This is a genomic window from Vibrio sp. Vb1018, assembly GCF_033338775.1.
Lineage (GTDB): Bacteria > Pseudomonadota > Gammaproteobacteria > Enterobacterales > Vibrionaceae > Vibrio > Vibrio alginolyticus.
The window spans coordinates 1-57671 of the sequence record NZ_JAWOTI010000011.1 but is presented as its reverse complement, the minus strand read 5'-3'; the positions used below and the strand labels follow the sequence as shown (position 1 = coordinate 57671).

General features: G+C 44.8%; 51 protein-coding genes and 1 pseudogene (1 of these 52 running past the window's edge). 30 read left to right on the top strand and 22 right to left on the bottom strand.

The features are described from left to right. The 12 genes in view from R7Z10_RS13190 to R7Z10_RS13135 are tightly spaced (at most 15 nt apart) and all read right to left on the bottom strand, a layout consistent with a single transcriptional unit that may run on beyond the window. Positions 1 to 1776, bottom strand: the 5' portion of a protein-coding gene (locus R7Z10_RS13190; protein WP_318105012.1) for an MMPL family transporter. It extends 567 nt beyond the left edge of the window; the window shows 1776 of its 2343 coding nt (coding positions 1-1776); its start codon is at positions 1774 to 1776; its stop codon lies beyond the left edge, outside the window. Then, positions 1748 to 2368 carry an outer membrane lipoprotein carrier protein LolA gene (locus R7Z10_RS13185; protein WP_017819935.1) on the bottom strand — a complete coding sequence of 207 codons (621 nt, stop codon included), beginning with the start codon at positions 2366 to 2368 and terminating at the stop codon, positions 1748 to 1750. The genes R7Z10_RS13190 and R7Z10_RS13185 overlap by 29 nt, the downstream gene beginning before the upstream one ends. Then, positions 2368 to 2814, bottom strand: coding sequence for a thioesterase family protein (locus R7Z10_RS13180; RefSeq protein ID WP_054702228.1), 447 nt, complete (start codon positions 2812 to 2814; stop codon positions 2368 to 2370). Before R7Z10_RS13180 ends, R7Z10_RS13185 begins: the two co-directional genes overlap by 1 nt. Beyond that, entirely contained in the window at positions 2814 to 4367 is a 1554-nt protein-coding gene (hutH, locus tag R7Z10_RS13175) for a histidine ammonia-lyase (RefSeq protein ID WP_047102876.1), read from the bottom strand. The genes R7Z10_RS13180 and hutH overlap by 1 nt, the downstream gene beginning before the upstream one ends. Beyond that, positions 4351 to 6057: a glycosyltransferase gene (locus tag R7Z10_RS13170; RefSeq protein ID WP_318105009.1), complete on the bottom strand. Its 1707-nt coding sequence runs from the start codon at positions 6055 to 6057 to the stop codon at positions 4351 to 4353. Before R7Z10_RS13170 ends, hutH begins: the two co-directional genes overlap by 17 nt. Next, positions 6050 to 6418, bottom strand: a complete 369-nt coding sequence (locus R7Z10_RS13165) for a 3-hydroxyacyl-ACP dehydratase (protein WP_318105008.1) — start codon at positions 6416 to 6418, stop codon at positions 6050 to 6052. The genes R7Z10_RS13170 and R7Z10_RS13165 overlap by 8 nt, the downstream gene beginning before the upstream one ends. A 10-nt stretch (positions 6419 to 6428) precedes the next feature. Beyond that, entirely contained in the window at positions 6429 to 7829 is a 1401-nt protein-coding gene (locus R7Z10_RS13160; protein ID WP_318105005.1) for an AMP-binding protein, read from the bottom strand. A 4-nt stretch (positions 7830 to 7833) separates the two neighbouring features. Further along, positions 7834 to 8394: a hypothetical protein gene (locus tag R7Z10_RS13155; protein ID WP_025766967.1), complete on the bottom strand. Its 561-nt coding sequence runs from the start codon at positions 8392 to 8394 to the stop codon at positions 7834 to 7836. Beyond that, on the bottom strand, positions 8394 to 8651 hold the full coding sequence (locus tag R7Z10_RS13150) for an acyl carrier protein (RefSeq protein WP_005382279.1): 258 nt from the start codon (positions 8649 to 8651) through the stop codon (positions 8394 to 8396). Before R7Z10_RS13150 ends, R7Z10_RS13155 begins: the two co-directional genes overlap by 1 nt. A gap of 15 nt (positions 8652 to 8666) precedes the next feature. Continuing rightward, a complete protein-coding gene (locus R7Z10_RS13145) occupies positions 8667 to 8927 on the bottom strand; it encodes a phosphopantetheine-binding protein (protein ID WP_005382278.1) in 261 nt (86 codons plus the stop codon). 13 nt (positions 8928 to 8940) lie between these two features. Further along, positions 8941 to 9708, bottom strand: coding sequence for a 1-acyl-sn-glycerol-3-phosphate acyltransferase (locus R7Z10_RS13140; protein WP_005388305.1), 768 nt, complete (start codon positions 9706 to 9708; stop codon positions 8941 to 8943). Then, positions 9705 to 10433, bottom strand: coding sequence for a beta-ketoacyl synthase chain length factor (locus R7Z10_RS13135; RefSeq protein WP_005382274.1), 729 nt, complete (start codon positions 10431 to 10433; stop codon positions 9705 to 9707). The genes R7Z10_RS13140 and R7Z10_RS13135 overlap by 4 nt, the downstream gene beginning before the upstream one ends. A gap of 76 nt (positions 10434 to 10509) precedes the next feature. Between R7Z10_RS13135 and R7Z10_RS13130 the strand changes: the two genes are divergently transcribed. The 13 genes from R7Z10_RS13130 (at position 10510) to R7Z10_RS13070 (ending at position 27088) form a co-directional block, all read left to right on the top strand. Beyond that, entirely contained in the window at positions 10510 to 10908 is a 399-nt protein-coding gene (locus R7Z10_RS13130) for a hypothetical protein (protein ID WP_005382272.1), read from the top strand. 27 nt (positions 10909 to 10935) lie between these two features. Beyond that, positions 10936 to 12003 carry a methyltransferase gene (locus R7Z10_RS13125; RefSeq protein ID WP_031779087.1) on the top strand — a complete coding sequence of 356 codons (1068 nt, stop codon included), beginning with the start codon at positions 10936 to 10938 and terminating at the stop codon, positions 12001 to 12003. A gap of 7 nt (positions 12004 to 12010) precedes the next feature. Then, positions 12011 to 13255, top strand: coding sequence for an NAD(P)/FAD-dependent oxidoreductase (locus R7Z10_RS13120; protein WP_005382268.1), 1245 nt, complete (start codon positions 12011 to 12013; stop codon positions 13253 to 13255). A 210-nt stretch (positions 13256 to 13465) separates the two neighbouring features. Next, the gene (locus R7Z10_RS13115) at positions 13466 to 14206 is read left to right on the top strand and encodes a transglycosylase SLT domain-containing protein (protein WP_318105003.1); all 741 of its coding nucleotides are present in this window, start codon (positions 13466 to 13468) and stop codon (positions 14204 to 14206) included. Positions 14207 to 14305: 99 nt separating this feature from the next. Further along, entirely contained in the window at positions 14306 to 15514 is a 1209-nt protein-coding gene (locus R7Z10_RS13110) for a DEAD/DEAH box helicase (RefSeq protein WP_005382264.1), read from the top strand. A 250-nt stretch (positions 15515 to 15764) separates the two neighbouring features. After that, entirely contained in the window at positions 15765 to 16427 is a 663-nt protein-coding gene (locus R7Z10_RS13105) for a TrkA family potassium uptake protein (protein ID WP_053303271.1), read from the top strand. Then, positions 16424 to 17791, top strand: a complete 1368-nt coding sequence (locus R7Z10_RS13100) for a TrkH family potassium uptake protein (RefSeq protein WP_064353721.1) — start codon at positions 16424 to 16426, stop codon at positions 17789 to 17791. The genes R7Z10_RS13105 and R7Z10_RS13100 overlap by 4 nt, the downstream gene beginning before the upstream one ends. A gap of 360 nt (positions 17792 to 18151) precedes the next feature. Continuing rightward, positions 18152 to 21136, top strand: a complete 2985-nt coding sequence (locus R7Z10_RS13095) for a M6 family metalloprotease domain-containing protein (RefSeq protein ID WP_318105002.1) — start codon at positions 18152 to 18154, stop codon at positions 21134 to 21136. Positions 21137 to 21308: 172 nt separating this feature from the next. Further along, positions 21309 to 22121 carry a sugar transporter gene (locus R7Z10_RS13090; RefSeq protein ID WP_318105000.1) on the top strand — a complete coding sequence of 271 codons (813 nt, stop codon included), beginning with the start codon at positions 21309 to 21311 and terminating at the stop codon, positions 22119 to 22121. A gap of 176 nt (positions 22122 to 22297) precedes the next feature. Then, a complete protein-coding gene (locus R7Z10_RS13085; RefSeq protein WP_318104998.1) occupies positions 22298 to 23767 on the top strand; it encodes a protein adenylyltransferase SelO family protein in 1470 nt (489 codons plus the stop codon). 212 nt (positions 23768 to 23979) lie between these two features. After that, positions 23980 to 24978, top strand: a complete 999-nt coding sequence (locus R7Z10_RS13080) for a TRAP transporter substrate-binding protein (RefSeq protein ID WP_017634784.1) — start codon at positions 23980 to 23982, stop codon at positions 24976 to 24978. 70 nt (positions 24979 to 25048) lie between these two features. Continuing rightward, positions 25049 to 25723 carry a TRAP transporter small permease gene (locus tag R7Z10_RS13075; RefSeq protein ID WP_005384308.1) on the top strand — a complete coding sequence of 225 codons (675 nt, stop codon included), beginning with the start codon at positions 25049 to 25051 and terminating at the stop codon, positions 25721 to 25723. 3 nt (positions 25724 to 25726) lie between these two features. Next, positions 25727 to 27088, top strand: coding sequence for a TRAP transporter large permease (locus R7Z10_RS13070; protein ID WP_104978915.1), 1362 nt, complete (start codon positions 25727 to 25729; stop codon positions 27086 to 27088). Positions 27089 to 27121: 33 nt separating this feature from the next. On the opposite strand, the gene R7Z10_RS13065 is transcribed toward R7Z10_RS13070, so the two are convergent. The 3 genes from R7Z10_RS13065 to R7Z10_RS13055 form a co-directional block, all read right to left on the bottom strand. Continuing rightward, positions 27122 to 27304 carry a hypothetical protein gene (locus R7Z10_RS13065; RefSeq protein WP_021034161.1) on the bottom strand — a complete coding sequence of 61 codons (183 nt, stop codon included), beginning with the start codon at positions 27302 to 27304 and terminating at the stop codon, positions 27122 to 27124. 78 nt (positions 27305 to 27382) lie between these two features. After that, on the bottom strand, positions 27383 to 28720 hold the full coding sequence (locus R7Z10_RS13060) for a sigma-54 dependent transcriptional regulator (RefSeq protein WP_017819922.1): 1338 nt from the start codon (positions 28718 to 28720) through the stop codon (positions 27383 to 27385). A 4-nt stretch (positions 28721 to 28724) separates the two neighbouring features. Beyond that, positions 28725 to 30530: an ATP-binding protein gene (locus R7Z10_RS13055; protein WP_017819921.1), complete on the bottom strand. Its 1806-nt coding sequence runs from the start codon at positions 30528 to 30530 to the stop codon at positions 28725 to 28727. Between the two features lie 39 nt (positions 30531 to 30569). Between R7Z10_RS13055 and R7Z10_RS13050 the strand changes: the two are divergent. The 8 genes and pseudogenes from R7Z10_RS13050 to R7Z10_RS13015 all read left to right on the top strand — a co-directional run bounded on the left by R7Z10_RS13050 (position 30570) and on the right by R7Z10_RS13015 (position 39994). Further along, positions 30570 to 30782 (top strand): annotated as a pseudogene (locus tag R7Z10_RS13050) (hypothetical protein). A gap of 274 nt (positions 30783 to 31056) precedes the next feature. After that, the gene (gene tig / locus R7Z10_RS13045) at positions 31057 to 32364 is read left to right on the top strand and encodes a trigger factor (RefSeq protein WP_005382251.1); all 1308 of its coding nucleotides are present in this window, start codon (positions 31057 to 31059) and stop codon (positions 32362 to 32364) included. A gap of 105 nt (positions 32365 to 32469) precedes the next feature. Next, the gene (gene clpP, locus R7Z10_RS13040; RefSeq protein ID WP_005382347.1) at positions 32470 to 33096 is read left to right on the top strand and encodes an ATP-dependent Clp endopeptidase proteolytic subunit ClpP; all 627 of its coding nucleotides are present in this window, start codon (positions 32470 to 32472) and stop codon (positions 33094 to 33096) included. A 70-nt stretch (positions 33097 to 33166) separates the two neighbouring features. Further along, entirely contained in the window at positions 33167 to 34447 is a 1281-nt protein-coding gene (gene clpX, locus R7Z10_RS13035) for an ATP-dependent protease ATP-binding subunit ClpX (protein WP_005382345.1), read from the top strand. 130 nt (positions 34448 to 34577) lie between these two features. Continuing rightward, positions 34578 to 36929: an endopeptidase La gene (gene lon, locus R7Z10_RS13030; protein ID WP_005382343.1), complete on the top strand. Its 2352-nt coding sequence runs from the start codon at positions 34578 to 34580 to the stop codon at positions 36927 to 36929. A gap of 191 nt (positions 36930 to 37120) precedes the next feature. Continuing rightward, positions 37121 to 37393, top strand: a complete 273-nt coding sequence (locus tag R7Z10_RS13025) for an HU family DNA-binding protein (RefSeq protein ID WP_005382341.1) — start codon at positions 37121 to 37123, stop codon at positions 37391 to 37393. Between the two features lie 201 nt (positions 37394 to 37594). Next, positions 37595 to 39454: a peptidylprolyl isomerase gene (gene ppiD, locus R7Z10_RS13020; protein WP_005382334.1), complete on the top strand. Its 1860-nt coding sequence runs from the start codon at positions 37595 to 37597 to the stop codon at positions 39452 to 39454. A gap of 255 nt (positions 39455 to 39709) precedes the next feature. Beyond that, on the top strand, positions 39710 to 39994 hold the full coding sequence (locus tag R7Z10_RS13015) for a helix-hairpin-helix domain-containing protein (RefSeq protein ID WP_031777211.1): 285 nt from the start codon (positions 39710 to 39712) through the stop codon (positions 39992 to 39994). A gap of 98 nt (positions 39995 to 40092) precedes the next feature. On the opposite strand, the gene rrtA is transcribed toward R7Z10_RS13015, so the two are convergent. Next, a complete protein-coding gene (rrtA, locus tag R7Z10_RS13010; RefSeq protein ID WP_005382331.1) occupies positions 40093 to 40644 on the bottom strand; it encodes a rhombosortase in 552 nt (183 codons plus the stop codon). Between the two features lie 3 nt (positions 40645 to 40647). Between rrtA and R7Z10_RS13005 the strand changes: the two genes are divergently transcribed. Continuing rightward, positions 40648 to 41262: a tRNA-uridine aminocarboxypropyltransferase gene (locus R7Z10_RS13005; protein WP_017819919.1), complete on the top strand. Its 615-nt coding sequence runs from the start codon at positions 40648 to 40650 to the stop codon at positions 41260 to 41262. A 6-nt stretch (positions 41263 to 41268) separates the two neighbouring features. On the opposite strand, the gene R7Z10_RS13000 is transcribed toward R7Z10_RS13005, so the two are convergent. The 3 genes from R7Z10_RS13000 to R7Z10_RS12990 all read right to left on the bottom strand — a co-directional run bounded on the left by R7Z10_RS13000 (position 41269) and on the right by R7Z10_RS12990 (position 44496). Further along, complete coding sequence (locus R7Z10_RS13000; protein WP_318104995.1) at positions 41269 to 42591, bottom strand: anti-phage deoxyguanosine triphosphatase; 1323 nt, start codon at positions 42589 to 42591, stop codon at positions 41269 to 41271. 15 nt (positions 42592 to 42606) lie between these two features. Continuing rightward, on the bottom strand, positions 42607 to 43191 hold the full coding sequence (yfbR, locus tag R7Z10_RS12995; protein WP_017634778.1) for a 5'-deoxynucleotidase: 585 nt from the start codon (positions 43189 to 43191) through the stop codon (positions 42607 to 42609). Between the two features lie 90 nt (positions 43192 to 43281). Beyond that, entirely contained in the window at positions 43282 to 44496 is a 1215-nt protein-coding gene (locus R7Z10_RS12990) for a pyridoxal phosphate-dependent aminotransferase (protein ID WP_005384283.1), read from the bottom strand. A gap of 217 nt (positions 44497 to 44713) precedes the next feature. Between R7Z10_RS12990 and R7Z10_RS12985 the strand changes: the two genes are divergently transcribed. The 7 genes from R7Z10_RS12985 to R7Z10_RS12955 all read left to right on the top strand — a co-directional run bounded on the left by R7Z10_RS12985 (position 44714) and on the right by R7Z10_RS12955 (position 52225). Further along, complete coding sequence (locus R7Z10_RS12985) at positions 44714 to 46021, top strand: isochorismate synthase (protein ID WP_318104993.1); 1308 nt, start codon at positions 44714 to 44716, stop codon at positions 46019 to 46021. Next, entirely contained in the window at positions 46018 to 47736 is a 1719-nt protein-coding gene (menD, locus tag R7Z10_RS12980) for a 2-succinyl-5-enolpyruvyl-6-hydroxy-3-cyclohexene-1-carboxylic-acid synthase (protein ID WP_064376285.1), read from the top strand. The genes R7Z10_RS12985 and menD overlap by 4 nt, the downstream gene beginning before the upstream one ends. Next, on the top strand, positions 47723 to 48550 hold the full coding sequence (gene menH / locus R7Z10_RS12975) for a 2-succinyl-6-hydroxy-2,4-cyclohexadiene-1-carboxylate synthase (protein ID WP_005382319.1): 828 nt from the start codon (positions 47723 to 47725) through the stop codon (positions 48548 to 48550). Before menD ends, menH begins: the two co-directional genes overlap by 14 nt. Continuing rightward, a complete protein-coding gene (gene menB, locus R7Z10_RS12970; protein ID WP_005382318.1) occupies positions 48543 to 49409 on the top strand; it encodes a 1,4-dihydroxy-2-naphthoyl-CoA synthase in 867 nt (288 codons plus the stop codon). Before menH ends, menB begins: the two co-directional genes overlap by 8 nt. A gap of 125 nt (positions 49410 to 49534) precedes the next feature. Continuing rightward, a complete protein-coding gene (menC, locus tag R7Z10_RS12965; RefSeq protein WP_318104990.1) occupies positions 49535 to 50524 on the top strand; it encodes an o-succinylbenzoate synthase in 990 nt (329 codons plus the stop codon). Continuing rightward, positions 50509 to 51936, top strand: a complete 1428-nt coding sequence (gene menE, locus R7Z10_RS12960) for an o-succinylbenzoate--CoA ligase (RefSeq protein WP_033906877.1) — start codon at positions 50509 to 50511, stop codon at positions 51934 to 51936. The genes menC and menE overlap by 16 nt, the downstream gene beginning before the upstream one ends. Before the next feature lie 100 nt (positions 51937 to 52036). Next, the gene (locus R7Z10_RS12955; RefSeq protein ID WP_005382314.1) at positions 52037 to 52225 is read left to right on the top strand and encodes a hypothetical protein; all 189 of its coding nucleotides are present in this window, start codon (positions 52037 to 52039) and stop codon (positions 52223 to 52225) included. On the opposite strand, the gene R7Z10_RS12950 is transcribed toward R7Z10_RS12955, so the two are convergent. The 3 genes from R7Z10_RS12950 to R7Z10_RS12940 form a co-directional block, all read right to left on the bottom strand. Next, on the bottom strand, positions 52222 to 53151 hold the full coding sequence (locus R7Z10_RS12950; protein ID WP_114139466.1) for a YeiH family protein: 930 nt from the start codon (positions 53149 to 53151) through the stop codon (positions 52222 to 52224). The genes R7Z10_RS12955 and R7Z10_RS12950 overlap by 4 nt on opposite strands. Before the next feature lie 114 nt (positions 53152 to 53265). Beyond that, complete coding sequence (locus tag R7Z10_RS12945; RefSeq protein WP_033906874.1) at positions 53266 to 55140, bottom strand: MFS transporter; 1875 nt, start codon at positions 55138 to 55140, stop codon at positions 53266 to 53268. Between the two features lie 13 nt (positions 55141 to 55153). Further along, complete coding sequence (locus tag R7Z10_RS12940) at positions 55154 to 55744, bottom strand: TetR/AcrR family transcriptional regulator (protein ID WP_005382308.1); 591 nt, start codon at positions 55742 to 55744, stop codon at positions 55154 to 55156. Positions 55745 to 56136: 392 nt separating this feature from the next. Here R7Z10_RS12940 and R7Z10_RS12935 point away from each other — a divergent pair, with 392 nt between their 5' ends. Next, entirely contained in the window at positions 56137 to 57009 is an 873-nt protein-coding gene (locus R7Z10_RS12935) for a Tim44 domain-containing protein (protein WP_005384268.1), read from the top strand. Positions 57010 to 57671 lie beyond the last annotated feature (662 nt).

Sequence of the window (57671 nt, the reverse complement as noted above, 5' to 3'; positions counted from 1 at the left end):
ATGAAGAAAACGTACAGGCGCTGATACCGGGTTTTGCAAGTACTGCTCAACCGTAACAGGGATAAAGTCGGTGTCCATTTTGGGCTTTTTACTTAAGCCCAGCCCGGATGCAAGTGGGCTGGATTGTGTCGCGTAAAGATCGCGAATCAATTGATAGTCTTGTTGCTGACGTTCCACTGAGCTCAAGTAGCGACTCAGACTCTGGTAGCTTTCGATGGTGCTGTCCGCTTTCCACGCTTCTAAAGTTGGCGTCAAAGACTCCAGCTTTTTCATTAGGTTTTCGTCATCGTCTGCGGTAATGACCAACATTTGCTGCGAAGATTGCATGCCACTAAGCGTCGTAATCAAGGTTTCTTGCTGCTTGAGATCGTTCGGCATCGTTTGCAGTAGACGAATGTCGTCATCGTAGTTCAATTGCAGCAAGAAAAAGCCACTCGCAACCACACATAACATCGGTAATCCGACTTTAATTCGAGGTTGATTCCAAAGCGTTAACCATTTCGCCAACAATGATTGTCCTGGTAAGTTCGAAATGGATTGCGATGGGTTACGAGCCAGTATCGGATACCAAGCCACCACGGTGATGTAAGCGGCAATCAGACCAATGGATGAAAACAGCGCAAGCTGTTGCAAACCAGGAAACGGTGCCACCAACATGCCCAAATAGCCGATCAAACTGGTGATTAAGCCCAGTGTGATCGCTATGAAAATATGCTTTAACCCTTGCTCGCTATCCCATTCATTTCCCGCCGCAAGACGTTCCGTTAGGTAGTGGAATGCGTAGTCGATAGACACGCCGATTAAACTTGCGCCAAACACTAAGCTGAACAGATGGACTTTTCCAAAAATCCACGTTGTCACTGACAACGCAACGAGCAAACCAATGGTGATGGAAAGCAGTGCGAGAGACAGTGGCACCACACTACGAAAGATCAATACGAACAATGCAATGATACCGAGCAGAGAGAACACACCGATGGTACTGATCTCCGATTTTGCACTTTGCGTACCAAAGTCGGCGTAAAATAGAACGCCAGTATGTGCGACTTCAGCGCCATATTTCTGCGCGACGCTTTGTTCTAGCGCTTGAATGTCAGGGACGGCAAGCTGCCCAGTTAGGCTATAAGGTGAGTCTTTTAGCTCGGCAGTAATAAGCAAGTATTGAGCACCGTCTTTCTCGACGGACAGATAGCCGTTATCCAATCGGAAAGAGGACGATTGCTGGGTAACTTGGCTTAAATAATCACGAAATAGCAAGAAAGGGTCATTTTGTAACTCTTGCCCGGTCACTCCAGAAAACGGGTTGTACAGCGACTGAATCACATGCTGCACTTGCTGTTCTGGATTTTGGCTTAAACGCTCTCGTTGTTCAGGCGTCAGCAATTGGAAGCGGTGCTTAAAGTAGTAACTCGCCCAAGCTTGCTGTTCTTGAGGTGAGATTTTCCCCACGACATCGCGAAAATGATTACTTTGGCGTAACCCCTTATCAAATTCAGCGGCCGCTGCAAAAAGGGCATTTTTGTCCGGCGCTGTGATCACGAAAATGACTTTGTCGCTCATACTTGCCGAGACCGACTCAAAGGCTTGCTCAGCCACCGGGTTTTGTTGGTTCTTCGGCAGCAGTTTTAAAATGTTGGTCTCAATCGGAGATTCTGCACTCCAAACCCATTGTTTGAGTAGCAACGCGCCCGCTAAAACAACGAGATTGAGCCAAACCAGAGCAAAGGTGTGAGTGCCAAGACTGAGTTTAGAAACGGAATTGAGCGTCTTCGGCATCCGTGAGTTCCTGAGGTAGAGAGGTCTGGTTTGTAAACGTGATTTCGGTCTTATCGCCGCGCAGCTCTTGCAGGGTTAGGCGATCAATATGCGTTTTACCGGAAAGGGTGATGGCTTTAAACACCGCATTTAATGGTGACTGTTTGGGCACTAAAACGAGCTGCCACTGATTGTTCTCAACTGAAAAATCGAGTGTGAATTGTTCTTGCAGTGCAGAAGTATCCCCGTGGAACACGGATAAAAACACATGACTAAAGTAGAACGCCATTGGGTTTTCTTGTGCAGAGATCGTTTTCGGTGCTTGGTCGGCAAAAGTTTGACGAAGTTTGTTTTCCGTCAATACCAAATTGACTGCGAAAGGTTCTGTTTGTTGCCACAACAAGCCATGTGTTTTGCTCAGTGTGAACTGACCTTTAGAGGTTAGAGGTTGACTGAACATTTCCAGATGACGCTGCTGCGTAAAATCTCCGCGCACGATTTCATGCTGAGACAACTGCTGTTGAAGCGACGCCAAATCTGTTACGTTTGCTGTCGGTGTGGCCAGTGCTGGAACAGAAAATATCAACAAAAAAGAGAGTAACCACTTTTGCATTAGTTCAGGCTCCCATGGTTGTGCCATTGCTCTACTTTATCTAAAAAGATTGCCGGAGAAACAAAGCACATCTCTTGCTTTTCAATGGATACAGCGACTTGAGTTGTATGCGCTTTGCACATACGTTGATTCGTTTCGGCGTCGTAAATCACGTAATCCACACGTAAGCGGTTTTCCCACTCAGTGAGTTGCGCGGTAATACGAATGGTGTGATTAAACGGAATCGCCTTCACGTATTTAACGCGCGTATCGATGATCGGCCACATGTACCCAGAGTCTTGCATATCGCGATAGCTGTATTGGAGCTTCTCCATCAGCACACGACGCGCTTCTTCAAAATATCGAAAGAAGTTGCCGTGATAAATCACGCCCATCGGGTCAGCATCTTGGAATGAGGTGACCATAGTCACCTCCGCTTCTAATGGGTAGAGAACCTGCTCTTGCATTATACCTCCGCGTAGAGTGGCCAATGACGTTGCTGAATGCGTTCAATGAAATGACGCAAATCTTGTTCCAATGGGCGATCTTCAATCACAAATTCAAACTCGCTCAGTACGGCGTCACGAATTACTCGCAAACTCTGACTCATGTGGTGTTCGTCCAATTCGTTATGACGGCGACGAATCTCAACCGCTTGAACGCTTGCTAGGAGTGAAGCCGCAGCAACTTGCTCTGTTAACTCAAGTACGCGTAAGCAATCACGAGCCGCGATGGTGCCCATGCTCACTTTGTCTTGGTTGTGACATTCGGTTGAGCGAGAAAAAACGCTTGCTGGCATGGTGTTTTTCAACGCTTCTGCCGTCCAAGCTGAGATACCAATCTGAACCGCTTTAAAGCCGTGGTTGATCGGTTTACGCTCGCCTTCTGCACCGGTTAAGTTAAACGGCAGGCCGTTATTGAACTTGTAATCCATCAATTGCGCCATCTGACGATCCAGCAAATCAGCTAAGTTGGCAATGTTCACTTTCAACGTATCCATCGCCATTGCGATATGACCACCGTAGAAGTGACCGCCGTGCAGAACGCGCTCATTGTCGCCATCGATGATTGGATTGTCGTTGGCACTATTTAGTTCATTCTCAATCAATTGACGTAGCCAAGGCAGTGAGTCTTGCACCATGCCAATGACGTGTGGCGCACAACGCAGCGAGTAACGATCTTGCAGTCGGTCGCTATTGCGTGGCGGACGCTCAGCATTGAGATCATCACGCAGCCAAGCCGCAACTTGCTGTTGACCAGGATGAGGTTTTACCGCAAACAACGCTTCATCAAAGTGGAAGTCATTACCTTGCATACCCACAGAGACCATCGCGGTAATCTTGGTGCAAAGCTGCGCTAGGTATTCTGCACGTTTGTAGGCAAGACAGGCGAGGGCCGTCATCACGGATGTACCGTTCATTAACGCCAAACCTTCTTTTGGTTTTAGGCGAATTGGCTCAATGCCCAGCTCTGCAAACACTTCTTGTGTTGGTCGCACATCACCTTTGTAAAGCACTTCACGTTCGCCAATTAAGGTCGCCGCTAGGTAAGACAGAGGCGTTAAATCGCCACTTGCGCCCACCGAGCCCTCTTGTGGAATACGCGGCGCAATGTCGTGGTTGATAAGCGTAACGATTTGGTTCAACAGATCGTGAGACACGCCAGATACGCCTTGCGACAATGAACATAAACGTGTTGCCAGCACCGCACGAGCTTGCTCATGAGAAAGGATTTGACCTAAGCCACAACCATGGAAGCGTGTAAGGTGCAACGGAAGTTCATCCACAAGAGCGGGTGGAATCGCCACAGTACATGAATCGCCGTAACCCGTGGTCACGCCGTAAATAACGCCTTCTTCCTTCAGTAATCGTTCCAGAAACGCCACGCCACGATCAATTTTCGCGGTAAATTCTGGCGAGGTGTTCATGTGTGCCTTTGCACCTTGAGCAATGGCAACGACATCTTCGATGGTTAAAGATTGGGCACCAAAAGTGATGTTGTGATTATTGTTGTTTGTCATGTGGCTGATTACTTAAAGTCCAGAAGTTAAAAAAGTTGTACCACTGTAACGGCGCTTGCAGTGTGTGGTGTTCTAATCTTTGTGCGTACTGTTGAACAACGCGTTCTAGTGCCTGCTGACGCTCCTTGCGTGGTAGCGTGACTTGGTCACTAAAGTGTTCAAAGTACACATTAAAATGCGGAGTGTTCGCTTCATCGTCGCGTAGGCCGAAGAGTAAGTAAACCGGCGCTTTTAATACCGAGGCTAGCATGAATGGGCCTTGCGGGAATGGTGCAGGTTTACCAAGAAAATCTGCCCAAACGACACGATTTTCTTTGCTGGTGGAAGTGCGATCGCCAACGATCACCACCCATTCGCCTTGCTCGATTTTTTGTTGAAGCAGAATCGCGGTGTCTGGTCCCATTGAGCTGACTTGAATCAGATTCAGTTCCGAATTTGGGTTTACCGCCTTCATTACCGCATTAAATTGTTCAGCGTGTTGGGTAAATACCAAGGCATTGATTTTGACATGAGAGTGTCGACGACCAAGCGCACGGCAGAGTTCGATATTGCCAAGGTGCGAGCCTAAAATGAGCACGCCTTGTTTTTTCTGCGCCATCTCTTCGAAATGATGCTGGCCGTGAATGGTTAGGTTATCGACGTTAAAGTCACCTTGCCATGCTGCCAGTTTGTCGAGCATGGTTCGCCCAAAAGAAAGCAGATGATGATAGCTGTCCAACTGTTTTGGTAGTGCGATGCTCTGCTGCGTTGCGTAGTACTGCAAGTTTTGCAGGTAAATCTCAGACGCTTCACGGGCAGATTTACCCGTGAAGTGGTAGTAGCGCATGACTAATTTTAAAATCAGGTCAAACGCTTTTCTGCCGAACAAGCGGTAAACCGCGAGTAAGGTTTTGATGCCTAAAATCGTGCCTTGTTCTTTTCGTTTCGACCAGTGGGCATTACTGTCATCTGTGTTTTGGCGCTTTCTGGCGAGTAGCGAAGGAATGCGCGGCAACATGCCAAAAAATAGGCGAGTGTGCATCCAGCTTATCTTGACGTTATCCCACAATGCGTCGAAGTGGGAAATGCCACCTTCAGGGTAGATCACGCGCGTTGGAACAAAATCAATATCGACGCCTTCCCAGTACATTCGCACCAGAATTTCGATATCAAAATCCATGCGTTTGCCGATGTTGTACTTGTTCAACACGGCGACCGTTTTCGCCACTGGGTAGGCGCGGAAACCGCACATGCTGTCTTTGATAGACAGTGACAAGGTTTCTATCCACACCCAAATGTGCGTAGCGTAGCGACCATACAGACGGGCTTTAGGTACGTTCTCGTCGTATATCGGTTGGCCAGAAATCAGGTTATCTGGTTTTGTTTCGCTGGCGCTGAGCAATTTCGGCAATGCTTCTAGGTCGTGTTGACCGTCTGCGTCGATTTGAATGGTGTGCGTAAAACCAAGCTGGTGAGCTTGATGTAGGCCAGCCATCACCGCTCCACCTTTGCCTTGGTTTTCACTCAAACTAATCAGTTTTATCAGCCCTTGCTCACTCAACGCTGAAAGCGCTTGTTTGGTGTCTTCATTACTGCCGTCGTCCACGACCAGCACTGGCAAATCGAAAGAGGATAACGACGCAACTACGTCTGCAATTGTGCTGCCGTGGTTGTAGCAAGGAATTAAAAAGCAGGGACGGTAATCACTCACGTGACTCACCCAGTTTCATTTTGCCTGAAGAGTGAGTCACCAAGGTTTCACCGCTTTTCGATGTGTACTTAAAGGTCAATTTCTCACGCTCATTGTCCCAAGAGAGTGAGAGGCAAACGTCGGCGTTTGGCAGAATCGGCTCTTGAAATTTGATGACTTCCATTCCTTTAAATACCTTGGGAGTATTCAAATGTTGAACGGCGTAGAACAGCGCCCAATCAATTTGAGTGACGCCGGGTAAAAGAGGGAAGTGATTGAAATGACCTTGGAAATCTAAGATGTCAGCATCCACTCGCAGCGACAGCTCCGCGGTATGGTCACTCACTTCAATATTCTGAATAGTTGGTTTTCTTTTTTCCATGTTACTAGCTTTATTGGAATAGTTTTTCAATTTCAGCAACTTGGCGTTTGCCTTGGCTGTTCAATGAAATTTCGTCGACCACTCTGAATTTTCTCGGGATAGCGATCGGCTCTAGCCAATTGCGCAGAGCCTTGCGAAGCTCAAGCCAAAACTTGCCTTTACCGAGTTCATTAAGCACATCACCGCCTTTATCGTTAAGTACGATGATCGAGACTAACGTGAGGCGACCAGATTCTTCCATTGGGATAACCACGCTTTCTTGAACCCACGGCAGTTGCTCTAAACGTTTTTCCACTTCGACAAGGGAAATTCGCTTTTCTTCGACTTTGACGATTCGGTCAGTGCGTCCACGCAATTCAAAAGAAATACTATCATGGAAATAGCATTCATCCGCAGTTTGGTACCAAGTGTTTTCATCAATGTGTGGCGAGCGGAGCTTTAAACAATGTTCATGGTTAAGCTCGGCTTCAACACCAGGGAATAACGTCCAAGGAGTGCAGGCTACGTGCTGCTGACGGTAAGCGATGCCGCCGGTTTCTGTGCTGCCAAAAACTTCAATAGGAAGTGACCCAAACAACAGCTGGCTGTGTTGCGCGGCTTGGTTTGACAAGGGGCCTCCAGAAGAGAATACGCACCGAATTGCAACCGGATTATGCTCTTCACTGAGTCGTTTTAGTAACGCAGGGCTGCTTACTAGCGTGGTGTCAGCATCGGCGTGATGGACAATTTGCTCAGGGAATTCGAGGTTGCGTGCTGAAAATGGACGTGCAGAACACAAAGGCCACAATACGCGAAACAGCAAGCCGTAAATGTGTTGATGAGAAACGGTGCTTTCAACGCGTGTGCTGGCAACCGTGTCGCCCCACAGGTTATCTAGAATAGCAACTTCGATATCGAGCTGTTTCAGCGTTTTTGCAATGGCTTTTGGTGTGCCGCTTGAACCCGAAGTAAATAGCGTTACTGGTATTTCTGCCAGGTTTAATTCATGCCAAAAATAAGGTTGTTTGGCCTCTGGCTCGCTAATCACGGTGGTTTCTAGCAATGATTGAGCTTCGATCAAAAGCGAGCTCACGAGTTCTGGAGCCGAGACATCGGCATCATGCAGCAACAAATCGTAGTGCTCACTGAGCTCTTTGAGTGCTTCTGGTTGGTAATTACCAGGTAATACAATGGATTTTCCTGCATAACAACAAGCAAAAAAGCCAACGGCAAACAGGTAGCTGTTGCCAAAACACAACGCAATGTTTTGCGTTGGTTGGGTTTCTAGCTGTTGAGTAAGTGTTGCGACGTGCTGTTGGAAATCACCCCACGTGATAACCGTATCGCGATCGTAAGAGACTGGGGATTGCTCAGACCTCTCCGCGATGAACAAGGTCGCTAGGGAGGTAAAGCTCGAATACGTTGTATTCATACGATTAGTGTTCCTTTCGAACAAATTGACGCACGATCCATTCTCCAGCGAACAAGCCACCAGCAAGTAAGTAGCTGATGAGGCCGTTATAAAGCGTCCATATTTTTACTGGTAGGAAACAGGTATAGAGTGCAACGGCAGCGTTGAGCGTAAAAAAGGCGCACCAAACCATCGTCACTTTGCGAGTGTAAGCCACGCCACTAGCCGGAAGGTCGGGTTCTTGCAAGCGAGCAAGCCTCTCTATGATCGATTGCGGCTGTTTTAAGCTCAGTCCAAATACACACAGCATACATACATTGACAACGACAGGGTAAAACTGAAGCCACCCATGTTGTTTAAACACCATGCCAAGCGTAATTAGGACAATGCCAACAGCGCCCGTAACGAGCGCCAAGAACTTAAACTCTTTTAGTGGGGTCTTATTTGCGACGAAAACACGCAAAAGTAACGCAGCAATTAACAAGCCCCCAACTAAGTTCAAGCCAAATTTATCTATACCGAAATAGACGGCGAAGGGGTAGGCAAACAGTACAATTGCAGACAGACCAGTCAGCAATTGGCGCATTAACTTTCCTTCAATAATTCAGTGACAGCGTTAACCACATCGTCAACGGTTCTTACTGCACTAAACTCTGCTGGCTTGATTTTTTTGCCAGTGACATTCTGTAGGTGTACGACCAAATCAACGGCGTCAATGCTATCAAGATCGAGATCTTGGTATAAGTGCGCATCTGATTGAATGTCGGCTGCGTCAATTTCGAACAGCTCAACAAGCGCATCTTTAACTTGTTCAAATACTTGATCTTTATTTACATCAGTCATGAATATACCTACAACTTATTCATTAGTTTGAGAAGAAACGTATTTCGCTAGATTTGCTACAGACGCAAAGTGTTCGCGCGTATTTGAGTCGTCGGCATCAATAACGATGTTGTATTGTTTTTTTATTGCGAGTCCAAGCTCAAGCGCGTCGATAGAATCTAAGCCAAGTCCATCACCAAAAAGTGGTGCATCCGTTTCAATATCATCTACGGTTAAATCTTCAAGGTTTAAAGCATCAATAATAAGTTGCTTAATGTCGTTGTGTAACTGTTCCACTGGGACCTGCTTATTAATAAAAGTTTTCTGGAAAAATGTTTTCAGCTAGGTGCTGTTGTAAGCGTCGCGCCGCTATTGTCGGCGACGTAGTTTGCTTTATAAAGGGGGTAATCTCAACTTTATCCTTAACTTCAACCCTGAAAAAGGGCTTTGTTGCCGGTACTTGATACCATTTTTTCTCTTTTGTGAGGAAACTTGGCGTTACCGTAATATGGACAACTCTTAAATCTCGTTCTGTTCTTACCGCAATTTGTGCTGCACCGCGTTGTAATTTCGGCTCTACACCTGGTGTTGTTCTTGTTCCTTCAGGAAATATAAGCAACACGTTGCCTTTGTTAAATCGTTCATCACAAAGTGCTAATAAATCATCCGGTGCTTCATTGGGAATATATCCGGCTGCTTTTACGATGTGCTTCATAAAAGGATTCGACCATATTGCCGATTTTACTAAACAGTCGCAGCGATTTAATTGTGAAGCAATGAGAACGTAATCGATTAAACTAGGGTGGTTGGCAACAATTAAACAATTACGATCTTGTTGAAGAATATCGGCACCAATAATTTGATAATCGATTGCGCCACTCAACTTCATCAATTTACAAAATGTGTTGAATGAATATCGAATCGCACCTTGAACTTTATATTCGCGTTCCGTTTGGTCTGAAACAAAAATACGAATGGTCGGAATAACAATGAAGCTCAGTACTAAACCACCTAACCCAAATACTGAAAAACAAAAGCCTGTTGCTAGCACACGCCAATACTGATTTAAGCGAGTCATTTTTTGTGCCATTCCCAAGCTTGTTGCGGAGCGAAAATAGTCCACTGGCTTTTATCTAACAAGTATTGTTGCAAAAATACTAAACCTTGAGGAAGAGGATGACCGGAACGTTCTGCGTTTATGGAGCTTTGTATCGCGAAATTGTCTCCATGAGAAAGTATTAAGCCAAGTCCAAACCCTTGGTATTGTTGGTTTTCATATTCTAAATAAGAGTCAGGCATAGGCTCATCAAAATCAACAAGCAGTACTTTTTTGTCAGGATTGTCGGACAAAAACAGCCATGCTTCTAATATTGCGCTTTGGAATGTGTTTTCTGCCGCAGCGATAGAAGTTAGGGGAATGGGTTGTTTAGTTGCGATAGTGGCAAGCCCTGCGGCGGTATTGTGCACCGATTGAGAAAAAGCCATCGGAGACGCCTCTTCTCCATTAATTATATCTTCAACTAGTGCGACGCTGCGATGCAGTTCACCATGACGGCTTGAAAATACAAGGTAATCAACTTGATGTTGATTAAGCATTTCGATTGCAGTTTGTACCGCCAGTTTACTGAGTGGGCTCATTCTTCTGCGCATCATCGCAGGAATATTTGCAACATTGATTTTGCCATCTTCTGGCCATTTTATCTCTGTTGCCCATTGTTTCCAGTCATTGGATTCGGATAAACCGAATGAATTCGCTGTCCACGCATCAATATTGAACGAAATGTTGATCTTCGAGTTTGGCATATTGGGTTAAATTGTTTATTTTACAGCTCGATACAAATTGGGGTTGACCCAAATTCACAATAAAAAGGAAATTATCATGTCGCGTTTTAAGCTGTATGTCTCGTTATTATTAACTTTGCTTCTTGTTGGTTGTGGACGAGTACAACCTGTAATGAATGTGGAGGATACTCCAGTTGCTTATGATCTTCAAAATAAACAAGTAAAAATGGCCATAGTGCAATCAGCAACTAACCGAGGCTGGACGATCGAAGAAGTAAGCCCTGGTGTTCTTATTGCAAAAATCCACGTTCGTAAACACTCTGCAGAAGTAAAAATCCCATACAATAATAAATATTACTCAATTATTTATCTCAACTCAGTAAATCTCAAAGCAAGTGATGGCAAAATCCACCGCAATTACAATCGTTGGGTAAACAACTTGAATGTTGATATTCAGCGAGCTATTGCATTGTTGGGCAATCAATCTCAACAATAAAACTATTAATTGCAGTTAGGTTTTTCCGTGTTAAATCAAAATAATGACCCTTTTAATGCTTTTGAAGCGAAGACAGAAGCTCAGAAGTTATCTTTTGCACCAATCGTGTTCCAGACCGCCAAAACGCTTCGAGATTTAGGTATTTTAGCCGCTTTAGACAGCGCTGGCGCTCAAGGCATGAGTGCCACAGATATTGCCGAGAAAACGGGAGTATCAGAATATGGTGTTAAAGTACTGTTGGATATGGCGATTAGTGCGCATATTGTTTTATGGGAACGACCTAACTATTCGCTTGCAAACCTTGGTTTTTACCTTCTTCATGATGGTATGACGAATGCAAACATGGATTTTACGGCAGATGTTTGTTACGCCGCGATGATGCATTTGACGGAAGCAATTCAAGAAGGTAAACCGTCTGGTTTGAAAGAGTTGGGCAATTGGGAGACCATCTATCAAGGTCTATCGACGTTACCAGAACAAGCCAAACAGAGCTGGTTTAAGTTCGATCATTTCTATTCGGATCGCTCGTTCCCACTTCTGCTTAAAGAGGTATTTGCAAGCAAGCCAAAGCATCTTGTGGATATTGGCGGAAATACGGGAAAATGGGCGATTCAGTGTTGTAAACATGACCCTGACGTTCAAGTGACGATTGTTGATTTACCGCAGCAATTAGAAGTAGCGATGAAGAATGTTTCAGAAAACCAGTTCTTCGAGCGTGTACGTCCATACCCTGCAAACATGCTTGATAAAGCACAAACATTGCCTGAGCATGCTGACGTATGGTGGATGAGCCAGTTCTTGGATTGCTTTTCCCCAATTGAGATCCTCAATATCCTTAAAAAAGTTAAAGCCCAGTTAACGAAGGGAGATACTATTTACGTATTGGAGCTGTTTTGGGATGCTCAAAAATACGCGGGAGCTTCCTATAGCCTTAATGCCACTTCTCTTTATTTTACCTGTTTAGCTAACGGTAATAGTCGCTTTTATCGCAGTGATGATTTCTTAGAAATTGTCGAAGCGGCAGGTTTATCTGTCGTTGAAAGAACCGACAATATTGGCCTTGGTCATACCTTATTAAAACTACAAGCAAACTAAATTCAGAATGAAAACAGAGCTCAAGCAAGTTGTTGTCGTAGGAGCGGGGCCATCAGGTTCAACCGTTTCTGCGTTATTAAAATCGCGTGGCATAGATGTTGTTGTCTTAGAAAAAGCGACTTTTCCACGTTTTTCAATAGGAGAAAGCCTACTCCCTGCATGTATGGAAGTTGTTGAACAAGCAGGAATGACCAATGCAGTAAAGCAGTTTGGTTTCCAGTATAAAGATGGTGCTGCATTTCGTCGTAATGGCGTATACACCCAGTTCGACTTTACAAACAAATACACTCCAGGACCGGGCACGACGTTTCAGGTTCAACGTGCCAGCTTTGATAAAGTATTGGCAGATAGCGCTGAAGAGCAAGGCGTAGAGATTCGCTATCAGCATGAACTGCTCAATCTAGTGTTTGAAGGGAAAAAGTCTCGATTAGAAGTGCTCGACTCAAATAAGAAGGCTTATCAAATCGAAGCAGATTTTGTGTTGGATGCAAGTGGCTTTGGGCGTGTTTTGCCACGCTTGTTGGAGCTAGAAGAACCTTCTTGTCTTCCGCCTAGAAAAGCGATCTTTACCCATATCGAAGATCATATCTCTCCCCAAGAGCCGGAATACGATCGCAACAAAATTTTAATTTCAGTTCATCCTGAAAATCACGACGTATGGTACTGGCTAATTCCATTCTCTAATGGTACTTGTTCGTTTGGCGTGGTGGGTGAGCCAGAATTTTTCGAACAATACCCAGAAGATAAGATTGCAGCGTTGCAGCAGTTAGCCAATGAAGAGCCGGGTTTGGCTGCTTTATTGCGAAACGCGAATTACCCGAATCCAGCAGGCGAGTTGGGTGGCTATTCTGCTAACGTCAAACGTTTAGCGACAGAGCACTACGCGTTGCTTGGTAATGCTGGTGAGTTTCTTGATCCTGTATTTTCATCGGGTGTCACTATCGCCATGAAATCGGCAGAGTTTGCAGCGGACTGCTTGGTTCGTCAGCTGAATGGTGAAAAGGTTGATTGGCAAGAAGAGTACTCGCAACGCTTAATGGTGGGAGTGAACACATTCCGCACTTATGTGGAAGGCTGGTACAACGGCACGTTGCAAGATGTGATTTTCTATCAAAACCCGAACCCACGTATTAAACAGATGATTAGTGCGATTTTGGCTGGATATGCTTGGGATACGAATAATCCTTACGTAAAACAAAGTGAGCAGCGTTTGTCGACGCTTGCAGAACTGGTTCGGGAAGCTGAACTGTAAGAATATACATTCGCTTATCCGAGAATCAGTAAACCTAGGTCTTACCAAAAAATTGGTAAGACCTTTTTAATGCCTCTGTACTTTTACTTCTAGCGTGTTGGAGACACATTGACCACTTACATCGGTGTGTATCGAATTTGAGAATTTTTATGGTGACATTGATCACATCTAGAATTCCTGTTGCTGATATTTATATTAAATTTGTAGGAAATGGATTACATTCTGGGAGTGTTCCCTACATCCGGCTTCGTTGTGAAAACGGTTTATAAGCAACTGTATAAGTTAGTAAAGTTCCAAAAACTACATCAAAAAAAAGACAAGTTTCTTACCAAATCAATTCGCTTGGTGAGTTCGAGCCATCGACTACGCCAAACGCTTCCTCTACTTTCTAAAATTGTCGAAGAACATGACGCATCAACGGTCTCTTCGATTGCAGATCCCGAGAACGCGGTAGCGTGGGGAGGTAAAGTTTCTCTAGAGTTCAAATCTAAAGTCATTCGTATTAGTAAAGAGCTAAAGATCAATCCTAATCATCTTATGGCGTGCATGGCATTTGAAACTGCTGAAACTTTCAGTCCAAGCATCAAAAATGGTTCCGGAAGCGGGGCTACAGGGTTAATTCAATTTATGCCCTCTACCGCAGAATCATTAGGAGTGAACACAAAGACTCTTGCGAGAATGAGCGCGCTTGAACAACTTAACTATGTGAAAGCGTACTATTGGCCCTATCGAAATAAAATTAATAGCTTAGAAGATGCTTACATGGCCATTCTCTACCCTGCTGCGATTGGCAAACCGCCGTCTTTCGTTTTGTTCAGACAAGGCTCAATTGCCTATCGACAGAATGCAGGTATCGACCGCCACAACACGGGGAAAATCACGCTTAATGATGTTTCCTACAAAGTGAGGAAAAAATTAGAAAAAGGTTTGCAGCCCAATTTCATGGGCTAAGATTGTGTCATGTTCCTAGTTTTTCGCGCATGAATCCTTCTGTTACTTCACGGGGATTCTGATACACTACGCGCCCATTTCCTCTGTTGAGACCTTTCTATGCCATTTTCTAAGCTTGGTTTAAGCGCATCGATTGCTGATGCAGTAAAAGCGCTAGGTTATGAAAAACCCACTTCTATCCAACAAAAAGCCATTCCAATCGTATTGCGTGGCCGCAATTTAATTGCAGCAGCGCAAACGGGCACAGGTAAAACGGCCAGTTTTGTTCTGCCAATCTTAGAAAAGCTTAGTCGAGGCGAAACGCAACGTAAAAAACGCGCTCGTGCGATTATCCTAACGCCAACACGCGAACTTGCGCTTCAGGTTCATCAAAGTATTGAAGCTTATGGTAAAAACTTACCATTACGCTCAATGGCGATGTTTGGTGGTGTGGATTATGCACCACAAAAACAAGCCTTGATCGAGGGTGTCGATATTGTGGTAAGCACGCCTGGGCGCTTGATTGATCTGTACGGTCAACGCGCGATTCACTTTGATGAAGTGGAAATGCTAGTGCTTGATGAAGCCGACAAAATGTTGGATATGGGATTCATCGATGCGATCGACAAAATCGTCGACTGTATGCCAGAACATGTGCAAAGTTTGCTGTTCTCAGCGACGTTATCTAACCCTGTTCGTGACTTGGCGAAAAATGCGATTATTGATCCTGAAGAGATCACGATTGCAAAGCACAGTGCCTCAAAATCAAATATTAAACAGTGGATCACGACCGTCGATAAAGACATGAAGTCGTCGCTGCTAAGTCACTTGCTTAAAGAAAATGACTGGTCGCAAGTATTGGTATTTATTGAAACTAAACACGGCGCAGCCAAACTGGTAAGCCAACTTGAGAAACGTGGCATTGTGGCAGAAGCATTCCACAGTGGCCGTAATCAGCGTGTTCGCCAGGAATTAATAGAAAAGTTTAAAGCGGGTGAAATCCAGTACTTAGTCGCAACCGGCGTTGCTGCGCGCGGTATTGATATTGATAATCTGCCAGTTGTCATCAACTACGATTTACCTTACCCAGCGGATGAGTATGTACATCGTATTGGTCGTACAGGTCGTGCTGGCGCGAAAGGTGAGGCGATATCACTGGTTTCAAAAGACGACTTTAAGAACCTCTGCATGATTGAAAGTCGTTTAGGGCACTTGCTAGAGCGAGTGGAAATTGAAGGTTTTGCGCCAAGAAAGCCAGTACCAATTTCAATTTTAAATTACGTGCCTAAGAATAAACGTAAACCGCACGATAAGCGCGAATCAAAATAGCCAGTTTATCCCATGATCTAAAAGCCGCATTCTTGCGGCTTTTTGCGTTTTAAGGCATCCAATTATGTAGCCATCGCGACGGTTTCTATTCGATAATGAGGAAAAAAGTTAATCAGTGTCATACGCTTAACACGTAAAGTGAATCAAGGTGCGTTAAGCTTTTGTCAATTATCTGTCCGCAGGTTTGCACAAGGTAAGGAATGGGCGCAAACTTTTTTGCTTGCTAATGAATGCATAAGATGGGGCACAAATGAAAACAGGTGATAAGCAATTCGCCGTTATTGGTCTTGGCCGATTTGGTTTGGCAGTGTGTAAAGAGTTACAAGATTCAGGCGCTCAAGTTTTAGCCGTTGACATCAACGAAGACAGAGTTAAAGAAGCCGCCAGTTTTGTTAGTCAGGCGGTTGTGGCTAACTGTACTCACGAAGAGACGGTTGCTGAGCTCAAACTTGATGATTACGACATGGTGATGATTGCCATCGGAGCGGATGTCAATGCCAGTATTCTTGCGACATTGATTGCTAAAGAGGCGGGAGTAAAGTCAGTATGGGTTAAAGCCAACGACCGCTTCCAAGCTCGTGTTCTGCAAAAAATTGGCGCAGACCACATTATCATGCCTGAGCGTGACATGGGGATACGTGTCGCGCGTAAAATGCTCGATAAACGGGTTCTTGAGTTCCACCCATTAGGCAGTGGCTTAGCTATGACGGAGTTTGTGATTGGCTCTCGTTGGATGGGTAAGACACTAAGTGATTTGGCTCTGTGCAAAGTCGATGGCGTGCAAGTGCTAGGGTTTAAACGGGGCCCAGAAGTTACCAAGGCACCTGACCTTAATACCACACTAGAAATTGGTGACCTAATTATTGTGGTCGGCCCTCAAGATGCGCTCGCAAATAAATTAAAATCGCTATGACGTATTTTCATCAGAAAGGTGTTTTTTACGCACCAGATGGTAAACAAGAGAAAGCGAAAGGCAACGAACCGCGAATTATATTGCTCAGTTTTCTCGGTGTTTTACTGCCTTCTGCGGTATTGCTAACCTTGCCAGTTTTTTCTGTTACGGGCCTGTCGATAACGGATGCTTTGTTTACCGCAACGTCCGCTATTAGTGTGACAGGGCTTGGTGTTGTCGATACTGGGCAACACTTTACGCTTGCGGGTAAAATCTTGCTGATGTTTTTAATGCAAATCGGTGGGTTGGGGCAGATGACTTTGTCGGCGGTCTTACTCTATATGTTCGGCGTGCGTTTGAGTTTGCGTCAACAAGCGCTGGCGAAAGAAGCATTAGGGCAAGATCGGCAAGTCAATCTAAACCGACTAGTAAAGCGGATTGTTGTTTTCGCGCTTGTTGCAGAAACGATCGGGTTTATTTTTCTCTCTATCCGCTGGGTCCCTGAAATGGGCTGGAAGACTGGTATGTTTTACGCCTTGTTTCATGCAATTTCTGCATTTAACAACGCTGGGTTCGCGCTGTTTTCTGACAGTATGATGAGCTTTGTGAATGATCCGTTGGTTATCTTTACACTGGCGGGGCTATTCATTTTTGGCGGGCTTGGTTTTACTGTTGTGGGTGACATCTGGCTAAACTGGCGCAAAGGTTTCCACTTTTTGCATCTTCACACCAAAATCATGCTGATTGCGACACCGATATTGCTCTTAGTCGGAACGATGATGTTTTGGTTACTTGAGCGAAGCAACCCAAACACAATGGCGTCTTTACCTGCAACAGGGCAATGGTTGGCGGCATTCTTTCAATCTGCGAGTGCTCGAACGGCAGGGTTTAATAGTGTTGACTTGGCGTTGTTTACCCAGCCGGCCTTACTGGTCATGATTGTTCTAATGTTAATTGGAGCGGGTTCCACCTCAACGGGGGGCGGTATTAAAGTTTCCACATTTGCTGTTGCGTTTATGGCTACGTGGACCTTTTTACGCCAAAAGAAACATGTGGTTATGTTTAAGCGAACCATAAATTGGCAAACTGTGACTAAGTCATTGGCAATTATCGTTGTGAGCGGAGCCATCCTGACAAGCGCAATGTTTTTATTGATGCTTACCGAGAAGGCCAGCTTTGATAAGGTTATGTTTGAAACCATTTCCGCATTTGCCACAGTGGGGCTCACCGCCGGTTTGACTGCGGAACTTTCTGAACCTGGTAAATACATTATGATCGTGGTGATGATCATTGGTCGTATTGGGCCGCTCACGCTTGCCTACATGTTGGCACGTCCTGAACCTACCTTGGTCAAATACCCAGAAGACGCCGTTCTTACAGGTTAATATAGCGTTCAACAATGGCCGCGCGACCATTACGAGCATTGATTAATAGCAGTGCTCGTACATTTATAGAATATGTGGAATGTTGCCCAGTTTTACCTACAAATTCGTAGAAGTTCATTTCTTCTTCCTTTCGTTTCGATACTATTCATTCACTCAATTTATATTCTCAGAAGCTACGCTCATAACAGCGTTTTGGAATCCGACGCTTTTGTAGTGTGACACCAAACTACGTCGTGTTATCTGAGCGAATTGATACCAGCCTTCGTCAATAGTCACTCAGTCTTACTCTATGCCCATAGGGTTACTTTGTGTTTGTTGTGCTTGGTATTAATTAACGAATCGAAAAGATGGAGTCGTACTTTGAAATTCAACACACTCGCCATGGCTATGCTAACTGCGCTTCTTGCAGGGAAGAGCATGGCAACTACTCCGCCATCACCGGTTTGGCATACTATTGCGTTGAGCGATGGTAGTTCCAGTGAGGCAATTCTACGTGGAACGGCAGATTTCCACTGGTTTGAAGATAAGCAGGGCAATGCCTTACTTCAGGAAGACGGCGTTTGGTTTTTCGCGCGGATTCAGCGCGAGTCAGACACGCCAATATTGATCTCGACAGGTGTGGTGAAAACGCAGTCGAGTGAGCCACCTGAGTCGGCGAGGTTTCGCCCGGATTTACAAGTTAAACCGCAATTATCTTCTCTAAAAACCATTGAACCGATGGCACGAAAAAACCTACTGCGCTCGGCGCAAGGTTACCAGGCGATGAGCAGTTCAACGGTGAAGCAGCAGCCCCTATTGGTTGTGCAAGTTTCGTTTGATGACCAAGCAATGGTGCATGATTTTGAGCAACGCGTATTTAATACCAATGGTCAAAGCGTTGTGGATTACTTTGATAAAAACTCTCAAGGTAAATTCAAAGTTGTTCCTGCACTTGAGAGTTACGGCACCGCCAATGACGGTGTGATAGATGTGACTGTGGCACAAAGCCACCCTAACTGTCACTCTAGTTCTACTGATAAGACATGCACCGCCAAGTTGAATGCGGTTTTCACCGAGGCTTATCAAAAACTGGATCCATACTTTAATCTTTCGGCCTACGACAGCAATCAAAATGGTACCGTAGAACCGTCAGAACTCTCTGTCATGTTTATTTTTGCGGGGGGCGATCGTTCAACAGGGGTTCTCAACCGTCCTGCTATTTGGCCGCACAAATTCTCTCACGATGATGTCACACTAGATGGTAAAAAGATCACAGACTATTGTGTGTTCGCTGACTATCAAGTTGATCATCAAGCGACCTTGGGCGTGATCGTACACGAGCTTGGCCACTTAATGCTTGGCTTACCGGATTTGTACGCAAGGAACAGTGATGCCTCGATCGGCTCTTGGGGCGTGATGGGTGGCGGTTCATGGGCGCAGAAACCGGGAGATTCATACGCTGGTGACACTCCGGTGAACATGAGTGCATGGAGCAAACACGCTGCTGGTTTTGTTGTACCAACGGTAACTCATGAAAGTCCAGCGCCTATTTCTGTGAACAACGACGATGTCAAGCTGGTGTATCTCGACCCGTACTTGAAAGAGTTTGGCCCACGTGTTTACTTGGAAAATCGCACCTTTAGCGGTTACGACCGAGCATTGGCGGCTGAAGGTATCCTGGCGACGTCGGTCAATGTCCAGAACCGCTTTAATGATGTTGGCGCGATGCAGGTTCAAATCATGCAGGCTGATGGTCTGAATGAGTTAGAAAATGATGGTAGGAGTGACGCTGACGATTTATACCCTAATGGTGGCAATGTCATTTCAGATACATCGACCCCGGGTCTGAGAACGATCACAGGGTTTGATACTGGGGTTCGTATTTCCAACATTGCCAGCAACACCAACGGTGGTAGTTTTTCTCTTGAACATACAAACGAACCAAATAAATCAGCATGGCTGAACTCTCTTCACCAAGGTTATGTGTACGCGAGTGGGAGTAACACTCTGGCGGTGTCACTGGACTTGAATAGTGATACAGAGCTTGATGGTCTTCAACTTTACGCGCAAAGAGATAGCGCTCAAAGTGACATGACTTATCGAGTTTGGCGATTCCCATTTTCTGGAAACATTGGCTATCGATTAATATTGAATCAAAACAACGCTGAGCTTTTACAGCAAGGTAACTTCCAAAAGTCATCTCGAATTTTATTCCCCCAACCAAGCCAATTGAGTGCGGGTCAGCATTTATTGGTCGTTGAATTGGAAGGCGGTCAATTTGATGCAAACTTTGATTTCGGTCGCTTGCTAAAAACTGAAAAAGCCTCTCTACCTGTAATGTGGACTAGTGATTACAGTGAGATTGGCACGTTTGGTCTAGAAAAAGCCGGGTTCTCTTATATTCCGTTTGCAGCATTATTGAATGTGGATGCGAGCAACTTGGTTGAAGCGAAATCTGATTCGTTACAAACCAATAAAAATACGCCAATCAAACTGAACCTGATGGACAATGATTTCATGGCGGTAGGGTATCAGTTCAATGTGGACATTGTGCAGAAGCCTGAGCACGGCACCATCTCTGGCAACCAGTACCAACCTGAAGCTAACTTCGTTGGTCTGGACACTTTCCAATATCGTTTGTTGTCGGTTGATGGTGCGTACTCATCTTCAATCGTGAATGTGCAGGTGGAAGTGCTTGGCAGCAACGAAGCGCCAGTGGCTGTGATTGATGTTGATAATAAAGACATGACGGTTGGGCAGCGAGTCACGTTGTCTGCGTTAAATAGTACGGATGCTGATGGTGATGTGTTGAGTTATAAATGGGAGCAGTTGGCTGGCACTTCAGTTTCTCTTGGCAATGCAACCAGTGTTAGCACAAGCTTTACGGTGCCTCAAGGTGCAAAAGCTGGTGAGGTTCTGACATTCCGTTTAACCGTGACTGATCCTAGTAATGAAACGTCCAGTGCTACCGTCGATTTAACCATGAAAAACGCAGCGCCACTTACGCTTGCAGATACGGCGACCGTTGCCGTTGGTGAAAGTATTCTGATTGATGCAGCGAGCAATGATTCGGATGTGAACGGCGATAAACTGGTTGTAGAAAGTGTACAGAACGTAACGGGTGTGGGAAGTGCGAGTGTAGAGAATGGCAAAATCCGTTTTCAAGCACCGGATAGCCCTACTGACGGCATCAAGCTGCAATATACGGTTTCAGACGGTCATGGTGCCACTGCTACGGGTGAAGTTATCGTGACGGTTGTTGCTTCTTTGAAGACAACGACATTCAAGAACTCTGAAGGTAGCGGCAGTGTTTCTTATTGGGCTTTGATGTTACTTGCAACATTAGGCTGGCGACGTCGCGTCTAAAACGGTATTGAATTGCGGTATAAGCCACTCACATTGAGTGGCTTATTTTTTATCTGATTTATTTTGGTTTCGTTCTCATTATCTTGTGAGATGTGTTTCTCATTATTTTTAAAGCGATTTTTCTACTCTGCGGTTACCCTAGGGGCCGATTTTTATGAACTAAGGATGTTATATGTCTATCGAGGGCTTTTCTGTTTCGGAAATATGCCGAGAAGCGGCAGTGATGGTCAGAAGGAATCTACTCGCAATTGTTATTGCTTGTATTCCGTTGATTATCGTGCACTCAATTTTTGCTTTTATGTATCCTGAAATGACGGGGCAAGATCAAGCGAACGTTCAAGAAGGCAATGTCTCAGGATTTTATTTCGTCACAATTATTTTGTACCCACTTGTTGCCGCTATGGCGGCTGTGCGTGTGCATCGAATTTATTTAGTCGGCGATTACATGCACTCGGCGTTGGATGTATTTCGTTTGTCAGCTCGAGAATTCCGTTTCATAGGCTGGTGGATACTGTTTGGACTGATGATGATGCTCGTTATTGGTATCCCGATCTTTGTGTTGTCGTTTATCTACATTGCAGAAAGTGGTGAAGCCGACTTTGTTGCTATGGCTATTATCACAACGATTGCAAGCATTCCTGGCTATTGGGTAATGGCGCGATGGTCATTTGTGTTGCCAGCGACTGCAATGGATCATCAGCCGCGCAGTTTGCGTCGTTCGTGGAACCAGAGCAGACCATACAACAAACAAGTATTCATTTTGATGGGACTAATTCCATTGGGTGCGGGCTTGCTCAGTCAGCTGATCTTTAGCCACTTTACGAATCTCTTTATGTTGAGCCTCGTCGGTGTGGCCTATGGTATTTTTGGCGCGTACCAGCTGGCATTGTTATCGTTGAGCTATAAAACGGTAGTGGATATCGAACGCGCTCGTTTTGATACGCCATCACAGCCACCAAAAACGGGTGAAGAATTTTCCGCTTAACCCTTTGATCGTTTTTACATGATACCTCCGTTTAGGAGATGGTCTGCGGCAGGTTGATACCTTCCTGCCGCCTTCGCGTTATTCACGCAAAATACCCATGTCCATTTCATGGCTGAATGACAGGGACATTCACACGTATACTCACAACAGTACTTCTTTTTATTAAGGAACCCTACATGTCCATTTGGCAACGGGTCAATTTCACCCATCGCTTTAGTCAATTACCGTCAGCGTTCTATACGTTGGTCGAGCCACAACCCTTGGACAACACTCGCTGGGTCGCTTGGAATGGTGAGTTTGCACAGCAGTTTGGTTTACCAGCAGAGCAAAACGATGAGTTATTGGCGGTTTTTTCTGGGCTAAGTGAATTCGAACAATTTCGTCCTCTTGCGATGAAATATGCAGGCCATCAGTTTGGCGTTTACAACCCAGATTTGGGCGATGGACGTGGATTACTGTTGGCAGAAATTGAGCATCAGGATGGTACTTGGTTTGATCTTCACCTCAAAGGTGCAGGGCTAACGCCTTACTCGCGAATGGGGGATGGGCGAGCGGTATTACGCTCGACTATCCGTGAGTACCTGTGCAGTGAAGCCATGGCGGGCCTTGGGGTTCCCACGACACGTGCTCTCGGTATGATGGTCAGTGATACACCTGTTTATCGAGAAAAAACGGAATCGGGCGCTTTGTTACTTCGAATGGCTGAAACCCATGTTCGATTCGGTCACTTTGAGCATTTCTTTTACACCAACCAGTTAGCAGAGCAGAAGCTGTTGGCGGATAAGGTGATTGAGTGGCACTTTGCTGATTGTGCATCGGCGGAGAAACCATATGCCGCGATGTTTGACGCCATCGTGACTAAAACAGCCGAGATGATCGCATATTGGCAAGCTTTTGGTTTTGCGCATGGCGTGATGAATACCGATAACATGTCAATTCTTGGGCAAACTTTTGATTATGGTCCGTTTGGCTTTCTTGATGATTATGAGCCGGGATACATTTGTAATCATTCAGACTACCAGGGTCGTTACGCATTTGATCAACAGCCTAGAATTGCGCTTTGGAACCTGTCAGCACTGGCGCATGCGTTATCGCCACTCGTTGAACGAGAAGATTTAGAATCGTCGTTGAGTCAATTTGAAGTTCATTTAAGCCAGCAGTTCAGCCGCGTCATGCGTGAGAAGTTGGGCTTAAAAACTAAGATAGCGGAAGACGGGCGTTTGTTTGAAGCTATGTTTGAGCTTCTTCACCAGAATAAAACGGACTACACTCGCTTCTTCAGAACACTTTCAAACCTTGATAATGCGCCTTCCCAAGCCGTAATCGATTTATTTCTCGACCGAGAAGCAGCGCGAGCTTGGCTTGATCTGTATTTAGCTCGGTGTGAACTAGAGGTTGATGAACTAGGGGGCCTGATTTCAACCGAACAGCGTTGCAAACAGATGCGTCAAGCCAATCCCAAATACATCTTGCGTAACTACTTGGCTCAGTTGGCGATTGATAAAGCGGAAGAAGGGGACTTTAGCGAATTACACCGATTGGCCGAACTGTTAAAACGCCCATTTGATGAGCAACCCGAGTTTGATGGTTATGCGAAATTGCCGCCGGAATGGGGGAAAAAAATGGAGATAAGCTGTTCTTCATAAGTGGGTCATTTTCCACCCATTTGTATCTTTTTCTTGGGTGGAATTCACTCGTTACACTTCGGATTCATGTTAATGGACTGTGTTAATTTATTGAAATGCATATAAATTTTAACATGGTCCATTAATTGCTCTTTGTTGAACATCCGTACCCATCGCCTAACACCTAGTTACTCATGGACTGGATGGGATGTGATTCAACAAGGAGAATAATAATGTTTAAGCCTCTAACTCTACTATCTGTCTCTGCACTTGCTGTTACCAGTTTTAATGCTGCCGCAAATTGTGACCCGGGTGAAACGGTCATCAAGTTTAGCCATGTAACGAATGCGGACAAACACCCTAAAGGCATCGCGGCTTCGTTACTTGAAAAGCGCGTCAACGAAGAGATGAACGGTAAAGTCTGTATGCAGGTGTTTCCTAACTCAACACTTTATGATGATGACAAAGTGTTGGAAGCGCTACTGAATGGTGATGTTCAACTCGCTGCTCCTTCTCTTTCTAAGTTTGAGAAATTCACCAAGAAGTACCGCCTTTTCGATCTCCCTTTCTTGTTCGATGATGTCGACGCGGTTGACCGTTTCCAAAACTCGGAAGCGGGTGAAAAGCTGAAAAACTCAATGAAACGTCGTGGCCTACAAGGCATTGCGTTTTGGCATAACGGCATGAAGCAAATGTCAGCCAACAAGCCGCTCATTTCTCCAACTGATGCTGAAGGACTTAAGTTCCGTGTTCAAGCCTCTGATGTACTCGTTGCTCAGTTTGAGCAGCTAGGTGCTAACCCACAAAAAATGTCGTTCAAAGAAGTTTACGGCGGCTTGCAAACTAAGGTTATTGATGGTCAAGAAAATACTTGGTCAAACATTTACGGCAAAAAATTCTTCGAAGTTCAAGATGGCATTACGGAAACGAACCACGGAATTCTGGATTACTTAGTTGTGACGTCAAACGACTTCTGGAAAAACCTACCAGATGATCAGCGCGAGCAGTTAAATACCATTATTCAAGAGGTAACTGCGCAGCGTAATGCTGAGTCAACCAAAGTAAACCTTGCGAATAAGAACAATATCATCGAAGCCGGTGGTGTGGTTCGTACTCTAACGCCAGAACAGCGCCAAGAATGGGTCACTGCACTTCAACCAGTATGGAAGAAGTTCGAAAAAGACATTGGTTCTGACCTAATCGAAGCCGCTTTGGCGTCTAACCAAAAATAATAACACCTAGCACATTTAGCCCTCTCAAACTAAGGGGGCTCTTTCCCTCTACAGACGACGTGATGTAATTATGGAACAGACTTTTTTTGCCAAGGCTGGACGAATCACCGATGCCATTGAAGAGACTTTGATTGCTTTCTTCTTGGGTGCCATGACCTTGCTGACCTTTGCCAATGTCATCTTTCGTTATGTCTTTAACGACAATATTCTTTGGGCGCTTGAGCTCACCGTTTTCATGTTCGCATGGATGGTGTTGGTTGGCGCATCTTATGGTGTGAAAAAACACTTTCATATTGGTGTCGATGTCATTATTAACATCGTTCCGGAAGGTAAACGAAAAGCCCTGGCGCTTTTTGCAGCAATGTGTTGCTTAGCCTTCTCTATTTTGCTGTTAATTGGCGCTTGGAACTACTGGTATCCGTTCGCTACTGACCGAGCGTGGTATGAAACGGACGATATTCCGATGCCTGAAATACTCCAGTTCATGGCTGACTGGTTAAATGAGGGAGAGCGTTATGAAAAGCTGCCACGTTTTATTCCTTACTTCGCTTTGCCACTTGGAATGGCGCTACTAACGTTTAGATTTGTTCAAGTCACGTGGCAAATCGCTACTGGTAAGCTCGATCGCTTGATTGCAGGACATGAAGCGGAGGAAGAGCTCGAATCTCTTAAAGCTGAGATGAGTGACGCTGAAGACGTAATGGCTCCAAAAGCCTCGCAAGACGCTAAAAACAAGGAGCAATAAGCCATGGATATCTTATTTCTATTTTTGATGGTAATTGGCTTTATGCTGGTTGGCGTGCCAATTGCTATTTCGCTGGGCCTTTCCAGTGTTCTTTTCCTTTTAATGCATTCGGATGCCTCTTTAGCGTCAGTTGCTCAAACGCTGTTTAATGCATTCGCGGGCCACTACACGCTGTTGGCTATTCCATTCTTTATATTGGCTTCAAGCTTTATGTCTACGGGTGGCGTAGCAAAGCGGATCATTCGTTTCGCCATTGCCATTGTAGGCTGGTTCCGCGGCGGTTTGGCGATGGCTTCGGTTGTAGCGTGTATGATGTTTGCCGCGTTGTCAGGTTCCTCACCTGCAACGGTTGTTGCCATAGGTAGTATTGTTATCGCAGGTATGATCAAAAACGGTTACTCAAAAGAGTTTGCTTCTGGGGTAATTTGTAACGCAGGTACGCTAGGGATTTTGATCCCACCTTCGATTGTGATGGTGGTGTATGCAGCCGCAACGGATGTGTCAGTTGGACGTATGTTCCTTGGTGGTGTGATTCCCGGTTTGCTGGCGGGTGTCATGTTGATGATCGCGATTTACATTGCCGCGAGAATCAAGAACCTTCCAAAACAACCTTTTGTCGGTTGGAAAGAAACCTTTGATGCCGCCAAGGATGCAAGCTGGGGCTTGTTGTTGGTCGTCATCATTCTTGGTGGTATCTATGGCGGTATCTTTACGCCGACAGAAGCCGCTGCGGTCGCTGCTGTGTACTCGTTCTTTATTGCTAACTTTGTATACAAAGACATGGGGGCATTTGCAGACAAGAAAAACACTAAACCTGCGCTCGTTAAAATCTTCCAAACCTTTGTTCATAAAGACACCAAACACACCCTGTATGAAGCGGGCAAACTCACCATCATGCTGCTGTTCATCATTGCTAATGCCTTAATTTTGAAGCATGTTTTAACGGAAGAACGCATCCCGCAAATGATCACCGAGTCGATGCTCTCGGCTGGTCTCGGACCAATCACTTTTTTGATTGTGGTGAACGTCTTGTTGCTGATTGGTGGTCAGTTCATGGAGCCATCAGGCTTGTTGATCATTGTTGCGCCGCTCGTGTTCCCAATTGCGATTGCATTAGGTATAGATCCAATTCATTTGGGCATAATGATGGTGGTGAATATGGAGATAGGAATGATAACGCCGCCCGTGGGTCTTAACTTATTTGTGACCGCTGGTGTTGCCAAAATGTCGATGATGAACGTAGTGAAGGCAGCATTACCCTGGGTTGGAGTGATGTTCTTGTTCCTAATTATCGTCACATATGTACCATGGGTTTCGACTTGGTTGCCTACTACCTTGATGGGGCCGGAGATCATTACCAAGTAATGGAAGCCAGAAAGTAGAAAGAGGTGTGAGAATTCACACCTCTTCGTCTATTGACTTGTAACAAGTTTTGCGCGGGTCTGAATTAATTCGACGTTCATAGTGTCGCCACCTCTTTTTATTTTTACGACGCTCTTCACCGAATCTTCTCTCTTCTTGATAGCAACCGTCTACGAGCACGGTATCTGTAACAATCGGTATTCTCACTTTTTCGTTCATATCTATAACAACCATGATAAACCCGTTGTTAAAAATTATGATTCAAGTTGAATATAATGCCAGCTATTTGAACGTGTTTTATTTGTAAAGGTCTTTATTTATTTGGTAGCGCTGCATCTTGTCGTAAAGGGTTTTTCTTGGCACATTCAATTGGCACATTGTCTGTTTAATACTACCGTTGTTTTCTAATAAAGCGCCTTCAATGGCTGCTCTCTCAAACTCCGCCACTTGCTCTGCAAGGCTTGAGGAAGACTTAGCGACTGGGTTTGATTCTCCCAACTGAATTAACTTACCCAATAGCACAAAACGCTCTGCGGCATTTCTGAGTTCTCGAACATTGCCAGGCCAGTCATGGCTCATCAGTTGCGCTAGATCTTGGGGTGACAAGCTAGGTGAGCTTTTGCCATAACGTGAAGCTGCTACCAACAGAAAGTGGTGAAAGAGGGCTGGAATGTCTTCTTTTCGTTCGCGTAGTGGCGGGAGATCCAAGGTCACGACATTGAGCCGATAATAGAGATCCTGACGGAAAGTACCTTCTTCAGCTGCGTGTTTTAAATCGACCTTTGTTGCGGCAATCACTCGAATATCTAAAGGCAATAATTCATTTGAACCGACACGCTCAATCACGCGCTCTTGTAATACCCTCAATAAACGAATTTGGGCTTGGATAGGCATCGACTCGATCTCATCCAAGAAAAGTGTGCCGCCTTGTGCAAACTCAAATTTACCGATACGACGGCTTTCGGCGCCAGTGAATGCGCCTTTTTCATGGCCGTAGAGTTCACTCTCAATTAAGTTCTCTGGAACCGCTCCACAATTTACGGCGACAAAGTTTTGGTTCCGGCGAGAGCTTTGCTCATGTAAAGAACGAGCGATTAACTCTTTCCCTGTACCGGTTTCACCAAACAATAAAATATCGGCGTCGGTATCGGCGATTTGGGTGATGGTCTCTCGTAATATTTGGATGCTAGAGGTTTCACCAATAACTCGTGGACCAAGGGTTTTACTGGCTTTAAGTGACAGGCGCAGTTTTTCATTTTCATTGGTTAGTTTGCGCTTCTCAATCGCCCGCTTAACCGTTTCAACCAAATGCTCTGGCGCAAAAGGTTTCTCAATAAAGTCGTAAGCGCCTTGATGAAGGGCTTGCACTGCCATGGAAATATCACCGTGTCCAGTGATCATGATGACGGGTAAGTTTGCATCGCGTTGAGTCAAAGTTGTTAGCATATCCATACCAGAAATGCCCGGTAAACAGATATCAGTGACCACGACGCCAGCTTCTTCTCCTTGCTGCATCGCTATTAAAGCCGATTCTGCATCCACAAAAAACTTGGCGTCGATATCCGCAAGTTCAAAGGTCTGTTCTATAGCGAGTCTGAGATCGGCCTCATCATCAATAAAAAACACCTGACACATGATCTTATCCTTTTGATGGTTCAGTGTTGTAAGAAGTGATAGGTAAACACAATGAGAATCGAGCGCCGCCTTGTTCTCGATTATGGGCACATAATTTTCCATTCATACTGGCTAAGATTTGTTGCGAGATAGAGAGACCCAAACCTAAACCGTTCAGTTTAGTGGTTAGAAACGGCTCACATAAATCAGAAAGTGAGAAAGAGCCAAGTCCTGGGCCATTATCATCAACATGAATCCAAACTAAATCAGTGTGCTCATCGTGTTCTACAGATAATTCTACCTGTTTGTCTTGTTGTTCTTTGAGTGCTTCTATCGCATTAGTCAGTAAATTGACCAACACTTGCTCCAGTTGAATAATATTGATCTGCACTTCAACATCATGCTCTGGCAAATTTGTTTCTAACGTGACGCGCCCTGATTTAAATGCGGGCTTCATCAGTTCTTTTACAGAGGCTATCACAGGGAACAATCGAGATTGAGCCAACTCGTCACCACTGGTTTTTTTGGCGAAAGAGCGAAGTTGCTGACTGATATTTGCCATACGGTCAGTGAGAGCAGAAATGCGAGTGAGATTATCTTCCACTCGCTCATATTTTTCTTTTTTTAGAAACAGCTTGCCGTTCTCCGCAAAGCTACGAATTGCTGCAAGTGGATTATTCAGTTCATGGCTGATACTGGCCGACATTTGTCCTAACACCGCGAGTTTCGCTGCTTGCACCAATTCATCTTGAGTAACGCGTAAAGTTTGCTCGGTATCGATACGCTGTGCGATCTCCGCTTGCAACTCGGCAGTCCGTGCCATGACTTGATATTCCAACTTTTGATTTGCTTCTTGTTGAATTCGTTCAAGTTGCAAGTGACGCTGTTGACGGTGATAGATAAGCTGACCAATTAAAAACAAAACCATGAATGCTAGAGTGAGTACAAAGATGTAACCCATGGTGAACCAAACGATCGACTGTTTAGGAGACAGCACACGAATTGTCAGTTTGAGTTCGGGAAGGGGCAGCGAAGAGACCACCAAGGTTCCTTTATTGTATGGGTAACCCTGTTTAAGCTCAGAATGCACCTCGTCCAAACTACCCACTAATCCAAGCGTTTCAATTGGCGCATCAAGATATTGTTGGCTTGCCCAAACTTGCTTTTTCTCTTTTTTTGTCAGTGGTTGTAAGCTTTTGAGTAGCCATTCACTTCGGCTACTCATGAAAACAATTCCGTATGGGTCGCTGGCGACAAAAACACTGTTTGGTTGCTGCCAGTTGTCCTCTATCTTACTTAGGTCCATCTTCACCACGACGACACCAAGTACACCGCCAGCGTATATGATGGGATAAGAATAGTAGTAGCCACGTTTACCAGATGTTGAGCCCAGTGCGTAGTATTGGCTTCTTTTGCCTACAATGGCTTGTTTGAAATAAGGGCGAAATGCAAAATTTCGCCCGATAAAGGAGCGCTGTTTACGCCAGTTGCTGGCCGCGATCGTTGTACCCCATTGATCGATTAAGTACGTATCCGCTGCTTCAATCACGCCATTAACGGATTCTAAATACCGATTAGTGATTTCCAGTTGCGCACTGTTGTTGGGGTGCAGAAGCGCTTGATAAAGTGGATCATCTTTAGCGAGAAGATTTGGGATATGGGCGTACTTATCGAGTTTATTTTTTATATGGCCAGAAAATTGCTCAAGCTGTGATTGGTGTTTATCAAGTAGAGATTGATAACTGGTCTGCCAAACCCAATGGCCACCGATAATTGCGCACAGGAAATAGAAAGCAAAAAATGTCAGCAGAATCCGTTTTTTTTGCGACATCCTTACACTCCTTACAACTTCCTTTGGTCACGTAAGAAAATGTTAATAGTTTGTAGGAAGGATTAGGGATTTAGTTTTCAACTCTGTGGAGTAAAACAAGAGCAAGATCTCTTTTTAGGCTTTTCGATAAAAAAACCGGTCGATTCTCTTGAAAAAGTCGCTATTGTCCCCATTCTAGATATGCTGGCGATGCTTAGACGGTGTCTGAATCGCATTTTTGAAGAAAAAATGGGTCAGCATTCGAGAATTTAGCGCAGACAATGTCCACATAGTGGCTATTGGCTCGACAGGGTTGCGACAGATCGCTAGAATGTCGCGTCTAAAAATTCTGTCCTGAGGCTAATAGGAGATACCTTTGGTTATTTTATCGAAGATATCACTGATTAGTCCGGTACTGACAACCAGTATCGATACTCGATTTTAAATTAGGTGTTCGGACAGAACACTACACAAGGATGAAGCGTAAGCTCCTCTGAGTTTCGCTCATACGCTCGGAAAACCGAGCCACTTTAGAGGTTTATATATAATGCAAGTTACTGTTGAAACGCTAGAGGGCCTAGAGCGCCGTCTAAACATTACTGTTCCAGCTGCAAACATCGAAGACGCTGTAACAGCTGAACTACGCAACATCGCTAAAAACCGTCGTTTCGATGGTTTCCGTAAGGGTAAAGTGCCTCTAAAAATGGTTGCTAAGATGTACGGCAAAGCAGTACGTCAAGACGTTCTTGGTGAAGTAATGCAACGCCACTTCATCGAAGCTATCGTTAAAGAGAAAATCAACCCAGCTGGCGCTCCAACTTTCGCTCCTGTAGAGAACAAAGAAGGTTCAGACCTAGTTTTCACTGCAACTTTTGAAGTTTACCCAGAAGTTGAGCTTAAAGGCCTAGAGAGCATCACTGTTGAAAAACCACTAACAGAAGTTAAAGATGCAGACGTAGAAGAGATGATCGATACTCTACGTAAGCAACAAGCAACTTGGGTTGAAGTTGAAGAAGCAGCAGAAGATGGCAAACGCGTAAGCATTGACTTCGTTGGCTCTATCGACGGTGAAGAGTTCGAAGGTGGTAAAGCTGAGAACTTCCCTCTAGAAATGGGTGCTGGTCGCATGATCCCTGGTTTCGAAGACGGTATCGCAGGTAAAACTGCTGGTATGGAATTCGACATCGACGTGACTTTCCCAGAAGATTACCACGCTGAAAACCTAAAAGGTAAAGCAGCTAAGTTCGCAATCAAAGTGAACAAAGTTGAAGCTCGTGAACTACCAGAACTAAACGACGAGTTCGTTGCTAAGTTCGGTGTTGTTGAAGGTGGTGTTGAAGCACTTAAAGCTGAAGTTCGTAAGAACATGGAACGCGAACTTAAGCAAGCTGTTAAGAACCGCATCAAAGAGCAAGCGATTGACGGTCTAGTTGAGCAAAACGACATCAACGTACCATCAGCGCTTATCGAGCAAGAAATCCAAGTTCTACGTCAACAAGCTGCACAACGCTTCGGTGGTAACCCAGAAGCTGCTGCTCAGCTTCCACGTGAACTGTTCGAAGAACAAGCTAAACGTCGCGTAGTTGTTGGTCTTCTACTAGGTGAAGTAATCAAATCTGAAGAGCTAAAAGCGGACGACGAGAAAGTTAAAGCGCTAATCGAAGAAATGGCTACTGCATACGAAGATCCATCAGAAGTTATTGCTTACTACGAGCAAAACGAAGAAATGATGAACAACATGCGCAACGTAGCTCTAGAAGAGCAAGCAATCGACGCGATCATCGCTAAAGCACAGGTTTCTGAGAAAGAAGTAGGCTTCAACGAGCTACTTAACCAACAACAACCTGCTGCTTAATAAGCAATATCTTGCGTAGAAGGTTGACTTAACGTTAACTATTCTGCTAACAATGGTCCGTATGATAGTCATCATCCGGGCCATTTATTTTAGGGACATAAGAATATGAGCTACCAAGAAAAAAATGCAATGTCGCCAATTATGGACGCGCTAGTACCAATGGTGGTTGAACAAACTTCCCGAGGCGAACGTTCTTACGACATCTACTCACGTCTGCTGAAAGAGCGCGTGATTTTTTTAACGGGTCAAGTGGAAGACCACATGGCAAACCTTGTCGTGGCTCAGCTACTTTTCCTAGAATCTGAAAATCCAGATAAAGATATTTTCCTATACATCAACTCACCAGGCGGCAGCGTAACAGCAGGTATGTCTATTTACGACACCATGCAGTTCATTAAGCCAAATGTGAGCACAGTATGTATGGGTCAAGCATGTTCAATGGGTGCCTTCCTGCTTGCAGGTGGTGCGCCAGGTAAGCGTTACGTACTGCCTAACTCTCGTGTAATGATCCACCAACCATTGGGTGGTTTCCAGGGTCAAGCTTCTGATATCCAAATCCATGCTCAGGAAATCCTGACGATTAAACAGAAGCTAAACAAGTTGTTAGCAGAACATACAGGCCAACCTCTTGAAGTCATTGAGCGCGATACTGATCGTGATAACTTCATGTCATCAGAGCAGGCTGTGGAATACGGTATCGTGGATGCAGTGTTAAGCCACCGTGGCGAGTAATTTGCCAGCGCATTTTGGCAAAAATTGATATACACTCATTCATGAAGAGTAAAGGCTAAGAGGTTAGCGAATGACAGATAAAAGCAAAGAAAGTGGCAGCGGTAAATTGCTGTACTGTTCTTTCTGCGGCAAAAGTCAGCACGAAGTTCGCAAGCTAATCGCAGGTCCGTCAGTGTACATTTGCGACGAGTGTGTCGACTTATGTAACGATATTATTCGCGAAGAAATCAAGGATGTTCTCCCTAAGAAAGAATCTGAAGCGTTACCAACGCCAAAACAGATCCGTGAACACCTTGATGACTATGTGATCGGGCAAGATTACGCGAAAAAAGTGCTCGCAGTTGCGGTATATAACCACTACAAGCGTTTACGCAATGGTGATACAACGAGCGAAGGTGTGGAGCTTGGTAAGAGTAACATCCTTCTAATTGGTCCTACAGGTAGCGGTAAAACACTACTTGCGGAGACATTAGCTCGATTCTTGGATGTGCCATTTACAATGGCAGACGCGACGACACTAACCGAAGCCGGTTACGTAGGTGAAGACGTTGAAAACATCATCCAAAAGCTTCTGCAAAAATGTGATTACGATGTAGCTAAAGCGGAACGCGGCATCGTTTACATTGATGAAATTGATAAGATTTCACGCAAAGCTGAAAACCCATCTATTACGCGTGACGTATCTGGTGAAGGTGTTCAGCAGGCGCTACTAAAACTTATCGAAGGTACGGTTGCATCGGTTCCACCTCAAGGTGGTCGTAAGCATCCTCAGCAAGAATTCCTACAAGTGGACACATCTAAGATCCTGTTCATCTGTGGTGGTGCTTTTGCTGGCTTAGACAAAGTGATTGAGCAGCGTGTTGCAACAGGTACAGGTATTGGCTTTGGTGCTGAAGTTCGTTCGAAGAATGAATCGAAGACAGTAGGTGAGCTATTTACTCAAGTTGAACCTGAAGACTTAGTGAAGTACGGCCTCATTCCAGAATTCATTGGTCGTCTACCTGTAACAACAACACTGACTGAGCTTGATGAAGAAGCATTGATTCAGATCCTATGTGAACCGAAGAACGCACTGACCAAGCAATATGCAGCATTGTTTGAGCTGGAAAACGCTGAACTTGAATTCCGTGAAGATGCGCTGCGCGCTATCGCGAAAAAAGCAATGGAGCGTAAAACAGGTGCTCGTGGCTTACGCTCGATTCTTGAAGGCGTGCTACTTGAAACCATGTACGAATTACCATCTGCAACAGACGTTAGTAAAGTCGTGATTGATGAGTCCGTCATTAATGGCGAGTCAGAGCCACTGCTTATTTACAGTAACGCAGACAATCAGGCAGCTGGAGCAGAGTAAATTCAGCCATAATGAAAAAGGAGGTAAGTAATTACCTCCTTTTTTTATTTCTCTTATTGAATCCAAACAATTAGCCCCCATATACTGCCTTAAGTAATACGTTAAACGTGAAAGCGGAAGAGAGAATTATATGAACTTGGAACGTTCCGAGCGTATCGAGATCCCGGTACTACCTCTACGTGACGTAGTGGTCTACCCACACATGGTTATTCCATTGTTTGTTGGTCGTGAGAAATCGATTAGCTGTCTAGAAACGGCGATGGAAACCAACAAACAAGTTCTTCTTGTGGCACAAAAGCAAGCGGATACTGACGAGCCTACGGTTGACGACCTATTTGACGTAGGTACGGTAGCCACCATTCTCCAGCTCTTGAAGCTTCCGGATGGCACAGTAAAAGTATTGGTCGAAGGCCAGCAGCGAGCAAAAATCAATCACTTTAAAGAGAGTGACTTCTTCTTAGCGGAAGCTGAATTTGTTGTTACGCCAGAATTGGATGAGCGTGAGCAAGAAGTGATTGTGCGCAGCGCGATTAATCAGTTTGAAGGGTTCATTAAGCTAAACAAGAAGATTCCACCAGAAGTGCTAACGTCACTTAATGGTATCGACGAAGCTGCACGCTTAGCGGATACCATCGCGGCTCATATGCCGTTGAAGTTGGTGGATAAGCAGCAAGTGCTTGAAATTGTTGACGTTACTGAGCGTCTGGAATTCCTGATGGGTCAGATGGAATCAGAGATCGACTTGCTGCAAGTTGAAAAACGAATTCGTGGTCGCGTTAAAAAGCAAATGGAAAAATCTCAGCGTGAGTACTATCTGAATGAGCAAATGAAAGCGATTCAGAAAGAACTTGGTGAGATGGAAGACGCACCAGACGAGTTCGAAACGCTACAGAAGAAGATTGACGAATCAAAAATGCCTCAAGAGGCACGTGAAAAGACAGAGCAAGAGCTGCAAAAGCTTAAGATGATGTCTCCAATGTCTGCTGAAGCAACAGTGGTTCGTAGCTACATCGATTGGATGGTCAGCGTTCCTTGGGCTAAGCGCTCAAAAGTTAAGAAAAACTTAGCGAAAGCAGAAGAGGTTCTTAATGAAGATCACTACGGTCTAGAACGCGTCAAAGAACGTATCCTTGAATACCTGGCGGTTCAAAACCGTATCAACAAGCTAAAAGGTCCTATCCTTTGTCTTGTTGGTCCTCCTGGTGTAGGTAAAACGTCTCTTGGTCGTTCAATTGCTTCAGCTACTGGCCGTAAGTATGTTCGTATGGCGTTGGGTGGTGTGCGTGATGAAGCGGAAATTCGTGGTCATCGTCGTACTTATATCGGCTCATTACCAGGCAAATTGATCCAGAAAATGTCGAAAGTTGGTGTGAAAAACCCGCTGTTCTTATTGGACGAAATCGACAAAATGTCTTCAGATATGCGTGGTGATCCGGCATCGGCTCTACTAGAAGTCCTTGATCCTGAACAGAATAACTCGTTCAACGATCACTACTTAGAAGTGGATTACGATCTCTCTGACGTTATGTTTGTTGCGACATCGAACTCGATGAACATCCCGGGTCCATTGTTAGACCGTATGGAAGTTATTCGTTTATCTGGTTACACCGAAGACGAGAAGCTGAACATTGCAAAACGTCACCTTGTTGATAAACAAGTGAAGCGTAATGGCTTGAAAGCGGATGAGATCGTCATTGAAGATTCTGCGATTATTGGCATCATTCGTTACTACACGCGTGAAGCGGGTGTCCGTAACTTAGAGCGTGAGATTTCTAAGATCTGCCGTAAAGCAGTGAAGAACATCTTGCTGGATAAGGACATCAAGTCAGTAACGGTAACGATGGACAACCTAAAAGAGTACTTAGGTGTTCAACGTTTCGATTACGGTAAAGCGGATGAAAGTAACCGAATTGGTCAAGTAACTGGTCTAGCTTGGACCGAAGTGGGTGGCGATCTATTAACGATTGAAACTCAATCAATGCCAGGTAAAGGTAAGCTAACACAAACGGGTTCTCTTGGTGATGTGATGCAAGAGTCTATCCAAGCAGCAATGACAGTGGTTCGCTCTCGTGCAGAAAAGCTAGGTATCAATACTGACTTCTACGAGAAGAAAGATATTCACGTACACGTCCCGGAAGGCGCGACACCAAAAGATGGCCCAAGTGCGGGTACAGCAATGTGTACAGCATTGGTTTCTTCTCTGACAGGCAACCCTGTGAAAGCAGAAGTAGCGATGACGGGTGAAATCACACTGCGTGGTGAGGTTCTACCTATCGGCGGCCTAAAAGAGAAGTTACTTGCGGCACACCGTGGTGGCATTAAGACAGTGCTAATTCCAAAAGATAACGAGCGTGATTTGGAAGAGATTCCTGATAATGTTATCGCTGATCTGGAAGTTATCCCTGTACAGTGGATTGATGAAGTACTGAAAGTCGCACTAGAGCGAGACCCGACGGGCGTTGAGTTTGAGTCTCAAAAATAGTGATGTGTAGCAAAAATAAGTAAAAGTTTACGCTGATAAGCCCAAAAAGGCTTGTCAGCGTTTTTTTTGGGCGCTAAGTTAGTTTCGATAGCTGCCAGCCCTTGATGAATAAGGGGTGGAGCATATTTTCTTAACAATGGAACGAAAGTCATCACAAAAATAATCACAGATGACACAAAGGGGAAATTACAGTGAATAAAACTCAGTTAGTAGAACAAATCGCAGAAAATGCAGATATTTCTAAAGCGTCAGCGGGTCGTGCTCTAGATGCATTCATCGAAGCAGTAAGCGGAACTCTTCAATCTGGTGATCAAGTCGCTCTAGTTGGCTTTGGTACATTCAGCGTTCGCACTCGTGCTGCACGTACTGGGCGTAACCCAAAAACTGGTGAAGAAATCCAAATCGCAGAAGCAAAAGTACCAGCTTTCAAAGCTGGTAAAGCACTGAAAGACGCTTGTAACTAATCACGGCGTTATTTCTGTAACCGGCCATTTGCTTAACTTTTGCTCAAACAATAAGTTTCGAACAAAAATTTACAAACTTCGAGCCGAACTTTCTTAAATTATGCGCATCATACTGATGCGCATTTCTTTTTCTGATATTATTGCGCCATTATTTCTATTAGATAGAAGCAGTAGGCTTCAATTGTGGAGAGCAGTTAAATTATGATGGATCGACTACGCGAAGGCGTGAATAGCATCGCGGTCAAAATTATCCTTGGACTTATCATCCTGTCTTTCGTATTTGCAGGTGTAGGTAGTTACATCGTTGGTGGTAGCAACAACTCTGCAGCGAAAGTCGGTAACACTGAGATTCCTCGTGGTGAGTTCGAGATGGCATACCAAAATGAGCGTAACCGTATGCAAGCTCAGTTGGGTGACTACTTCTCTCAAATGCTGGCTGACCCTGCATATGTTGAATCTTTCCGCAAATCCGTTTTAGATCGAATGATCAATGACGTGTTGCTTGACCAACAAGCTGAAGCTTTGGGTCTGCGAATCAGCGACACTCAAGTGCGTAGCATGATTCTAGACATGCCTCAGTTCCAATCTAATGGTCAGTTTGATCAAGAGATCTATCAAGCTTCTTTGCGTCGTGCAGGCTTTTCGCCAGACTCTTTTGCTGAGTACATGCGTCGTGAATTGGTTCGTGAGCAACTGCTGAATGCGCTACAAAACAGTGAATTTATTCTGCCGGGCGAAGTACAAGCAGAAGGCAAGCTGTTCACTCAAACTCGTGATATTCGCACGATTCAGATCGACTTAGCGGAGTTCGCGAAAAATATTGAATTGACCGACGAAGAAATTCAAGAGTACTACAAAGCAAACCCAGACAACTTTACACGCCCAGAGCAGGTTAAAGTCTCTTACATCGAACTGTCAGCTGAAGCGCTAAAGGAACAAGTTAATGTTTCTGATGCTGAGGTGAAAAAGTACTACGACGAGCACTTAAACAAATACTCTTCAGAAGAGCAACGACGTGTCGCTCACATTCTTGTAGAAGGGGACGATGAAGCAAAAGCGCAAGCTATCCTAGATGAGCTAAACGCGGGTGCAGATTTTGCGACGCTTGCTCAAGAGAAATCTGACGATTTTGGCAGCGCTGAAAACGGTGGTGACTTAGGTTGGATCGAGCGTGATGTGATGGACCCTGCTTTTGAAGAAGCGGCATTCGCACTGAAGAATCCTGGCGATACGTCGGGTCTAGTAAAGTCGGACTTTGGCTATCACATTATCAAGCTTGAAGAGCTAAAAGATTCTGTGGCGAAGCCATTTGAAGAAGTCGCTGCTGAAATCAAACAAGAGATGGTTGACCAACAAGCTATCGATCAATTCTACGAGTTGCAAAATGAGCTTGAGCGCGTAGCGTTTGAATACCCAGACTCATTGTATGATGCTTCTCAAGCGGTTAACCAAGAAGTGAAGACAACGGACTTTATTTCTCAGGTTGATGCACCTGAAGTGCTTCGTAGCCCTGCTGTAATGCAAGCTATCCTGAGTCCTGAAGTTAAAGAAGATGGCCTAAACTCTGAAGCTATCGAAGTTGCGCCTGAGCATATTATCGTTGTTCGTGTTGAAGATGCGCGTGACGAGACAGTTCTTCCACTAGAAGAAGTGAAAGATCAGGTTGTTGCAGAGCTATCTCGTGTTAAAGGTGAGCAAGAAGCGATGGAGCTTGGAACACAAGTCGTTGCGGCATTGAAAGAAGGTAAGACGAACGTGCTTGCTGAAAACAATCTTGCCTTTGGTGAACAAGAGACAGTAGATCGTCGTTCTCCGTTGGCAACAACGGTATTCGCGATGGCAAAACCAGTCGATGGTAAACCAGTATACGGTCAGTCTAAAGATCTTGAAGGTAACATCATTATCATCGAGCTTGATGCTGTAAACGCAGAGCTAGATAGTGAGTTAGAAGATCAAGTTGCGATGCAAATGCAGCGTGCATCTTCTCAGCAAGACTTATCATCTGTACTAGCCGTACTGCGTGCAAATACTGACATTGAGTACTTTGTTGTGAGCAACTAAGCACAATTAGTGTAATTTGTATGTTGAATAAAACGGACCGCATAAGCGGTCCGTTTTATTTTTGTCTTTATGAACTTCAATCATCAATAGGCATTACTTAAATTAGTGCGCGTTTAAGTGATAGCGGCCGTTGTGAATTCCGGGTCATCTCAGTTTGTTAAATGCATAACCATATTGCTTTCCATTGCAAACTTGATAGTGACTCGCTCTCGATGACTGTTTTTAGCCTACTATTTTGGAGATTGTATGTTCAATATGAAATGGATTTTGACATTGTGCTTATTTGTTTTTGCACCTTTTAGCATGGCTGCGGATTCAGCCACTGACAAATATGAAGGAATTGAAATTACTGTAAATATCAACACGGCCACTGCTGAAGAAATTGCGACCATGTTGAAAGGTATAGGTGAGAAGAAAGCGCAGAGTATAGTGGACTACCGCGAGGAACATGGCCCTTTTAAAACGGCAGCAGATTTGAAGAGCGTAAAAGGCATAGGTGAAGCGACAGTTAAGAAAAACGAAGACCGCATTTTACTGTAGCTTGATGTATTGCAGATATTGAGTCTGAATTCAGAACAATATCTGTTTCCCTATTACTGCTTTCCCGAACCAGCTCCTCTTTCGTGGTTCGGGATTTTTTATCCGAATAAACGACGGCGAAGGCCTTTTTCCAGTAAAGCCATTACTAACCCACCGAGTGCGCCAAACATATGAGCATCAATAGCAACGTTTGCACCGATAAGCTCAGCAGTACTGCTGGATGGGCCATAGACCTGCTCCCATGCTACTTTGGCGATTAGCCCTCCGACTAACAACACACTGCTTCTTCTGCTTTCAAAGACTTCTCTGAGCGCCCAAAATCCAAACAATCCGTGTAATACGCCGGATAAACCCACGTATACCGACATGTTGGTAAACAAATTCAGCGCACCAACACATGCACATAAGATTGAAAAAACGATAAGGAAGTTACGAGTGCTTGGGCGAAAAATAAAAGTAATGATCCACAATCCGGCGAGGTTCATTCCTAAGTGCGCAAAGTTGGTATGTGTGAGATTTCCTGTTACGATTCGCCACCATTCACCATGGCGTATATTGTAGCTGTGCCACTCGGTTAGGCTTGCCATTGGTTCAAATTGAAGTATCAAACAGATCACGCTGATAATACTCAGCAAGGTATAAAGGTTCACTCTATGTCTCGTTATTGTTCTCGTTGTGGAAAATCGCAAAAAGCGTGTATTTGCCAATGGATTGTACCGCTGGCAAGCGAGGTAGAACTTATCATTCTTCAGCACACGAGTGAAGAACATCGTCCGCTTGGTACGGCACGGATTCTCAATTTGAGTTTAGATAACTGTATTTGTTTGATAGGAGAGGACTTTTCTTGTGATGATGTCTTAAATCACTTATTAGCGGATAAGTCATATCAACATTTTGTTCTTTACCCATCAGAAGAGTCACGATGCATTTCTGAAATCACTCAAGCGAGTCATAGTGTATCTAAGAAAATACGTTTGATTTTGCTCGATGGTACGTGGAAAAAAGCGTACAAAATGTGGCAACTCTCAAGCAACTTACATTCATTCCCAACCGTGCAGTTGCCTAAGCAACTACAAGGGCACTACACCATTCGTAAGGCGCCCTCTGAGAATAGCTTATCGACAGTCGAGGCTGGTTATCATTCGCTTCGCTTGCTTGAACCCGAGCGAGACTTTACACCGCTGATGCGTGCCTTTGAAAAGATGATCGAATTCCAAATCGCCCAGATGCCTCCGGGCGTTTTTGAAAAGAATTACTTGAAAGGTTGAGTGTTACTAAAGAACGATGGAAGAGAAAAGTTGGCGGTGTAGCTTTTGCGCGTGACCATCGGTCATTGCAGAAATATAATCGGCGATGACCCTCATCTTATTGCTCTCGCTCTTCGCCTGACACCACAGATCTTTTGTATGAACGGGTAGTAATCGCTCTGGGTCTGCTGTTAACGCTTCAAAAATATCCATAATAATTTGCTGACCCTTATACTCAACGATCTGGACCTGCGGGACTTGGATAACGAAGGTGCTGACAAAGTGCTTGAGTACGTCAAGTGCACGTGCCATCTGTGGTTCTAAACACGCATTCCAAGACAGTAACGGGTTATTAAACGGCTCATCCACCGTTTTGATTGAAATGCTGGTCAGTAGCGCGTTAACCATACCACCGATAGCATCTTTCCGCTCATGGTGCTTACCGCTAAATAGCATCTGTCCGATGGAATCGATATGAGCTTCAAACCACGAGTCGCCACAGTCCGCTAATTGACTTGCTGCGCCTTCTTGCCATTGCTGACGTGTCACCATACCAAGTACGATTGCATCTTCTAAATCATGAACACCGTAGGCGATATCATCTGCTAGCTCCATGATTGAGCAATCGAGTGATTTAAAACGCGTTTTACTGTGCTCAAACTCCGATTCTGGCGTTGAACGCATCAGACTAAGCAATGCCTTGTCGTTGTCAGAAAGCGGTGCAATTACCCAATCAAATAAGTCTTTATCACAATCATAAATGCCTTTAGCTGGGCTCCAATCTTTTGCTTTTAGTTTACGTTGATGCTCGGCTGGTTGAGGCAACTTGACGGAGCGTGTTTGACTAATGAGGGCAGGGTACTTAATCAAACCAAGCAGTGTGCGGCGTGATAAATTCATTCCGAAATGCTCAGTATAAGGCTCTAACTTAGTGACGATACGAAAGGTTTGGGCGTTCCCCTCGAAGCCGCCATGTTCGCGCATTACGTAGTTTAGAGCGACTTCTCCCCCATGACCGTATGGAGGATGCCCGATGTCGTGAGCCAAACATAATGAATCAATTAAGCTGTCTGATGGTAATAGATCGCGGAACTCTGGCTGTTTTTTCTTTAACTGGGCGACGATACCGGTCCCTAGTTGCGACGCTTCTAAGGAGTGTGTTAACCGACTGCGGTGAAAGTCTTCCAAGCTATTGCCGTGTACTTGGGTTTTTGCTTGTAGGCGTCGAAATGCAGCCGAGTGAAGAATACGCGCTCGGTCTCGTTGGTACGGGCTCCGATGGTCGTCTCGACGGATTTTATGCTCATCATCATGGCGCTCTTGCCATTGCGGGTGTAATTCAAACGACACGATTATCTCCGTAAGCTAACTGATTTCATCTAACGATAATTCGAAACTTGGGGCAAAGGTATTGAGAAAGTAATCCATTTCAGGCGTTCTGCGTTCTTGCAAAGTGACGTCTAAGCGTTTTTTTGCCAGAGCGAACTCATGGTTGCCGGCGCTCAGTTCTTCAAGACATTTTAAATAGGCACAGATGGAATCGGCTTGCTTAACGATTTTTGCGTCCTCTTCGTGTGCAGAGTGAGAAAGAAGATAGGGGGCAAAATCATCGTGGAACTCTTCCGGTAACATTGAGAGTAATTTTTGTTCCGCTGCCGATTCTATCTTCTTATATTCTTTGGCAATTTCAGGGTTGTAATACTTCACTGGAGTTGGAAGATCACCCGTTAATACTTCACTGGAATCATGGTACATGGCAAGAATAGCGATGCGTTCTGGATTAAGGTTGCCGCCGAACTTTTTGTTTTTAATTAGGGCAAGGGCATGAGCGACAAAAGCAACTTGTAAGCTATGCTCTGAAACGTTTTCTGGTGAGACGGACCGCATTAAAGGCCAGCGTTGGATCAGCTTCATTCGAGCCAGGTGGGCGAAAAAATGGCTTTCTTTCATGGCTTTCTCCGTTTCTGGTGTAAAAAAGGAACTCACTAGGAGTTCCTCTAAGCATATGAGAGATCAGCACTAATTACTACCAGTGATTCATTACTGGCTGTAGGTTGATAGGAATCTTTCAAAACGTCCAATGGCGATTTCTAGATCTTCAACGTGCGGTAGTGTCACGATGCGGAAGTGGTCTGGTTTTGGCCAGTTAAAACCGGAACCTTGCACCAGTAAGACCTTCTCTTGTTTTAAGAAATCTAAAACCATCTGCTGATCGTTCTTGATGTTGTACATTTTAGTGTCGATTTTCGGGAAGAGGTACATCGCACCCTTAGGTTTGACACAAGAAACGCCAGGAATCTGATTGATCAGTTCATACGCTCGGTTGCGCTGCTCTAACAAGCGTCCGCCAGGTAAAATCAGTTCATTGATACTCTGGTATCCACCTAACGCGGTTTGAATGGCATGTTGCATTGGTACGTTTGCACATAAACGCATCGATGAAAGCAGCTCCAAGCCATTCACGTACCCTTGAGCCAGATGTTTAGGCCCCGTTAAGAACATCCAGCCACCACGGAAACCACAAACACGGTAGGCTTTTGAAAGGCCATTGAATGTCATGACTAGCACGTCTTCAGTGAGTGTGGCGACTGAGGTATGTGTTGCACCGTCGTACAACACTTTGTCGTAGATCTCATCTGCGAAAATGATCAGTTTGTGCTGGCGTGCTATCTCAATCACTTCAAGTAGGAAGTCACGGCTGTATACCGCACCTGTCGGGTTGTTCGGGTTGATCAGAACAATGCCACGTGTCTTTGGTGTGATTTTCTTTTTGATGTCTTCAAGGTCTGGGTACCAGTCAGCCTCTTCATCACATAGATAATGAACCGGCTTACCACCAGATAGTGCAACTGAAGCTGTCCATAACGGATAGTCTGGTGCTGGGATCAGCATTTCGTCGCCATTGTTTAATAGCGCTTGCATGGCCATTACGATCAACTCAGACACGCCGTTACCTACATACACATCTTCTACATCTAGCGAGCGTATACCTTTACGCTGATAGTGTTGGACCACAGCTTTACGAGCAGAGTAAATACCTTTGGAATCACAATAGCCTTGAGAAGTCGGCAGATTACGAATCACGTCGACTAAAATCTCATCAGGGGCGTCAAAACCAAATGGGGCAGGGTTACCAATGTTTAGCTTTAGGATTTTATGCCCTTCTTCCTCCATGCGCTTAGCATGTTTGAGTACAGGACCCCTAATGTCGTAGCAGACATTGTCGAGTTTTGACGACATCCCGATATTTTGCATTGTTTAATTCCTAAAAATTCGTTAATTTCTTTATTAAAATACAATAATTTGTTTTTTATTAGAATATATATCTGTAAATAATCTGTCTGCTGGTTAAGTTTTGCTCGCTTGCTATCACAGGATTTTGCAAAAGATCGCATACGACCTTGATTTGCTTTGGGTCTAAACTTAGAGTAGCCGTCAGTTACCATTTATCCTCACATACAACGAGGTTGATTTGTCACAGTTCCATCAAGCCGTAAAGAGAATTATCGAGCGAGTTCAGCAATCGGAAGGCAATCAAACACGTCTGGTCGAGCCCCTTAGCGAGAAACCCAATTTCTCATTTATTGATTGGCTTGATGCACAACCACTTTTCCCTAAGTTTTATTGGCAGTCCCGCGATACACGTGAAGAGGTCGTTGCACTAGGGCAATTGCACGCTTTTGTTGAGCCAGGTCCTGCTTATACCATTCTAGGTGAAGGGCAAAGAGTCTGGGGCGGGCGCTCTTTTGATGGACAGCATGAGAAGAATCGTCGCTGTATGCCTTCTTTTTTCTTTTTGCCTCAAATTGAGTTAATTCGTTTTGACCATCAGTGGTCTCTCGCAGTTAATATTTCAGAAGACAAATCGCGAACTCTAGCTGGGTTGAATAAACTGGTTTGTGAGGTCGCGGCCTTAGCTCCAATTTCGTCTCACATCCGCTCTATTGTTCATACGCCAAGTCAGCCTCAATGGAATGAGTTAGTTCATAAGGTTCTGACTGGTATAGAGAATGATGATTTTAAGAAAGTGGTTTTAGCGCGTCGCTCTACCGTGCAGCTTGATAACACATTAAGTGCTGCACAGCTACTTAAAGCAAGTTACTTAAATAACCATCATAGCTTCCATTTCATGCTGAGCTTAGACAGTAAGCACAGTTTTATGGGGTCTACACCAGAACGTTTGTATTCTCGCGTAGGGCATGAGCTACATACCGAAGCGTTAGCAGGTACGATTGGTCGGGGAGACAATGCCACTCAAGATATGGAGTTGGCGAATTGGTTATCCCAAGACCAAAAGAACCTCAACGAAAACCAGTATGTGGTGGACGACATCATTGATCGTCTATCACCGCATTCTGAAATGGTTGAAGTGGAAGCTGAACCGAGTTTGGTCAGACTACGAAAAGTGCAGCACCTTAAGCGAAATATTCACGCTAGTCTAAGAGCGGGGATAAATGGTGTTCAGTTGTTATCGGCGCTTCAGCCAACAGCGGCGGTTGCTGGCTTACCCCGACAAGAGTCCATGCAGTTTATTCTTGATAATGAGCCGTTTGCACGCGGCTGGTACGCGGGGTCAATGGGTTACATAAGCCATGAACGAGCAGAGTTTTGTGTCGCAATCAGAAGTGCGCTTGTGCTCGGTGAGCAAGTACAACTGTTTGCGGGCGCAGGGATTGTTCCAGGCTCCATTGCAGAACATGAGTGGGCAGAACTTGATAAGAAAATGTCGACGTTACTTACGCTGATTTCTGATCATCCGCCATTGGGAGTCGCATCATGAGTCATGACCAAGCGGTGCTCAATCGAGTTTGGTCAGAAACCATATTGATTGAGCTTCAGCGATTTGGCGTTAAGCATGTTTGTATCGCTCCCGGATCTCGTTCTACGCCTTTAACTTTAGAAGCGGCAGAACAGTCCGACTTTTCCATTCATACTCATTTTGATGAGCGTGGATTGGGCTTTATGGCTCTTGGTTTAGCGAAAGCTACTCAGGAACCCGTGGCAATTATCGTTACCTCTGGTACGGCAGTGGCGAACTTATTACCGTCGGTTGCCGAAGCCAAACTTACTGGTGAAAAACTGGTGCTGCTGACAGCAGATCGTCCAGTAGAACTTGTCGGCTGTGGTGCAAACCAAGCGATAAATCAATTGGGTATTTTTTCACATCATGTTTCGGCCAGTTTGAATTTACCAAGCCCAAATTTAGCAACGTCGCTTAACTGGTTGCTGACCTCTGTTGACGAAGTGATGTTTACTCAGCAATTGCAGGGTAGTGCCGTTCATATTAATTGTGCATTTCCAGAGCCTTTGTATTCCAACGGCGCAAAATCGGATTATCAAACCTACTTAGATTCGGTCGCCGGATGGCGAAAAGGAAGCGGCACTTATACTCAGCGTTTTAGCCATTTGTCACAGGCAAACATCCCGCCTTTTTCGGACAAAAAAGGCTTGGTTGTGATTGGCAGCTTACCGCTTGAACAAGCGAAGTCGGCGCAGGCATTTGCACAAAAGATGGGATGGCCAGTACTTGCAGACCCGCAAAGTGGTCTCAGTTCGGATTGGGCGTATTACGATGTATGGCTTCAACTTCCCGAGTTCGCAAACGAGCTTGAATCTTGTGAACTTATTATCCAATTTGGTAGCCGAATCATCTCCAAACGTTTGAACCAATGGATTGATAAACAAGTATCGAAAAATCAACAAAGTAAAGACGTTCAGTATTGGTATGTCTCACCTTGTATGGACCGGAATAACCAAAATCATCTGGCGCAAATGCACTGGGTTGAGCCTCCTAAAACGTGGGTTTCTCGCATTAGTTTTGAGAAGTCAATATTTGCTGGGTGGGCTGATAGGTTAGCGAATGACGTTAAGCGAGTTCATCAACGTATCGCAGAAGCCTTCCTATCTGATTCAGCGTCTGCCATTGACGAAATTGCGTTGGCAGCAGACATCAACGAGCGCACAAAAAACGTAGATGTTTTCTTGGGTAATAGCTTGTTTGTTCGGCTTGTTGATATGTACGGAAAATTGGATGGTGTAGAGGTTTTCACTAATCGAGGCGCGTCAGGGATTGACGGTTTGTTTGCTGCGGCATCAGGCGTGCAACGGGCAAGAGGTAATCCGTTACTAATGTATATCGGTGACACAGCAGCACTTTATGATCTCAATTCTCTGGCGCTATTTTCTCACAATAAACTGCCGGCGATACTTGTTGTTACTAATAATGACGGCGGTGCGATTTTTGATATGTTGCCAGTACCACCAGAGCGCAGAACGACATATTATCAAATGCCTCATGGTTATCAGTTTGAACACGCGGCAAAGCAGTTTGGTTTGGCGTATTTGCATGTTTCTACACTGGAGCAATTCCAATCATCTGTAAAAGAGCATTTATGTCACGGCCAAGGAACGTTGCTGGTCGAGGTTCAAACCCCATCTAACCAAGCTGCTGAGACACTCAAGGCATTTAATAAGAGTCTGAATGCTTTACTTTGAACGTTTCCCTGTATTAGAAAAACACCAAAGTAGAACGTTGCCCACTTTGGTGTTTTTGCATGGCTTACTCGGTAGCGGTGCCGATTGGCTCGCGTGTTTAAATGCATTACCCGAATATGAACGTGTTACGGTTGACCTCCCTGGTCATGGGCATAGCCAATCTATTTCTTGCAGCGATCTGAATGATTGCTGCAAACTTCTTGGTTCCACACTATCTTTATTATTTCCCTCACAACAACCACTTATTTTGATTGGTTACTCTATGGGCGGCCGCATTGCGATGCATGGTATTGCCCATCAATGCTTTCCAGATCTCAATATTGCAGGCGCGATTATTGAAGGGGGAAACTTCGGGCTTCAAACTGAGTCAGAGAAACAGGTGAGATTAGAGAATGATGCTCGCTGGGCAATGCGTTTCAAAACTGAACCACTTGAACGTGTTTTGAACGATTGGTACCAACAAGCGGTGTTTTCTTCACTAAACCATGAGCAAAGACAAACATTCATTGCGAAGCGAAGTGATAATCTTGGCTCAGCGGTGGCGAATATGTTGATGACGACATCGTTAGCCAAACAGGCATATTTGTTGCCCTCACTGCAAAAGCAGAACATACCAGTGTATTACTTGTGTGGTGAGAAAGACCAAAAATTTAGCCAACTGGCACAACGTAGCGGGTTGGCGTATCGACAAGTTGAAGGCGCTGGTCATAACGTCCATCAAGAGCAGCCCAAACAGTTTGCGATACATACCAAGCAAATAATTCAGTCTCACTTTGGTGAGAGTAACGAGAACAATGGGAATCACCATGGCTAAAACAGTAGGCATTTCTGAAGAAGAACTTTACGCTCCGGTTCAATGGAAAGATTGCGGCGAGAAATACGAGGACATTCATTACCATAAGTCTGAAGATGGTATCGCGAAAATCACCATTGCGCGTCCTCAAGTGCGTAATGCGTTTCGTCCTCAAACGGTAAAAGAGATGATTGATGCGTTGGCAGATGCGCGTTACGACTCTGGTGTTGGCGTGATCATTCTGACAGGTCTAGGTGAAGACGCATTCTGTTCTGGCGGTGACCAGAAGATCCGTGGCGACTACGGCGGCTACAAAGATGACCAAGGTACGCACCACCTAAACGTATTGGACTTCCAACGTGATATTCGTACTTGTCCAAAACCAGTGATCGCATCGGTAGCTGGTTGGGCTGTTGGCGGTGGTCATGTACTGCATATGATGTGTGATCTAACAATTGCAGCTGACAACGCTCAATTTGGTCAAACAGGCCCTAAAGTGGGTTCATTTGACGGCGGTTGGGGCGCATCTTATATGGCTCGTATCGTAGGCCAAAAGAAAGCTCGCGAAATTTGGTTCCTATGTCGTTTCTACAATGCTCAAGAAGCGGTAGACATGGGCCTAGTAAACACAGTTGTACCACTAGCGGATCTAGAGAAAGAAACCGTTCGTTGGTGTCGTGAAGTACTACAGCACAGCCCAATGGCATTGCGCTGCCTGAAAGCTGCATTAAACGCAGATTGTGATGGTCAAGCGGGTCTGCAAGAGCTAGCGGGTAACGCAACGATGATGTTCTACATGACTGATGAAGGCCAAGAAGGTCGTAATGCCTTTAACGAGAAGCGTCGCCCAGACTTCGATAAATTCCCTCGCAACCCATAATCCGTCTAAATGAGGAGCGTGTTAGCTCCTCTGTTCCTTTTTTCCTGAGCGCCTCGCCCTCTGGGAGGCTGGTGGGATTGCTCGTCAGAACGCTCAAATATACGGCATTACATAGGACTTGAATTATGCGTGAAGCGAAAATTTATCGTTATAGCTTGCCCATGGATAGTGGTGTCATCCTACGTGACAACAAGCTAACCGAACGTGTTGGTTATGTTGTTGCGCTTTCCGAAGATGGTAAAACAGGGCTTGGAGAAGTCGCTCCTCTTCCTGGTTTTAGCTTAGAGAGCACCGAAGATGCGGGTGTTCAGCTACAAGAACAGGCGGAGCGTTGGGTAGCAGAGTTGGATGTGGATTATGCCAAGATGTACCCGTCGGTTGCGTTTGGTTTATCGATGGCACAGCTTGAATTAGCTGGTGGCTTACCACAACAAGGTAAATACCAAACAGCGCCACTATGCACTGGCGACCCAGATGAGCTCATTCCAAAGCTGAACGAAATGGAAGGTAAGAAAGTCGCTAAGGTGAAAGTTGGACTTTATGAGCCAATTCGCGATGGCATGCTTGTGAACCTTTTTCTTGAATCAATCCCTCAATTAACGCTTCGACTCGATGCCAATCGCGCTTGGACACCAGAAAAAGCGCAGCAGTTCGCTAAGTACATTGCTCCGTCTCTGCGTCAACGAATCACGTTTCTAGAAGAGCCGTGCCGCTCTCCTGGCGATAGTCTCTCTTTTGCGATTAATACTGGTATTGCTATCGCTTGGGATGAAACATTGCAAGATGCGGTTCGTCGTGAAGATTTCCGTCTTGAAGATCTAACTGGTGTGAAAACGATCATCATCAAACCCACACTCATTGGTTCAGTGGATTTTTGTATTACACTGATAGAGAAAGCGAAGTCACTGGGGATGAAAGCAGTGATTAGCTCGAGCATTGAATCCAGTCTCGGTTTAACTCAATTAGCGCGCTTTGCCCAAAGGCAGCTGCCTGATGAAGTTCCAGGTTTGGATACGATTGGCTTACTCAAAGCTCAGCTAGAGCAGGGCTGGCCTAAGTGTGAACTTCCCGTTCTTCCTCTAAAAGACCAGGAGATTGTGTGGCATTCTGCGTAGACAATATTGCGAAGGCACCATGGAAATATTGGGCTCAAACGAGCCCTTTTTCTATTGCACTCAAGACATCAACAGAAGTATTAAACTGGCAACAACTCTCGAAGCGTATTGACCAATACACTCACTATTTGAATGACTTGGGTGTAACTCGGGGGGATGTGCTGACTTTGGTTGGCAAGAACCAAGTAGAAACACTGTTGTTTTATCTTGCCTCCAAACAGTTAGGTGCGCTCGCTGCGCTGACCATGGAACAACCACTAGATAAGTTGCAGGGTAAGCTTGCTACACTTTACAGGCCTGATCAAACTCGGTTTATCTGGTTTTCTCAGGAGTGCGCTTCGACCTTTTCTGAACATGATATACAAAAACTCAAGGCAACATTGCTTTCATCGCCTGTAGTATCACAGCAAGAGAGTGATTCGTTGACTGAAGATAGCTATCATCATGACCGGCTCGCTTCAGTAGTATTTACTTCTGGCTCTACAGGGGAGCCTAAAGCTGTGGTTCATACACATCGACAGCATCTTGCGTCTGCAGAGGGCTTGTTGCAGGAGTTCATTTTCACTCAGCAAGATGCTTGGCTATTATCGCTTCCGCTGTATCACGTCTCTGGATTGGCGATTGTCTATCGTTGGCTATATGTCGGAGCAACACTAAAAGTCGGTTCAGGGAAACTTGTTGATGATGTTCAGGGCGTATCACACGCTTCTTTGGTTGCGACTCAGCTCAAACGGTTATTGGATGATGATGCACATTTGTCATTGACACATGTGCTACTGGGCGGCAGCCACGTTGATCACGAGTTGGCACTACGAGCAACAGGGCAAGGCATTGAGACATGGTTAGGTTATGGGATGACGGAGGCGGCCTCTACCGTTACCGCAAAGAGAATTGACAGTACCAGTAATGCTGGGCATGTATTGGAGCACCGTAAGATAAAATTAGTTGACCAACGCATTTTTGTTGGCGGTAAGACATTAGCGGCAGGGTATTTCCATCAAGGACATGTTACCCCATTTCTGGATGAGAAAGGCTGGTTTGACAGCAAGGATCTTGGCGAGTGGCAAGGTGATGAATTAAAGATAATCGGCCGTGCCGACAATCAGTTTATCTCTGGTGGTGAGAATATCCATTGTGAAGAGATTGAAGCCGCTTTGAACCAAATTGATGGTGTAGTGCAGAGTATAGTGGTTCCAGTCGAAGACGCGGAGTTTGGTCATAGACCAGTAGCTGTGATTCAGACCAATGGATTGCGCAGCAAGTCGGAGTATGACCAGCACTTGCAATCAAAGTTAGAGAAGTTTAAATGGCCAGTGGGATACCATGTAATGCCAGAAACTCTACTAGAAGGTGGGATCAAAATTTCACGTAAGGCCGTGAAAGAGTGGCTGTTGTCATCACTTCAGCATTAGTCAATTTTGCTATGTATTAGTCATAAAGAGAATTTCGTATCCTTATAACTCTGAATCATAATTATGCTTCTTCGTGGAGAGAAAATGCATAAGGTTCAGGATGGCAAAGCTAGTTTTAATTGCGGCAGTAGCACTACAAATTGGTATCGCGATAAGTAGTGAAGGGCTAGCCCGCTCTCTTGCAGAGCTAACGGCATTTTTGATCGCTATTGCGTTGGTCGTTATATACAAAAATAGCAAACGGGAAATGCCGTCCCCTCAACGCGATAAGCAGACCACCAATATCTAAAACAGTAACCAACTTAGAGAAGTGGTCGAAATTAACACCCACAGAGTCACACCAAACAACAGTGGCTTAGCTCCAGCAGACTTTAGTTTTGAAATTGAAATGCTACAACCTATCAAGAACAGACATACAACCAACGCTTGCTTTGCTCCAATGAAAATGCCGTGATAGACCATTTCAAATTGAGGAAATAAGTCGCTAAACGCGATAGCTGCACAGTACCAAAAAATGAAATAAGGGATAGCTAGTTTTTTCTTTCCATTCTCTTTTTGGCCTCTTGAAAAGATGACGGCACTGATCAAAGCAACAGGAATGATCCATAAAGCGCGCGCGAGTTTCAATGTTGTTGCCGTCGTTAGTGCTTCTTCCCCATAGGCCGAGGCAGCCCCGACAACAGAAGATGTGTCATGAATGGAAATCGCAGCCCATGTGCCAAACGTGTGTTGATCTAGCCCTAAAGCATGTCCAATCACAGGAAACACAAAGAGTGCAATGGAGTTCAGGACAAATACCGTTGCCAGTGCTAATCCAATCTGCTCGTCTTTCGCTTTAATGGCCGGTGCCACAGCAGCAATTGCGCTACCACCACAAATTGCAGTACCTGATGAGATTAAGTAAGCGGTTACTCGCTCCAATTTAATTACCCTGGCAATGAGAGTGCCCATGATCAGTGTGCCTGTAATAGTGGCGATGATCAGGCCGATACCATCCGATGTGACTGCAAGTGCTTGCTCAAAGTTGATGCCAAAGCCTAAGCCAATAATCGAGTAAGACAGCAGCTTTTTAGTAAAAGAAGCGATGGGCAGCTCGGAAGGCACAAAACCAAAACTTGCGAGTAGAAAACCGATAACTAGAGCAATGGGAGAGGAGGCAAGAGGGGTTAGACAAAAAAGTAACGCCAATCCAAACAGGAGGTAGTTTCTATTCAAGGTTTTTATTCGCTGTTGTGAATGAAAGGGAGAGTATATCGCACTGGGTGTGGTCAGTTTGTCTTAATGATTTGAACACATGTTCAGTTATCCTAAACATGTGTTCAAGTGTATTTATCGCCAGTCGCCTCTAAGTTGATGCACTTTATCGAACATTGTTTTTGCCGTTGCTTCATTTGGTGGCACCGGTTGTCCTGCCTCAATTTCTAGCTTTGACCAAAATCGAGTCGGTAAGCCACAGCATGCGCGACCTTTTGCGCGGCTGAAATAGCTTCCCCATAAGCCTTTAAGTGCAACAGGTATGACGGGTACTGGGCTACGACGTAGAATGATATCAATACCGCGCATGAATTCATTCATTTCACCATCTGAAGTTAATCTTCCTTCAGGGAAAATACAGACGATATGACCTTCGCTTAGCGCAGCTTCCACATCGTTAAATGCACGTCTGATAGAGCTTCTGTTACTCGCTGAAATTGGAATTACCCCAGTTCGACGTAAAAAGCGCCTTAATGGAGGTAGGTTGGCGTAATCTTCCTCCATGACAAAACGAATCAACCTTGGGCATACGGCACTAAGTAGCAATGCATCCATGTAGCTTACATGATTACATACAATCAATGCCCCACCATGCTCGGGTAGGTTGTGTAGATTCTTATGCTTAACTCGATAGATGGTGTGCGTAAGCATCCACATGACAAAGCGAACTACAAAAATAGGAATTTGCAAAAAGATGTAAGCGGCGACTAAGAAATTTAAAACGGCTAACAATGCAAACAGCTGAGGAATTGTCATCTTGATTACACTGAGGCACACAATACCTAAGACAGCGCTGCCGACCATAAACAGAGAGTTAAAAATGTTGAGCCCTGCGATGACTTGAGCACGTTCGGTTTCCTTTGCTCGATGCTGCATTAATGCGTAAAGAGGCACGATAAACAAACCGCCCGAAGCGCCAATCATCAATAGGTAGAAAAATAATGGCCAAAAAGGCTCATATCTAAAGAAGTCTACAAAGTTATGGAAAGTAGGTAGATCATTGGGAATGGAAGTGGCCATTAGGTACCCAAATACCGTAATGCCAAAGGCACCAATTGGCACAATACCGACTTCGATACGATGGTTTGAGATCCAATTGCAAAGTAGCGACCCTAGCGCGATACCAATGGAAAATAGAGCGAGCAAGAAAGACACCGCACTCTCGGTGCCATTTAGGTAAATCTTAGTGAAATTCGGGAATTGTGTTAGATATGCGGCGCCTAAAAACCAAAACCAGCTTATTGCCATTATGCATTGAAAAACAACTCGATCGGATTTGGCGATAGAGAGCGTGTGTTTGGTTTGCTTGTATGGTTGCCAACGAAAAGAGAGATTGGGCGCGCTGGCTGCAGCAAAGGGGATTGAGCGGCTCGACAAGTAGCCTAACAATGCGAAGATCACGACACAAAATGCGGCGAGGTATTTTGCGTTGTCTGCAGAGGCTATAATCCCAGCGCCTAAGGTGCCAATAAGGATGGCGATAAAGGTACCAGCTTCAACAAGAGCGTTGCCGGGCACTAACTCTTTAGCATTTAACTTTTGAGGCAAAAGGGCATATTTAACTGGGCCAAAAAATGCTGACTGTGTGCCCATTAAAAACAGTAGCAATAAAAGCACACCATAACTTTCGGTTATGAATCCGATGGCACCTAACAGCATGATGGCTATTTCAAATAGTTTGACCTTACGAATAAACCATGACTTTTCATATTTGTCGGCTAATACGCCAGCGGAAGCAGAGAACAGAAAGAACGGTAGAATGAACAAGCCTGCCGCAAGGTTGATGAACAAATTGCTCGAAATAGGCAGTGCACTGGAGCCAGCGAATGCGACAAACAACAGCAAAACGTTTTTAAAAATATTGTCGTTGAAAGCGCCAAAAAATTGAGTAATGAAATAGGGCAGGAATTTTCTCTGCGTAAGTAAGGACGGCTGTCTGTCGGATGACATGGATAATCCTTTGTTACCAGTTCGTGAGGTAGTTAGAAAGAAGATTACTGATCAATTCTTTGCCATCAATCGGTTCACTAGAGAAAAACTTATCATCAACACTGAGTAAAGTAATGCCATGTACGCCAGACCAAAGGACTCGACTCGCTTGAATCACTTCGGATTCAGTACGATGTGGTGCGATTTGAGCCAATAGTGACTCTAGCATTCCCGTCATACCATCGATACGTTTGGCATGCCATTCCGGAAGTTCTGCTCCATTCATGTTGTGTTCGAACACTAACTGCCAACGGTATGGGTGTTTTTGAGCAAAATCGTGGTAGCAATAAGCGAGTTCAAAAAGCGCTTGATGGGAGTCTTTGCTGTCATTAGTCGCTTTGCGTGCTTCTTGAGATAACTCATCTAAAGTTTGAGCGACAACATGAAGCAACAACAAATTATAATTACCAAAAACATTTACCAATGTGCTTGGCACGTAACCAATCATGTTAGCGATTTTACGAAGACTGAGTTCGTGGTAAGAATTCTCATCTAAAAAGTTTTTGACCGTTGTTAACGTCAAATTCACTAACTCTTCTCGGGTGTGATCGTTTCTGCGCGCCATACTCTCAAACTACTTTATTGAACATCGTTCAATATGATAGTCAGCTACCTATTAACCGTCAACAAGGCAATGTGTCCAAGTGCCCTCAAGGTGTAGGATTCTGAGCTGTGTCACTGATTCTAATTCAAGTAAAACAATCTGGAGTATTAGTGAACTTATTCCATACTTTTTTTACATTGATCAAGCGCCTTCAGCTGAATTGCAAGCAGTGTGAGCAGTCTGCATTTTTGGCAATATTCTGATACATGTCAGCTTCTATAAGCTATTTTCATCAATCGGTATACAGAGTATGATGACTTAAAAATCATCTTTGGCGTGCTACTGTTTGAAACAACGATTGTTTCGTCTTGAAAATGGGGCACTATCTTAGATAGCTAACTTTAAGGATAACGATGAAACGTTTATTTTCTATTGTTGCTTTATTGATGTTTACTGTTGCTGTAACGCCTATCGCGGAAGCGAAGAAGTTTGGTGGCAGTAAGTCTTTCGGTAAGAGCTACAAAACTGCACCAGCACCGAAACAACAGCAACAAAACACCAATACGGTCGGCAAAGATCAGACGACAAAGTCTTCAAGTAAGAAAGGCCTTATGGGTGGTCTGCTAGGCGGACTTCTTGCTGGTGGTCTACTTGCTGCATTCTTTGGCGGTGCTTTTGAAGGTATCCAGTTTATGGATATCCTAATTATTGGTTTGATTGCCTTTGTCATCTTTAAACTAATGCGCGGTATGCTAGGTGCGAAGCAGGGCAGTATGAACCAGCATCGTCAACAGCCTGCATTTGGTGGCAACGCATCTAAGTTTGAGCAACCAAACATGCAAAACTTTGAGCAACAACCAAACACAAATAATGGTGGCTTTGGTGGTTTTGGCGCTCAAACAGACGTACCACATAACTACCCACCGGGTTTTGACCAAGCAGCGTTCATTAATGGTTCTCGTGAACACTATCGAATCCTGCAAGGTGCGTGGAATCACAACCAGCTAGAAACTATTGAAGAATATGTTTCTCCAAGCTTGTTTGAAGACCTAAAAGCAGAGCGCGCGAAGCTCGACGGTGAGCAGCATACTGACGTAATGTACGTTGATGCGGAGATCGTCCGTGCTGATTACGATGCAAATAAAGCACAGCTTAGTCTGCAGTTTAGCGGTCGTTACCGTGACACAGTAGAAGGTGTTGAAGAAGAAATCGAAGATATCTGGCACCTAGAGCGTGACTTGACTGCGCCTAATGCGCCATGGTTAATCGTTGGTATTCAAGGCTAGTCACCTTTAAACCAATTTAGTCACTAGTAAAAATCCCGCATCCCCTGCGGGATTTTTTGTATCTATCATTTATATTTCTTGTACGTGTTTTTATACAAACATCACTAATTGAGTCCGTTTGGTAATTTTGCGAGCCCACTTTTTCTAGTAAGTCCTCAAGTGTTTTCCTATTTATATTGAACATTCATATTAAGGTCATACGAACTAACAAAATCAAAATAGCTAGTACATTGTTTGTAGGGTAAAGATCTGCTCCTCAGCCTTTTGTTTGTGGAGTTTCACATGGGGTTGGTTGCTTTAGTGAGATTGAGTATAGGTTATACCAATCGTAGTAAATAACTGGTCATTCTAGCTTGTTAAAATACTCGATAACTGCGTTGCAATTTTTGATTGTAGAATAACTACTTATCAAAAAATTGCGCCTTGTTCTCAAGCATTTTCCCTACGCTATTTCTGATCACTTATTTACCGTGATAGGTATTCAATCGAGAAGAGTTTCGGTTAGGAGTGAAAGGTTCGTTGTAGTAGGACTATGCTATCAAGATCCTGAAACGAAAAAAGCCAGCTCAATGAGCTGGCTTCTTCAATATGGTGGAGGGGGACGGATTCGAACCATCGAAGGCAGTGCCGGCAGATTTACAGTCTGCTCCCTTTGGCCACTC

Bases quoted from the DNA above. Each gene is read 5' to 3' on its own strand.
- menC (WP_318104990.1), top strand. From the start codon at position 49,535: ATGCGTGAAGCGAAAATTTATCGTTATAGCTTGCCCATGGATAGTGGT.
- R7Z10_RS13065 (WP_021034161.1), bottom strand. From the start codon at position 27,304: ATGAACGAAAAAGTGAGAATACCGATTGTTACAGATACCGTGCTCGTA.
- hutH (WP_047102876.1), bottom strand. From the start codon at position 4,367: ATGACAAACAACAATAATCACAACATCACTTTTGGTGCCCAATCTTTA.
- R7Z10_RS12990 (WP_005384283.1), bottom strand. From the start codon at position 44,496: ATGCAAAATATCGGGATGTCGTCAAAACTCGACAATGTCTGCTACGAC.
- R7Z10_RS13135 (WP_005382274.1), bottom strand. From the start codon at position 10,433: ATGCCAAACTCGAAGATCAACATTTCGTTCAATATTGATGCGTGGACA.
- R7Z10_RS13160 (WP_318105005.1), bottom strand. From the start codon at position 7,829: ATGAATACAACGTATTCGAGCTTTACCTCCCTAGCGACCTTGTTCATC.
- R7Z10_RS13120 (WP_005382268.1), top strand. From the start codon at position 12,011: ATGAAAACAGAGCTCAAGCAAGTTGTTGTCGTAGGAGCGGGGCCATCA.
- R7Z10_RS12955 (WP_005382314.1), top strand. From the start codon at position 52,037: ATGGCAAAGCTAGTTTTAATTGCGGCAGTAGCACTACAAATTGGTATC.
- clpP (WP_005382347.1), top strand. From the start codon at position 32,470: ATGAGCTACCAAGAAAAAAATGCAATGTCGCCAATTATGGACGCGCTA.
- R7Z10_RS13100 (WP_064353721.1), top strand. From the start codon at position 16,424: ATGACGTATTTTCATCAGAAAGGTGTTTTTTACGCACCAGATGGTAAA.
- R7Z10_RS12935 (WP_005384268.1), top strand. From the start codon at position 56,137: ATGAAACGTTTATTTTCTATTGTTGCTTTATTGATGTTTACTGTTGCT.
- menB (WP_005382318.1), top strand. From the start codon at position 48,543: ATGGCTAAAACAGTAGGCATTTCTGAAGAAGAACTTTACGCTCCGGTT.
- tig (WP_005382251.1), top strand. From the start codon at position 31,057: ATGCAAGTTACTGTTGAAACGCTAGAGGGCCTAGAGCGCCGTCTAAAC.
- R7Z10_RS13115 (WP_318105003.1), top strand. From the start codon at position 13,466: ATGGATTACATTCTGGGAGTGTTCCCTACATCCGGCTTCGTTGTGAAA.
- R7Z10_RS13005 (WP_017819919.1), top strand. From the start codon at position 40,648: ATGTCTCGTTATTGTTCTCGTTGTGGAAAATCGCAAAAAGCGTGTATT.
- lon (WP_005382343.1), top strand. From the start codon at position 34,578: ATGAACTTGGAACGTTCCGAGCGTATCGAGATCCCGGTACTACCTCTA.
- R7Z10_RS13165 (WP_318105008.1), bottom strand. From the start codon at position 6,418: ATGGAAAAAAGAAAACCAACTATTCAGAATATTGAAGTGAGTGACCAT.
- yfbR (WP_017634778.1), bottom strand. From the start codon at position 43,191: ATGAAAGAAAGCCATTTTTTCGCCCACCTGGCTCGAATGAAGCTGATC.
- R7Z10_RS13155 (WP_025766967.1), bottom strand. From the start codon at position 8,394: ATGCGCCAATTGCTGACTGGTCTGTCTGCAATTGTACTGTTTGCCTAC.
- R7Z10_RS12940 (WP_005382308.1), bottom strand. From the start codon at position 55,744: ATGGCGCGCAGAAACGATCACACCCGAGAAGAGTTAGTGAATTTGACG.
- R7Z10_RS13060 (WP_017819922.1), bottom strand. From the start codon at position 28,720: ATGTGTCAGGTGTTTTTTATTGATGATGAGGCCGATCTCAGACTCGCT.
- R7Z10_RS13140 (WP_005388305.1), bottom strand. From the start codon at position 9,708: ATGACTCGCTTAAATCAGTATTGGCGTGTGCTAGCAACAGGCTTTTGT.
- R7Z10_RS13055 (WP_017819921.1), bottom strand. From the start codon at position 30,530: ATGTCGCAAAAAAAACGGATTCTGCTGACATTTTTTGCTTTCTATTTC.
- R7Z10_RS13105 (WP_053303271.1), top strand. From the start codon at position 15,765: ATGAAAACAGGTGATAAGCAATTCGCCGTTATTGGTCTTGGCCGATTT.
- menD (WP_064376285.1), top strand. From the start codon at position 46,018: ATGAGTCATGACCAAGCGGTGCTCAATCGAGTTTGGTCAGAAACCATA.
- R7Z10_RS12945 (WP_033906874.1), bottom strand. From the start codon at position 55,140: ATGTCATCCGACAGACAGCCGTCCTTACTTACGCAGAGAAAATTCCTG.
- menH (WP_005382319.1), top strand. From the start codon at position 47,723: ATGCTTTACTTTGAACGTTTCCCTGTATTAGAAAAACACCAAAGTAGA.
- R7Z10_RS13070 (WP_104978915.1), top strand. From the start codon at position 25,727: ATGGATATCTTATTTCTATTTTTGATGGTAATTGGCTTTATGCTGGTT.
- R7Z10_RS13110 (WP_005382264.1), top strand. From the start codon at position 14,306: ATGCCATTTTCTAAGCTTGGTTTAAGCGCATCGATTGCTGATGCAGTA.
- R7Z10_RS13015 (WP_031777211.1), top strand. From the start codon at position 39,710: ATGAAATGGATTTTGACATTGTGCTTATTTGTTTTTGCACCTTTTAGC.
- R7Z10_RS13090 (WP_318105000.1), top strand. From the start codon at position 21,309: ATGTCTATCGAGGGCTTTTCTGTTTCGGAAATATGCCGAGAAGCGGCA.
- R7Z10_RS13150 (WP_005382279.1), bottom strand. From the start codon at position 8,651: ATGACTGATGTAAATAAAGATCAAGTATTTGAACAAGTTAAAGATGCG.
- ppiD (WP_005382334.1), top strand. From the start codon at position 37,595: ATGATGGATCGACTACGCGAAGGCGTGAATAGCATCGCGGTCAAAATT.
- R7Z10_RS13180 (WP_054702228.1), bottom strand. From the start codon at position 2,814: ATGCAAGAGCAGGTTCTCTACCCATTAGAAGCGGAGGTGACTATGGTC.
- R7Z10_RS13130 (WP_005382272.1), top strand. From the start codon at position 10,510: ATGTCGCGTTTTAAGCTGTATGTCTCGTTATTATTAACTTTGCTTCTT.
- R7Z10_RS13075 (WP_005384308.1), top strand. From the start codon at position 25,049: ATGGAACAGACTTTTTTTGCCAAGGCTGGACGAATCACCGATGCCATT.
- R7Z10_RS13080 (WP_017634784.1), top strand. From the start codon at position 23,980: ATGTTTAAGCCTCTAACTCTACTATCTGTCTCTGCACTTGCTGTTACC.
- R7Z10_RS13185 (WP_017819935.1), bottom strand. From the start codon at position 2,368: ATGCAAAAGTGGTTACTCTCTTTTTTGTTGATATTTTCTGTTCCAGCA.
- clpX (WP_005382345.1), top strand. From the start codon at position 33,167: ATGACAGATAAAAGCAAAGAAAGTGGCAGCGGTAAATTGCTGTACTGT.
- R7Z10_RS13085 (WP_318104998.1), top strand. From the start codon at position 22,298: ATGTCCATTTGGCAACGGGTCAATTTCACCCATCGCTTTAGTCAATTA.